We start from the raw sequence: 57,391 nt of genomic DNA on the forward strand, positions 1-57,391 counted from the left end.
TCACAGTTCCTCCTCATCGGTGGGCCATGTAGTGGCTCACGCACTCCATGAGACTGGCGGGCACGTGGTAGTCGGAGCGGTTCTTGATCCGGTCCAGGTTCGCGACGACGTCCTCCACGGTCACCGTGTGGGGATCCGGCGGCAGGTAGCCGTCGGTGACGCCGACGAAGAGATGCGCGAAGCGTCCTGCACCCGCCAGGAAGACCTCTCCGCCGACATCGCAGACCTGGTGGGCGAGGTAGGCCGCCATCGGTGCCACCAGCGCCGGGTCCATCACGTCCCCGCCGCCGTGCCCCTGTTCCCGGAGCCGGTCCATGCCCTCCGAGGGGCCGCCGCCCATCCTGGTCATGGCGTTCGGGGCGATCACGTTGACCTTGATGTCGTGGTCCCCGGCCGAGACGGTCATGCTGCGGGCCATCCCGATGAGCGCGGCCTTGGCGGTGGCGTAGCCGAGGTTGTCCGGAAGACCGAACATGCCGATCGAGCCGGTGTGCACGATCCGGCCGTAGCCCTGCGCCAGCATGTGCGGCCAGGCCGCTCGCGAGGTGTGGAACGCGCCGCGCACGTGCACCCCGAGGTGGCTGTCGAGGTTCTCCGCGTCCATGTCGGGGAGCCCGGCGAACCGCACGTTGCCCGCGTTGTTGATCACGACGTCGATCCGGCCGAACGCCTCCACGGCCCGCTCCACCGGCCGGCTGCCCCCGTCGGCGGTGGACACGTCACTGGTGTCGGCGATGGCGGTGCCGCCGGCGTCGTTGATCAGGGCGGCCACGGTCCGGGCCGGCTGGTCGTCGGCGCCGACGCCCTCCATCGAGCCGCCCAGATCGTTGACCACGACCTTGGCACCGAGTTCACCGAGCAGCAGGGCATACGCCCGCCCGATCCCGCGTCCGGCGCCGGTGACGACCGCGACCCGGTCGTCGAATCGGTACTTCTGCATCACTGTGTCCCCTCGACGGGTGCGGCCGGTGTCAGGAAACCGGCGTACTTCGCCTCCAGCACCTCGCTGATCACCTCGCGCAGTTTCGGGCGGCCGCCGGGGTTGAGCAGGAAGCTGCGGGGTTTTCCGGCGATGTTGGCCCCGTAGAAGTAGCTGTGCTCGCCGAACGAGGAGTGGACGGCCAGCTCCGCGACCATCCGGTTCCAGCTCTCCTCGGTGTCGGCCGGCACCTCCATCACCCGGCTGCCGTGCTCGCGCATGTGGATGAGCGCGTCGGTGACGAAGTCGACCTGGTCCTCGGCGTACCTCGGGTTGTTTCCCGCCGCACCGTGCGGGCCCGCGGGGAAGAAGAAGTTGGGGAAGCCGTGGCTCATCACCCCGAGGAAAGTGCGCGGTCCGTCGGCCCAGTAGTCCTCAAGGGCCAGCCCGCCGCGCCCGCGCACGCCCATCCGGGTCAGCGCGCCGGTGCCGAAGTCGAAGCCCGACGCCCACACGACGATGTCGAACTCCCGCAGCCCGTCGGTGGTTTCGATGCCCTTCTCCGTCACCCGGACCATCGGCGTCGCGTGCAGGTCGACCAGCGACACCTTGGGATCGTTGAACGTCTCGTAGTAGCCGGTCACGAAGGGCGGGCGCTTGGCGGCCCAGCCGTGGTCCCGCGGGACGAGCCGTTCGGCGGTCGCGGGATCCCGGACGATGGAGCGGATCTTGCCGGCGAGGAAGGCGCACCAGTCCGCGTTGGCCGCCTCGTCCGTCAGCGTGTCCGCGTAGTTGCTGATCACCTTGGCGAAACCGGGGCTGTTCCAGACCCGTTCGTAGAACGCTCTGCGCTCTTCCTCGGAGTCCTCGAAGGCATTGCGCTCATGGCGCTCGTGCAGAAAGCCGCTGGCCGATTCGTGGAGGAGTTCGCGCAGGCGCGGGAAGCCGGCCTTCAGCCGGGCCCGCTGCCCCTCGGTGAGAGGCGCGTTGCGCAGCGGTGTGCACCAGTTCGCGGTGCGCTGGTAGACCGTCAGGGAGGAGACCTCGTCGGCTATCGCCGGGACCACCTGCACACCGCTGGAGCCGGTACCGACGACCGCGACCCGCTTCCCCCGGAAGTCGACGGGCTCGCCGGGCCACAGCCCGGTGTGATGGGCCACCCCCGTGAAGTCCTCCCGGCCCGGCACGTCCGGGAACGTCGGTGCGGACAGCACGCCGGTGGCCGCGACCACGTAGCGGGCGCGTGTCCCGGTGCCGTCCGAGGCACGGACGAGCCAGGTGGCCGTGGCCTCGTCGAACACCGCCGAGGTCACGCGGGCCCCGAACCGGATGCGGTCGCGCAGTCCGAGCCGGTCGACCGCGTAGTTGAAGTAGCGTTCGTTCTCCGCCTGTCCGGCGAAGCGCTCCTGCCACTCCCACCCCTCGAACAACTCCTTCGAGAACAGGTAGCCGTACGTGTAGCTCTCCGAGTCGAGCCGGGCGCCCGGGTACCGGTTCCAGTACCACACGCCACCGACACCCTGACCCGCCTCCAGGAGCAGGGTGGTGAACCCGGCCTCCGTGGCCCGGTGCAGCTGGTGGATCCCGGTCACTCCCGCGCCCACGACGAGCACCTCGACATCGATGTCGTCCGAGGCGGGGTCCGCGGCCCGCTGCGTCACCGCGAGCCCCGCGTGTCCCCGGGCGTCAGCGCGGTGGTGAACCCCCAGGGGACGCCCAGAGCGGTCTCCGGGTCCGTCACCAGAACCTCGTCGGTCCGGGTGCGCACCTTCACGCCCTGCGCTTCCAGGTGCCGGGAGACCCGGTCGAGATCGGCGACCTTCCAGGTGATCGCGTGGTAGGTGTCGTCCGGCGCCCCCGCACTCCAGTCGGCGTGCGCCGGGGTCCCGGCGTCGGGGACCGCGTACTCGAACACCGCGTCGGCGAGCCGCACATAGGTGGCGCTCGCGCCGAGCACCTCGTCCCGTCCCTCGTGGATGACGGTGCCGCCCAGGGCCTCGACGACCACGCGCAGGCCGCGCTCCGGGCGGTCGGTCAGGACGGTGTGGTGCGAGCAGCGCTCGATGCCGAGCGGGTCGTCGTCCGACACCGGCGGGACCTCCCAGCCGGGGGCGAGCCGGTGGTCGAGCGGGAAGGGGATCTGCGGCAGGAACTCGTAGCGCAGCCCGGCGCTCTCCGGCACCGTGAAGAAGATGGGCATCGGTGAACCGGGAGCCGTGGGCGGGTCGTCGCCCTCGGCGGGCTCGTCGAGCTGCCCCACCATGGCGACACCGGCCCCGCGCAGCGCGCGGTAGGCGTCGGCGATCCCCTCGACGTACCAGCCGAATCCCTTCAGATGCGGCTTGTCGACCGTGGCGTAACGCTGCACGCCGTCGAGCACGTAGCGCTTGGGGTCGATCATGTCGAAGAGGACGTCACTGATGGGCGTGAACGTCGAGTAGTCGGTCGGGTATCCCTCGCTCGCCGGGGCGTTGCGGGTCATCTCCGCCATCGGCCGACTGGGACGGCCGAACACACGCTGGAACCATGCCTCGCTCTCGCTGAGATCGGTCACGTGGTGACTCGGGTGGTACAGCCGCGTCACCCGAAAGCCTCCGTCGGACATGTCTGTGCTCCCTCCGTAGCGTGTTCTTCGGTACGTGAACGCCCTTCGTCACCAGGCGACGGGCAGTTCGTGGATGCCGCCAGCCGCCGGCGGACAGCCCTTCTTGGCGATGCCGGCGCTCAGCCTCGGGTCGGCGAGGACGCTGCGCCGGGCGGGGGTGCGAAGGGGCAGGCGCTCGACCTGGGCGCCGGGAAGTCGGGCATTTCGCCGGCGGCCGCGCTGCCGGGTGCCGTCTCGGTCATGGGTTTCCCTTCTCCAGCATGGCGGTGCCGTCACACCAGGTAGCGGCCGCCGTTGACGCTCAACGTCTGTCCGGTCACGTACGCGGCCTCCTCGGAGGCGAGGTACGCGACCGCGTGGGCGATGTCCTCCGGCCGGCCGGCACGCTTCATCGGCATGCTCGGGGCGAGGTCGTCCGGGTCGAACTGCTCCCGCAGCAGCGGGGTGTCGACGAATCCCGGCGGGACGTTGTTGACCGTGATGCCCTTGTCGGCGTACTCGATCGCGAGTGCCTTGGTGAAGCCGATGACCCCGCCCTTGGACGCGGCGTAGTGGGCCAGGGCCGGGGCTCCGGTCTGCGCGGACGAGGAGGAGATGTTCACGACGCGGCCCCAGCCCGCCTCCAGCATGTCGGGCACGAAGGCCTTCGTCACCAGGAACGGTCCCTTGAGATTCACCGCGAGCATCCGCTCCCACGTGTCCTCGGAGAGCTCCGTCAACGGTACGTAGTTGGTGATTCCGGCGTTGTTCACCAGGATGGTGACCGGGCCGAGTCCGGCGTGGGTGACAGCCGCCGAGGCGGCCACCGCCTGCGCGTCGGCGGCGTCACCGGCGACGGCGATCGCCCTGCCGCCCGCCTTTCGGATCGTCCCGGCGGTCTCTTCGGCGCCCGCGGCGTTCAGGTCCCACACGGCCACCGCCGCACCCTGCGCGGCGAGTACGGTCGCGATCGCGCGGCCCAGCCCGCGACCGCCCCCCGTGACGACCGCGTTCCTTCCGGCCAGGGTCATCGCCCCTCCTTCGCATCGTGCTGTTCCGGCACGCCCAGAGCCTTCCGCGCGGCCTTCCGTGCGGCCATCGCACGTGGAAAGCCCGCGTAGCCCGAGGCGTGGTAGACGACCTCGGCGATCTCGCTGTCCGTCAGGCCGTTGCGCTGCGCGATCAGGACGTGGCTGGCGAACTCCTCCTCCGCGCCCAGCGCGATGAGGACACCCAGAGTGACCAGGCTGCGTTCCCGTCGCCCGAGTCCCTCACGTGCCCACAGACCGGCCCAGACGCTGACCAGCCCGATCTCGACGAGATCCTCGCCGAGGGCGCCGTCCCGCAGGTCGATCCCGTCGGGCGGGGGAGCGGAGGACACGACCGAGAACATCGTCTCCAGGCCCAGTCGACGCAGGTCGGCGGAGGATTCCCCCGTGACGGCGCGATCGTCCTGGCCGCTCATGTCACAGAGCCTTGAGTCTGCTGCATGTGGCTGCGTCCTCTCCTCGCCTCCGTGGGGCAGGCATCGGTTGATGGCATCGCGTGCGGCCCGGGCCTGAGGCTCGCCGGGACGCTTACAGCTCACGTATTTAGATAGGTGAAATTAGCTATCTGTTTGGACCGTACGTCAGACGACCGGGCACGGGCAATGCCCCGGACCCGAGTCCGCCGAAGATTGCGACAGCGACGCTGCGCAGTGGTCCGAGCGCTACCCCGCAGGCCCGGATCCCGTTCCGCTCAGCGGTCTTCGCCGGCCCGGGAGCGGACCGTGGAGGTCACAGTGGGCGGCGCCGAGCGCGGGACACCGGACCGGCACAGCCGAGTGAGAGGACTGTGATGTCGTCGTCCAATGGGATCGCCCGGACACTCCGCCCGCAACGACCCGTCCCTCTGATCATCGCGGTACTCATACTCGCCGATGTCGTCAGCGCCTTCGAGTCGACGATGATGTTCAACGCCCTTCCGAAGATCATGGCGGCCTTCGCCGTCACGGCGGTCGAGGCCAGTTGGACGCTCACGGCGTTCGCTCTGGTCGCCGCCACGTCGGCAGCGGTGTGCGGACGTCTCGGCGACATGTACGGCCGCCGTACCCTGCTGATCGCCCTGCTCCTGGTCGCGGCGGTCGGGTCGGTCGTGAGTGCCTGCGCGGGCTCACTGACTGTCGTGATCATCGGGCGCGCGGTCCAGGGCGTCTCGGGAGGCGTGCTTCCGCTGTGCTACGGGATCATCCGGGAGAACCTGCCCGAGGAGCGTATTGCGATCGGGGTGTCGATGGTCGCGAGTGCCGCGATGCTGGCCGGGGCGGCCGGCACCGTCGTCTCCGGGCTCATCATCGACACACTGAGCTGGCACTACATCTTCGTCTTCGCCGCAGGCGTGGCCCTGGTCGCCGCCTTCTGCGCCCTGGCGCTGCCCCGGTCGGCGTTCACCGACAGCACGGCGCACGTGGACTGGCCCGGAGCCTTCCTGTTCGCCCCGGCCATCGCCCTTGTTCTGCTCGGCATCACCAACGCCCCCCGGTGGTCCTGGCCGGATACCCGTACCCTGGGCTCGATCTTCACCGGCCTGGTCCTCTTCGCCGCGTGGTCCTGGTGGGAGCTGCGTGCCGACAGCCCTCTGATCGACGTCCGTTTTTTCCTGGACCGCAAGCAGGGCCTGGCGCTGCTCGCGAACGCCCTGCTCTCCGCGGGGGTGTTCGGGACGACGGGCCTGGCGCTTCAGCTCCTGATGCAGACACCCACCAGTGCTCCGGTCGGCCTGGGCATGAGCGCCACGGCGGCGGGCACCGCGACCTTCTGCGTCACGATGCTCGGTTTTGTCCTCGCGCCCTTCAGCGGACGTCTCTCGCACCGCTTCGGAGGGCGTCGCGCGCTGCTCGTCGGAACCGTCTGCGGCGTCCTGTCCGCAGTGGCCCTCGCACTGCTCCACGACACCGTGCCGAGGATGATCTGTGCGATCGCCGTCCTGAACATCGCGCTTGTGTTCATGCTGACGTCGATTCCGAACCTGGTCGTCGAGGGTGTGCCGGCGGAGCACACGAGCGAGGTGACGGGTGTCCATGCGGTGGCCCGGACCGCCTTCTCCGGTGTCGGCTCGTCGGTCGCCACCCTCCTGCTGAGTCTTTCGACGGCACCCGGTACGCAGTTCGCGACCGAGGACGCGTACCGGAACGTGTTCCTCCTGGTCGGCGGCTCCAGCGCGGTCGGTCTCCTCCTGGCACTACTGATCGGAAAGGGCGGTGCCGGGCAGGCTCGCTTCCAGGAGCCACCGAGTGTGTCGTCGGCGGTGGGAGAGGGGCGCCTGTGACGGTGGACCCTGTGCACGAGTGCGGCACCAGCGGGCGGCCTACCGGCATGTCGCCGTCGCCGGTCCGGTGCGAGGGGAGCGAGGCGGCGCCGCTGCCGATGACGACGTCATCGCTGCCGTACGCGAGCACCGCCGGCCGAAGCGCGGCTGCGGGCGGTGCCGGCCGGGTCGGCCACGTGGGCTTCCGTTCAGACGGCCGTGGCGGCGAGACGGCTGAAGAGTTCCCGGGTCGTGGAGCCAGGCTCGGCGCAGTAGACGATGAGGCGTTGACCGGTCTCGGGGATGTGGAGTACCTGGCACTCGTATTCCAGTGGTCCGAAGGTGGCGGAGTCGATCTTCTTGATGATCCGGCGCCGCACCTCGACGTCATGGGCCGCCCACATGTCGGCGAACCGTGGTGAGGTGCCCAGGAGTTCGGTGACGAGCCCCTCGATCCCGCGGTCGCCGGGGTGGAGGGCGTAGGAGGCGCGCAGGTCGGCGACGGTCGAGCGGGCGAAGGTGATCGCCGACTCGTCGTCCCAGCGGTGGTGGTCGAGGGCCTCGCGGAACATCCAGCGGACGAGGTTGCGGTCGTCCTTCGGTGCCCGCACGACGCTGCTGATGAAGTGCTCCGCGAGCGCGTTCCAGGCGAGAAGCTCGTACTTCGCGTCGACGACGTAGGCCGGCACCTCCGGCATGCTGTCGAGGAGGCACCGCACGGCGGGGGTGAGTTCGCGGACCGGGCCGACGGCCGGGGGCGGGCTTTCGCCGGCGACGCGGAAGAGGTAGTCCCGCTCGTCGCGGGTGAGCAGCAGCGCCCGGGCCAGCGCGGAGAGCACCTGCCGGGACGGGTTCGGGCCACGGCCCTGTTCCAGCCGGATGTAGTACTCGATGGACATCCCGGCGAGTTGGGCGACCTCCTGCCGGCGCAGACCGGGCGTGCGGCGGCGCACACCGTCCGGCAGGCCGACGTCGCGGGGTTGCAGACGAGCCCGGCGAGCCCGCAGGAACGCCGCCAGCTCCGCGCGCAGGATCATGCCTCCATGCTGCCCCAGCCACGGCGGCCGTGGGTGGTATCGCCGGTACCAGCCTCACCGGGTCTCTGGTGGGCCGGGAACGGGCGCCGCAGGGTCGGGGCATGACACTGATTGCGCTGATCACCGGCGCCAACAAGGGCATCGGCTACGAGACCGCCCGTCTGCTCGGCGAGCGCGGCATGACCGTCCTGGTCGGTGCGCGGAACGAGGAACTCGGGGAGAAGGCCGCGTCGGCGCTGCGCGAGGGCGGCGTCGACGCCCGTTTCCTCGGGATCGACGTCACCGACGACGCGTCCGTCCGGCGAGCGGCCGACCACGTGGACGCCGCGTACGGACGCCTCGACGTCCTGGTCAACAACGCGGGCATCGTCGGCGACGTCGAAGGCGCCCGCGGCGGACCGAGCGCCGCCACCCGGGCCGCCCTGCGCCAGGTCTTCGAGGCGAACGTGTTCGGCGTGGTGGCGGTCACCAACGCCTTCCTGCCGCTGCTGCGCAACGCCGAGGCCGCCCGGATCGTCAACGTCTCCAGCGAGGTCGGGTCGCTGGCCTTCATGAGCGATCCGGAGCATCGGCTGTACGACCTGGCCACGATTCCCTACCCGGCGTCGAAGACCGCGCTGAACATGGTCACCGTGATGTACGCCAAGGAGCTGGGGGACACCCCGATCAAGGTCAACGCCGCCAACCCCAGCCACTGCGCGACCGACCTCACCCACCACACCGGCTCCCGCACGCCGGAGCAGGGCGCTCTGGTGAGCGTCGCGCTGGCCACACTGCCGGCCGACGGCCCGACCGGGCGGTTCTGGGGCGACGGCGCCCCGGCCGCCGACGCGGAACTGCCCTGGTGACTCCCGACGGGACGTGCGCGGGCTGTTGAGGTGGGCCAGTACGGCGAGGACCCTGCGGTGCCCGCTGTCGCCGGGCGGCAGGTGCAGCCTCAGGAAGACATCGCCGACGTGTGATCGCGGACGCGGCGGAGGCAGGAGCCAAGCACGTGCGGCGGGCGATTGTGCCGATCATGAGGTCCTGTCGAAGTACCCGTCCGCACAGCGGGACGGCGGGCGTGTCCCGCGCGCGGGCGGCGGTAGTTTCCCGTGCGGCGCGCCGCTCCCGGCACCAGGGAACCCGTTCCGTCCTCGGTCCGCGGCCGGGAGACAGGCCCGCCGCCGGAAAGGAGCACTCACGTGTCACCAGTCATCGGCCTGATCGGCGCCGGCCGGATTGGGAGCGCCGTGGCGAGGCTGTCGCTCGCCGCCGGGTTCGAGGTCGTCGTGAGCAATTCCCGCGGTCCCGCGACGCTCAAGGACACGGTGTCCGCGTGGGGTGAGGGGGCGCGGGCCGCGGAGGTGTCCGTCACCGCCCGCGCCGCCGACCTCGTTGTCGCCACCATCCCGCTCGGCGGCCACCGCGGTCTGCCCGCCGCCGATCTCGCGGGGAAGACCGTCATCGACACCATGAACTACTACCCCGAGCGTGACGGTCACATCGAAGAGCTGGACGACCGGTCGGTCACCTCCAGCGAACTGGTCCAGCGCCATCTGTCCGGCGCGCGGGTGGTGAAGGGCTTCAACAACATCGACTTCCGTCGGCTGGAGCTGCTGGCCCGCCCCTCCGGCGCCCCGGACAGAAGCGCTCTGCCCATAGCGGGCGACGACGACGGCGCGAAGACGGCGGTCGTCGCGTTCCTCGACCGGCTGGGCTACGACGCCGTCGACATCGGAGCCCTCGCGGAGAGCTGGCGCAGCGAGCCGCAGACCGACGTCTACGTCCGGCCGTACCTGCCGGACGTGCCGGACGGCATCACCGCTGCGGCGGATGTCATGAGCTGGTTCCTGCGGTGCGAGGGCCGGCCGCAGGGCCCGGAGCACGTGCGCCGGTTCGTGCTCGGCACCGCCCGTCGATCGCCCGCTGAGGCTCGGGAGGGTCTCGGCTGAGCACCACGTCCGGGTCCGGCCCTCGCACAGGAGGCCGGACGGCAACGAACCGAGGAAGGCACCCATGCCCGCAGCCGACGTGGGCAGCGCGACCGTCGATCTCGTGGCGGAGCACACGCTGCCGGTACCGCTCACGCTCCTCACGAAGGACACGGCGCTGATCGAACGGCACGTCGCGGCACTGCCCGACGGCTTTCTCGACCCGGCGACCATGAACTTCCGTTTCTCCAACCACAGTTGGGTCGTGCGGGTGGACGGGATCACGGTCCTCGTCGACCCCGGCACGGGCAACGGCCGCACCGGCCGGGGACCCTACTTCGACGACCTGGAGACTCCCTATCTGGAGCGGCTGGCCGCGCTCGGAGTCCCGCCGGCGGAGGTGGACGTCGTGTTCAGCACCCACCTCCACCACGACCACTGCGGCTGGAACACCAGGCGCGACGCCGGCGCGTGGGTGCCGACGTTTCCCAACGCCGAGTACGTCATCGTCCGGGAGGAGTACGAGCGCTGGGACACCGACCGGCCCGAGCCCCACCCGAACACCTTCAACCCGGACGTGTTCGACGAGTGCGTCCGTCCGGTCGTGGCGGCGGGGCAGGCCCGGATCGTCCGGGCGCCGTACGAGGTGTCGTCGAGCCTGACGGTGGAGCCCGCGCCGGGGCACACCGACGGGCACGCGATACTGCGCCTGGACTCGGACGGCCGGCGGGCCTACTTCACCGGCGACGCCTTCCACCACCCGGTCCAGATGACACGACCGGAGCTGCGTCTGCCCGGGTGCGACGAACCGGAGGCGGCCGTCGCCACGCGCCGGGACCTGGTGGCACGGGCGCTGGCCGAGGGCGCGCTGCTGTTCCCGGCGCACTTCCCCGAACCCCACTACGGCAGCCTCGCCGCCGAGGGCGACGAGGTCGTCTTCGTGCCCGCGGCGCCGCCCCCGGCCGTCTGACCCGCCCCGGACGGTACTTCCGTACCAGTGCCCGCGGGCGAACGGAACCTACGGACCATGCTCGGCACCCGTCACCGCACGTAGCTTCGATCGCGGATACGGACACACCGAGCGACGAAATGGTGCGTGATCATGATCGAGGCGAGGGAACTCACCAAGCGGTACGGGGACAAGACGGTCGTCGACCGGCTCAGCTTCTCTCTTCAGCAGGGCACGGTCACCGGCTTCCTGGGTCCCAACGGCGCCGGCAAGTCCACCACGATGCGCATGATCATCGGTCTGGACCGGCCGACCACCGGTTCCGTCACCGTCGACGGCCGACGCTACGCCGACCATCCCGCGCCGCTCCACGAGATCGGCGCGCTGATCGACGCCAAGGCCGTGCACCCGGGCCGCAGCGCCCGGTCCCATCTGCGGATCCTGGCCGCCACGCACGGGATCTCCGCCCGCCGCGTCGACGAGGTGCTCACCCTGGTGGGGCTGCAGGCGGTCGCCGACAAGCGGGCCGGGAAGTTCTCCCTCGGGATGGGGCAGCGGCTCGGCATCGCCGCCGCGCTGCTCGGCGACCCGGCGGTCGTCATGCTCGACGAACCGGTCAACGGACTGGACCCGGAGGGCGTGCTGTGGGTGCGGCACCTCCTGCAGCGGCTGGCCCGCGAGGGCCGCACCGTGCTGGTCTCCTCCCACCTCATGAGCGAGATGGCCCTCACCGCCGAACGACTGGTGGTCATCGGCAAGGGCCGGCTGCTGGCCGACACCAGCATGGACGAGTTCGTCCGCCGGGCCGGCGGCCACGGGGTCAAGGTGGTCACGGACGAGGCCGCGCGCCTGGCCGAGCTGCTGGCCGCGCCCGGTGTCACCGTCACCCCGGGAGCCACGCCCGGACAACTCGTCGTCGAAGGCCTGGCCTCGGCCGAGATCGGCCGGGCCGCGGCCCGGAGCGGGATCGCCCTGGTGGAGCTCACCCCGCGGCAGAGCTCTCTGGAGGACGCCTTCATGGACCTCACCCGCGACAGCTCCGAGTACGTCACCGCCGACCTGGAAGGGGCCCTGCTGTGAGCGCCACGACCCACCCGGCCGTCACCGGCCCCCGCCGCGTGGTGACCTTCCCGCATGTCCTGCGCAGCGAGTGGATCAAGCTGTGGAGTGTCCGCTCGACCTGGTTCACCCTGGGGCTGGCCGTCTTCCTCATGATGCTGATCGGCGTCGTGGCCTCGCTCGTGTTCGACCCCACGGGCACCACGCCGGCCAAGGCCGGTACGGACGGGGTGTCCCTCTCCACCAACGGCGCCATGCTCGCTCAGCTCTGCACCGGCGTCCTCGGCGTCCTGATCAGCGCGGGAGAGTACGGCAACGGGATGATCCGTTCGACGATGTCGGCGGTGCCGCGCCGGACACCCGCGCTCTGGGCCAAGGCCCTGGTCTTCCTGGCCGTCTCGTTCGCCGTGTCGGGTGTCACGGTGCTCGTGACGTTCCTCGTCGGCAGCCCCCGCTTCGACGGGACCGCGTTCGCGGTGTCCCTCTCGGACGCCGGGGTCGTCCGGACCCTCGCCGGTACGGCCCTCTACCTCGCGCTCGTCGGGGTCATCGGTGTGGGACTGGGCTTCCTCCTCCGGTCGGTGGCCGGCGGTGTCGCCGTCATCGCAGGGGTACTCTTCGTGGTCGACAGCCTCACTTTCCTGCTCCCGGCGAGCGTCGCCGACGCGGTCATCCCGTACCTGCCCGGCCACGCCGGACGCGCGATGATGGGACTGCACGGAGCGAGTGACCTGCTCAGCCCGGCTGCCGGCGCGGGCGTCCTCGCGGCCTGGGCGGCCCTCGCCCTCGTCGGTGGAGCCGTCCGCTTGACCCGCACCGACGTGTGAGGACCGAAGCACCATGAACGACCGCCGTCTCCGGGCCCGCCTCGGCCGTTCCGAGGCCTCGCCGCGCGGGTCCGGCGGACGGTCCGCCGTGATCGGACTGCTGGCACGGACCGCGGCCCGGGTGCGGGCGGCCGACCGGCGCGTCCCCGCCCTGTGGGACTCGCTGGTCGTCGCGGCGTTCCTGCTCACCGGGCTGCCCGACTTCCTGGCGGGTCCCTTCCAGCCGTCGTTCCTGCACATCGAGAACCCCGCGCTGCCCGAGGCGACGGTGCTGGCCATGGAGGCCACCCTGACCGTGCCGCTGTGGTGGCGCCGACGCGCCCCCGTCGCGGTGACCGCCGTCATCGCCTCGGTCTCCCTCGGCCAGTGGATGCAGGGCACCTGGCTCAGCTCCGGCATCGTCATCGTCCCGGCGCTCTTCAACCTCGCGCTGCGCACCCGGCCGCGCGGCAGCGTCTGGGCCTGGGGCGCCGTGACCGCGGCTTTCGTGGCCGCGGGCGTGCGATTCGACATCGGCGTCCCCGGAGTTCTCGCGCTCATGGGGGCGACCACCGTCGCACTGGCGGCCGGACTCGCGCTGCGGGGCGGCCGGATGCACATCCTGGAACTGGAGGACCGTGCCGAACGGCTGCGGATCGAGCAGCGTCTCGGCGCGGAGAAGGCCGTCACCGAGGAACGCGCCCGTATGGCACGTGAAATGCACGACATCGTGGGCCACAACCTCTCGGTCATCGTCGGCCTCGCCGACGGCGCCGCCCATCTCGCATCCACCCATCCCGACCGGACCGCGCAGGCCGCGCACATGATCGCCGACAGCGGGCGCCAGGCCCTCACCGAACTCCGCCGGCTCGTCGGGGTCATGCGGGACCCGGCCCAGGACGGCCCGGAACTGGCGCCGCAGCCCGGCCTGAACGACCTGCCCGCACTCGCCGACCGGGTCCGGGCGGTCGGCAACCCCATCCGTCTGCGGCTGCCGGAGAACACGGAGGGCATCAGCCCGGGACTCCAGCTGGCCGTCTACCGCATCGTGCAGGAGGCGGTCACCAACTCGCTCAAGCACGCCGCACCCGGCGCCCTGGTCACCGTGGACGTCCGGTACGCGGAAGGCGCGCTGGGCATCACCGTCAGCGACCGCGGGCCGCGTCGCACGGACCGCGGTGCCGGGCGGCCCGGCGACGGCCACGGCCACGGCCTCATCGGCATGCGGGAACGTGCGGCGCTCTTCGGCGGGGACGTCAGCGCCGGTCCCGCGCCGGACGGCGGATGGACGCTGCGAGCCGATCTCTACGACAACCCCACCGCCTTCCCGCACGAGAGCGAGTCGCCGTGACCACGGTTCTGATCGCCGACGACCAGCCGCTGCAGCGCATGGGCTACCTCATGGTGCTGGCCAACCGCCCCGACATCACCGTCGTGGGTGAGGCCTCGAACGGCATCCAGGCCGTCAGAATGACCGCAGAGCTGCGCCCCGACGTGGTGCTGATGGATGTCCGCATGCCCGGTATCGACGGCATCGAGGCCACCCGCCGCGTCGTGGCCTCGGGGACCCGCAGCCGGGTGATCGTACTGACCACCTTCGACCTGGACGAGTACGCCTACGACGCCCTGCGCGCGGGAGCCAGCGGCTTCCTGCTCAAGGACGCCCGCCCCGAGGAACTCCTCTCGGCCATCCAGGCCGTCGCCGCGGGGGACGCGGTGATCTCCCCGCGCATGACCCGGCGGCTGCTCGACACCCACATCCTGCGGCGCCCCGACCCGGAGCCCCCCGGCAACCCGGTGATCCCGTACGACCTCAGCGCCCGGGAACGCGACGTGTTCGGTGCGATCGCCCTGGGCATGTCCAACGCCGAGATCGCCGCCCACCTGCACCTGACGGAGTCCACCGTCAAGAAGCACGTGAGCGGCCTCCTCGCCAAGATCGGTGCCCGGGACCGGGTGCAGGCCGTCATCACCGCCTACGACCTGGGCCTCGCGAGACCCCAGGACGGGTGACCTCCACGGCGGGGTGAGGTGGAGCCGGCTACACCCCGCGTTCGGGAGCGGTCTCCCTCGCACCGGCGCGCGCCTCGGGGAATCGTTGTACATGGCAAGCACATGCTCGCGTCCCAGTGGCCGGCCGGCTTGCCGAGTACCGGACCCGATCCCCCGAAGAGGAAGACCACCATGAAGGCAGCTGTCTACAACGGCCCCAAGGACGTGACGATCACCGAGCTGGCCACCCCGGTCTGCGGCGACAACGACGTCCTGCTCAGGAACCTGTACGCCAGCGTGTGCGGCTCCGACGTGTCCGCCTACCACCACGGGCCCCGGGCCCACCGGATCACCCCGGGCAGCGAGTTCGGCCACGAGATGGTCTCCGAAGTGGCGGCCAAGGGCAGGAACGTCACCGGACTCGAGGTCGGCGACCGTGTCTGCCCCTATCCGGTGCTCGCCGCCGGGGACTCCTCGCGCGCCGGCACCCTGGGCGGCTTCTCCGAGTACATCCTGGTTCCCGACTGCGAGGTCGGCAGGCAGGTCCACCCGGTTCCCCGCTCGATCTCCACGAAGACCGCCGGTCTCATCGAGCCGTTCACCGTCGCCACCCACGCCGCCCGCCGCGCGGCCCCGAAGGCCGGGGAGAGCGCGCTCGTCTTCGGGGCCGGCACGATCGGCATCGCCGCGGCCGTCGCGCTCAAGCACTTCGGCTGCGGCAAGGTGATGCTGGTCGACCTGTCCGACTTCCGTCTCCGGAAGGCGGCCGAGCTGGGCTTCGAGACCTGCAACTCCGCCACCGAGGATCTGGCGGCCAGGACCGCCGAGGTGTTCGGTCCGGCCCGCACCATCTCGGGTCCCACCGCGGACATCGACATCTTCATGGAGGCCACCGGGGTGAACGCGCTGGTCGACAGCTACCTGTCGATGGGCAAGATCTTCAGCCGGATGGTCGTCGTCGGCGTCCACCAGACCCCGCACCCCATCGACCTGGCGAAGCTGGCCTACTCCCAGCACAGCGTCATCGGCTCCGGCGGCTACCAGCCCGAGGACGTCGACACCGTCATGGAGATCATGGAGTCCGGCGCGTTCGACATCGAGTCCGTCGTCACCCACGAGTTCCGGCAGGCCGACATCGTCACCGCCATCGAGACCGCCGGTGACGTCGACAGCGCGCTGAACGTCATGATCAAGTACTGATCCGGTGCGGCGGCGGTCCGGCCCGGCCCTTGCGCGCCGGGCTCACTGGTACTCAAGTACCGCGCCGCGTGGGGCAATTGGCACTTGAGTACCGCCCGGTCCGGGGGTGCTGTCCCTATCGTCGAAGGGCTGCTGCGGCGAGCGTTCCGAGGGAGCCTCCGGAGGAGGAAAGGGAGGGGTCAACCGGACCGGAGGGTGCCGTAGAGCCCGCCGTCGGCGAGAACGTCGGTGCCGGAGATGAACGACGCGCGGTCCGAGGCCAGGAACTCCACCAGATCGGCGATCTCCAGCATGGTCCCCTCCCTGGCCAGCGGGGTCCGCGCGTACAACTCGCGTTTGACGGGACTGTTGGAGAACTCGGCCGCTCCCATGGGCGTGGCGATGAGTCCCGGTGACAGGGACACGATCCGGGCACCCCGTTGCCCCCAGGCATGGGCCTCCCTACGGCACAGGGACAGCAGTCCGTACTTCGAGATGTGGTACGCCGTCGCGCCGGTGCGATCCTCCGGCGCGATCGCGGCGGCGAGACGAGAGGCGGTGTGCGGATGGGCGGGATCCCCGAGGAGCGACTCGACGGCGGGGGCGGCCTGGTAGGTGTGCGCGGCCAGGGAGGCGATCAGGACGGCGGCGGATCCCTGCCCGGCCAGGGGCAGCAGGGCCCGGGTGACCAGGGCGGGGCCGGTCAGGTTGACCTGGAGGATGTGCTCGAAGTCCCCCGCGACCGGCGACAGCCCCGCGACGTGCGCGAGCACCCGGAAGCCGCCCCGGGCGGCCACCTCCCGGGCCAGCGCGTCGACGCTCTCGGGCCGGGTGATGTCGCACTCCGCGGCCTCCGCGTCGCCGCCTTCCTCGCACAGGCCGCGTGCGACGCCCACCGCCCGTTCACGGTCGATGTCGACGACCAGGACCCGATGGCGCTGACCCAGCCTTCGGGCCACCGCCGTCCCCAGTCCACCGGCGCCGATGACGATGGCGAGTTTCCAATCGGGCCTGCTGCTGGTTCCGAGTCGATGCATGCCGGACTCCCTCGCTCTCCCGGCGGGGCGAACCCGCCGTCCGCCGCCTGCCGTACCTCGCAAGCCTGGAACCGGCGACAGGACGGCGGGCCCCGCTCGGCCGGTGAGCGGAACGCCCTCCCTCATCGAGGCCCGCCACGGGCCTTCCCCACGCTCCCGGCCGATCCGCGGCCGGGTCGGCACGGCACAGCCCCTTCACAGCAGGAAGGAACCAAGATGCCGGACATCAGTCCGTCGGTCTTACGAGAGGGAAAACTCAGAGTCGCCGGTGCGATCGTGGCCCTGGCGCTGGCCCTGACGGTCTCGCTGGGCACCGCACAGGCACAGGCCTCGAACCACAGGTCCGGGAGCGCCGTTCTCCAGGTCGACGTCACGAACTCGACGGACCTGGCCAACGGTCAGCCCGTGGTCGCCGTCAACCCACGCAACCACGACGACATGGTGTACGTCTCGACGGACGACGTCGCGACGGGCACCACACTGGAGCACTACGGCTGCTATGTCGCCCACTCCGGCGACGGCGGTCGGACATGGACCAAAGAGGCGTGGCCCTACGGTGACAGTCCGCAGTGCGGCGACCCGTACCTGGCCGTCGACTCCCACGGCATCTTCTACCTGTCCTTCAACGAACTGGGCTGCCCCGACGATCCGACCGGCCCGCCGCACGGCACCTGCGGCGGGGTGGCCAACCCCGTGGGGGTGGCGAGGTCGCTGGACGGAGGCCGCACCTGGTCCGACCCGGTGGGGACGACGGCCGCGCGCGGAGCGACCCCGCGGCTGCGGGTGGACTCCGCCACCGGCTACGTGTACGTCGTCGGCGGAGCCGGGAACCCCGTCCCCTCGGCGCTCGCGGTCAGCGAGGACCACGGACTCACCTGGAGCCCCATCACTCCCCTGCCGGACCAGCCCTTCGGCAACCAGATCGCGGTCCACAACGGGGTCCTGGCGACCGCGACCGCGATGAAGATCGTCGGCGGGACCTCGGTCGTGGCGACCGAGGTGAACTTCGACGTGAGCTTCGACCAGGGCAGGACGTTCAGCTCCTTCCCGGTCACGGACAGCCGGGGTGCGGCGGTGGCGCCCCCCGAGGGCCCCTCGCTGCCGAACAACGTGACCTTCTCGGCGACCGACCCGGTTCCCTGGGTCACCGCGGACCCCACCCGCACCGGCCGGTTCGCGCTCATGATTCCCCGGGGCGACACCTTTGAGGTCTACGTCACCGGTGACGCCGGCCGGAGCTGGACCGGACCGGCCGTCATCGCCGCGCCGGGGGCCGTCAAGCCCTGGATCGAGTACGGACCCACCGGGCAGCTCGGTGTGATGTGGCGGACCATCTCGGCCGGGAGGACGGATGTCTACTCGACCGTCTCGTTCGACCGGGGCAAGTCGTTCGGGCGGGTCCTGAAGCTCAACAGGGCCAGCCTCGGGTACGGCTTCCTGCCCAGCGGAGGCGACGAGTGGTCGCGCATCCTGCTGACCGGTGACTACGCCTACGTCACCTGGTCGGGATCCGCGACCGACGGGGGCATCGATGGGATCGTGGACCGCGTGCCTCTGTCGCTCTACCGCTAGTCGCTCCGCCCGCACGAAGGACCGCCGGTTCGCCGGCACCCGGGCCGGAGGCCGACATCGTCGAGCTCTCCGGCCCGGGGGCGCGGCACGCCGACGGAGGGAACGGCGGCCGGCGCGGCGCTGCTCACGAGTGGGTGATCGCCCTGTGGGTGAAAGTGGGGGTGGTTCCCGGGTTGGCCCAGGACGCGGTCAGTTCGCTGGAGGGGAAGAACTGCAGGAAGCGGGGGTCGGCCTGGGAGCGGTCGACCAGGGTCTTCTCGATGATCAGCGAGTTGTACTGCTCGGCCGTGGTCTCGATCGTGTTGGCGTTCAGCACCACCTCCTGGCCCCAGGTGCGGGACCAGCGGGCGAGGCCCGGCATACGGGAGTGCTCGGGGGTGAGGCACTCGGCGGCGATGACGTTCTCGCTGGACGCCCAGACGCCGGTGGAGGTGTTCAGGACCAGGGTCTGGTTGCCGAGGACATGCCCCGGGGTCTCCACCACGGCCACGCCCGGCCCGAGGAGCAGCGAGCCGTCGACGGCGAGGAACGCGTCCGGCCGTACGTCCTGGTAGGTCCCCGGCTGGTACCAGGGCTGCTGGAGCGGGTGCAGCTGGGACATGGCGAGCAGCTCGTGGCGCTGCACGACGACCTTGGCGTTGGGGAAGGCGGGGGTGACGGTGGCGCCGCCGAGGTCGGACTGCGGCCTCGTCGTGCCCACCCAGCGGCGCAGGTCCTGGGTGTGCAGGTGGTCGAAGAGCAGGTAGTCGACGTCGGCCGGCTTGATGCCGAGGCGGGCCAGATGGCCCAGGACCGTGCCGTGTTCGGTGGTGAGCAGCGACTGCAACGGTTTGGGGGTACGGCGGATCAGGGCGGCGAAGTACGGCGTGTTCTGGCCGAGTTCGTGGTCGCTGGGCTCGAACAGCAGCACCCGCCCGCGTCCGTCGCTCTCCGTCCACCGCACGACCAGCATGCGGTTGGTGATCGACACGAACGGCGCGACGGCCCGACTGGCCCGGAACAGGCCGAACCTGGTGGGGTACGGCAGTGTGATCAGATCGCAGGTGGCGACGCTGTCGGGGGTGCCGGTGGCGGTGAACTCGGACCGGAACACCTTGGCCTGACTGCGGGCCCAGGCGAGCTTGGCGCCGTACCCGCCGGGGACTTCGGCCAGGCCATCGAAGGCGGGGACACGGGTGCCGAGGGTGGGCATGTCGAGGACGTCGGAGTCCTGCCAGGCGAGCTTCATTGGGTCTCCCGGAGGATGGTGGGCGAGGGCAGTGCGGAGGGGATTCAGTACGGGGCCTTCTCGCCCTCGGTCGTCACGCCGAAGGTGTTGAGGAAGTTGCAGACCAGCTGGTAGAAGCCGACCGTGAGCACCAGGTCGGAGACTTCGCCCGCCGTGAGGAACTCCAGCGCCTCGGCGCGGTCGGTCTCGGTGAGGGTGTGCTGGGCGAGCAGCCGGTCGGTCAGGGCGAGGATCGCCGTCTGCTCCGCCGACAGCCCCTCGGCCGAACCGGTCCTGGCGGCGGCGATGCCGGCCTCGTCGAGGCCGAGGAGGCGGCCGATGTTCTCGTGGTGGTGGATCTCGTACGGCGCCCGGTAGGTGTGTCCGACGCGGAGGATGGCGAGTTCGCGCAGCGGGTGCGGGAGAGCGCTCTGGAAGATCGCGTCGGCCATCTGCAGGAAGGCGGGCGCCAGGGCGGGCGAGTGGAACACCATGCGGTAGATGTTGACGGCGGACCGCTCGGCGGCGACCTTCTGGAGATCGGCGGGGAGCGCGGTCAGATCGGGGTAGTCCACGGGTTTGTTCCTCGGTCTTCCTTCGTACGGTGGTGTCAGCCGACCTTGTTGACGGGGTTGGTGCCGTCCCAGGTGGCCGCCATCTCCCGCAGTGCGGCGAAGAGTTCGCCCTTGGCGCCGCCGATGTCGGAGATCTCGATGACCGTGCCGGGGTGCGTCTCGGTGTCGAGGTAGGCGAACCGGCCGCCCTGGATCGCGCCCTCCTGGGCGACGGTGTAGCCGAGGGACAGGGCGCGGTCGTAGAGCTCCTGGTAGTCCTTGCTCCAGTAGGCGACGTGCTGCGCGCCCTCGTGCCCGGAGTCCAGGAAGTCCTTGTAGAGGGACGGTTCGTCGTTGAGCGGCTGGATCAACTCGATCTGTATGTCACCGGAGTTGGCGATCGCGGCGGCCATCTGCATACCGGACTCCACGCCCCGGTAGGTGAACCAGTCCGTCTGCACCGGCTCCTGGTAGAACCACGGACCGACGCCCTGGGCGACCCAGAACTCCATCGCGGCGTGCAGGTCGCGGACGACGTATCCGATCTGCGCGATCTGCCCGAAAACACGGCTCATGCTGCGGCTCTCTTCTCTCTCAGAATTCCGGCAGTTCCAGAACGATCTTTCCGACGGCCTCGTTGGACCGCATGCGGTCGGCCGCCGCCTTGGCGTCGTCGAAGGCGAAAACGCTGTCGACGACGGCGCGGACCCGGCCCTCCGCCACGGCGGGTACGACATCGGTCATGAGGGCGGCGCAGACGTCGGCCAGCTCGTCGGGGGTGCGCACGCTGAACGTCGTACCGATGACGGTCAGGCGCCGGAACGACAGCTGGTTGAGGTCGATGGTCGACTCGGCTCCGGCGAGCCGGCCGACGTTGACGACGGTGCCGCCGATCCGGGTGGCCGGGAAGGTGTCCGCGAAGAGCTGCCCGCCCACGTGGTCGAGGGTGAGGTCGGCTCCCTCGCCGCCGTTGGCGGCTGCCACGGCCTCGGCGAGGTTCTCGGACGCCGTGTTGACGACCGCGTCCGCGCCGACCGCCTTCAGGGCGTCGGCCTTGCCGTCCGAGGTGGTGGTCGCGATGACCCGGGACGCGCCGAGCGCCTTGGCCAGTTGTACGGCGACGAGGCCGACCGACGACGTGGCGCCCACGACGAGCACGCTCTGCTTCAGGCCGAACCCGCCCTGGGTGAGGGCGTCGTGCTCGGTCGCCAGGGCCACGGGCAGGGCCGCCGCGTCCGTCCATGACAGGGACTCCGGCACCGTGATCACATGCCGGTGGTCGACCAGCGCGTACGGGGCGAAGGCGCCGAGCGTGACGCCCATGACCCGGTCACCGACGGCCGCGTACGGCACGTCGGCGCCGATCGCGTCGACCTCACCGGCGAATTCGAGGCCCGCGGTGAACAGGTCGCTGGTCTTCGCCCGGGGGTTGTAGGTGCCCTGGAGCATGTACAGGTCCGCCCGGTTCACGGCGGCTGCCCGCACCCGGACCCGGATCTGCCCCGGCCCCGGCTCGGGGACGGCGACGTCACGGGCTTCCCATTCGGGGCCGGCGCCGCCCATGAGCGCGCGCATGGTGCTGGTCATGAGTGTTCTCCGATGCGAAACTTATAGTGTATGTCCACTGTTTCCTCAAGCTAGACTTACGTAATAAATGATGTCAAGACTTCGATGCGGAGGGAGGGGTGCCGCGATGGAGGTCCGGGGCACCGGCCGGGGCAGGCGGCTCGGCCTGACACGGGAGAAGGTCGTCGACGCGGCGCTGGCGCTGATCGACAGGGACGGCCCCGACTCCTTCTCCCTGCGGAAACTCGCCGGTGAGCTGGGCGTCGAGGCGATGTCGCTCTACAACCACGTGCCGAACAAGGACGCCCTGCTGGACGGCGTCGCCGAGGTGCTGCTGGGCGGGGTCGACTTCTCCGGGGCCGGCGCGGGCACCTGGCAGGAGCGTGCGCGCGCCCATGCCGCCGCCTTCCGCGCCGCCGCGCTGCGCCACCCCAAGGCGTTCACGCTGGTCCTGACCCGGCCCACCCAGTCACCGGCGGCCCTGGAGAGCATCCGCTGCGCCCTGGCGGGCTTCCCCGAGCTCGCTCTCTCCCCTCAGGAACTCGTCCACGTGGTGCGGAGCTTCGCCGGGTACACCGTCGGCATGATCATGAGGGAGCTCGGCTCGGCCATCACCGCGGGCGCGGTCGAACCCGGCCAGGTCAAGCGCCGCATCGACGAGATCGTGGCCGTGGCCGACCCCGTGCTGACCGCCGCCGCGCCCTATCTGGCGGTGAGCGACCACGAGGCCGAGTTCCGGCACGGCGTCGAACTGCTCATCGCCGGACTGGCGGCACGGGTGGGCGTGCCGTACGACGGGGGTCCACGGGAGACGCGCCCGTGACCGGTACCGGCTCCGGCGCCCGCACTGGTTCCGGCGCCCGGGGTGCTCCGAAGCCGGAGGGTGGAAGCCGGCGGCGGCAGCCGCGTGGCCTGCGGCGCGCCGAGCAGATCCTGGAAGCGGCGGAGGGACTCGTCGCGTCCGTCGGGGTGGCCGACGCCGGGATGAACGCGCTGGCACGGCGCGCGGGCGTGTCGCCCGGCACCCTCTATCAGTACTTCCCGCACCGGCGGGCCGTGGTGGACGCGCTGCTGCGGCGGTTGGCGGCCGAACTGCCGGGGCGGGCCAAGGCGGGGGTGGAGGAGGTGTGCGAAGCGCTGGCCGCACTCGCGGAGCGCCGGCCGGCCCTTCTGCCCCTCCTGTGCGGTGCGGAGCCGCAGGACGAACCGAACGTGCTGCTCCAGGCACTCTCGGCCTGTCTGGCCCGTGCCCTGGGGTCCGAAGCCCGCGAAAGCCCCGAGGGGGCGGTCGGTGAGCTCGCCGCCCGCATCCTCGTCCAAGGCGTCGCCGTCGCCCTGCGGTGCGGCACTCCGGATGCCCGCGCGGCGATCCTCGGCCGGACCCGAGCGGCGATACTCGCCACCGCTGGGACCCCCGGGCCGGCGCCGTCTTCGTCCCACTTGAAACTTATGAGATAAGTTGATGGCCGCTGCCAGGCACTACGGCTGACCGGAGGAGGGGCGATGGCAGAGCGGATGACCCGCCGTGGGCCACTGACCAGGACGGAGATCGTGCGCCAGGCCCTGGTCGTGGCCGAGACGGAGGGCATGGAGAAACTGTCGCTGCACAAGATCGCGGCGGCGGTCGGGGTGCGGACCATGTCGCTGTACAACCACGTCGACGACAAGACCGACGTGCTCGACGCCATGGCGGACGTGATCCTGAGCGGGATCAGGATTCCCGAGGTCGACGAGATGCCGTGGGAGGACGGACTGCGTGCGCTGGCCCGGTCCTTCCGCGTCGCCGCCCTGGAATACCCCCGCTCCGCGTCCCTGGTGCTGACCAGGCGCCTGAACGCCCCCGCGGCCATGCCGGTCGTGGAGGCCGCGCTGCGGGTGCTGAACCGTGCGGGACTGGAGGGCGCCGCCGCCGTCCATGTGCTGCGCGCCTTCATCGCCTTCCTGATCGGGACGCTCTCCCGGGAGGTGGGTTTCGCACCGACCTACGCCGGTGCCATCCCGGGCGTGACGGCCATGCGGGAGAAGGAACTCGTCGACAGCGGACTGCCCGCGGTCGCCGCGGCGGCCTCGGAACTGTCGGTCTGCGACCACGAGGCGGAGATGGAGTTCGGGCTGGAGATGCTCCTCGACGCGATCCGCCGCCGCGTCGAGACACACTCCTGACACCGCCCGTCAGGCGTGGTGCCGTGGCTTCCAGCCGGTCTCGGTCGTGATGAGCAGCCGCTGTTCGGAGGGGTCGTTGCTCTTCACGATGTCGAGCAGCGCGGTCGCGACGTTTGCGAACGGCAGCGTGGGCAGACCGGGGACCTTGGCCACATGGTCGAGGCGCTTGACGGCGGCCGAGGCGGCCGCCGGGGCGTCCTTGAGGTTGACCGGGTAGACGGTCGTCCAGTTCAGGCCGGTCGAGGGGAGGATCTCCTCGGCGAGTTCCTTGTCCTTGAAGATGGGGGCGACGACGGTGCGGTAGACGAGCCGGGCCAGGAACGAACCCTTCCGCGCCGTGTCGCCGACACCGAACGCGGAGACCAGCACGAACCGCTGGATGCCCGCGTTACGCGTCGCGCGGGTGATGACGGGCAGGGTGCGCTGCATCAGGTCGACCGGCTTCTTCGCGCGCAGCGGGACGCCGATGCACGAGACCACGGCGTCCGCGCCGGCGAAGGCCTTGGACAGGGCCGCCTCGTCGTCCAGCGATCCCTGGACGACCGTCAGCCCGGCCCGTGGGACCACGGCATCGGCACGGCGGACGTAGGCGATGACCTCGTGCCCGCCGGAGAGGGCCTGTTCGAGGAGGCGGGTGCCGATGTTTCCGGTGGCACCCAGGACGGCGATCTTCATTTCTGTCTCCTGACGGGGGTGGGGTGGAGGGTCTTGTCAGCCGGTGCCGGGGTCATCCCACGGCGGCTTTCTCCGGCTCGTCGTCGCGTTCCCGTGCGGCGCGCTCAGGAAGGTCGGCGCCCTCGATGTCGACGTCGGGCAGCGCGCGGTCGAGCCATCGGGGGAGGCTCCAGGCACGGCGGCCGAGGAGGGCCATGGCGGCCGGGACGAGGGTCATGCGGACGAGGAAGGCGTCGATGAGGACGCCGACGGCGAGCGCGAAGCCGATGGACTTGATGACCGGGTCCTCGTTGAAGATGAACCCCGCGAAGACCGCGGCCATGATGAGCGCCGCGGCGCTGACCACGCGTCCGCTGCGGGCGACGCCTTGCACGACGGCCTGCTGCGGGTCGCGCGTGTTCTCGTGGTGCTCGCGCATCCGGCTGACGAGGAACACCTCGTAGTCCATGGCGAGTCCGAACAGGACGCCGATGAGGAGGACCGGCAGGAAGCTGGTGACCGGTCCGGCCGAGGGGATGGCGAGCGGGCCGTCGAGGTGGCCGTACTGGAAGACCCAGACCGTGGTGCCGATGGCGGCCGCGATCGAGAGCAGGAAGCCGAGGGTCGCCTTGAGCGGCACCAGCAGCGACCGGAAGGCGAGCGTGAGCAGGATCAGCGCCAGGACCACGATGATCGCGACGAAGAGCGGGAGGGCGCCGGAGAGTTTGTGGGCGACATCGATGGCCGCGGCCGTCTGGCCGGCGATGTAGAGGGTGCCGCCGGCCCTGGCGACGGCCGGGGCGTTGTCGCGCAGGCGGTGGACCATGTCGGTGGTGGCCTGGGCGTCGGGTCCGGTCTTCGGTACGACGGCCATCACGACGAGGCTCTTGTCGGAGTTGGGGACCGGCTTCGACACCGCCGCCACGTCGGAGTCCCCGGCCAGTGACGTGCGCAGGCGGGTGACGGTGGCCGTGACCTTCCCGGCGGGTATGTCCCCGGTCTCGACGACGGCGACGAGGGTCGCGTTGAAGCCCGCGCCGAAGCCCTTCGACAGCAGGTCGTAGCTCTTGTGCTGGGTGCTGGAGGTGGGGGAGGAGGCGTAACTGGGCAGTCCCAGGCGGAGGTTGCGGGCGGGCAGGGCGAGCGCGAGGAGCGCGGTCACGCCGGTGAGGAGGACGATCAGCGGGCGGCGGGTGACGGCGCGGGCCCAGGCCAGGCCCCAGGAGCCGGGGACGCGCTCGCGGCGGCCGGGGCGGGGCTTCCTGGCGCGGGGGCGCAGTCGTTCGCCGAACAGGCCGAGTAGGGCGGGGACGAGGCTGACGGCGATGAGGACGGCGATCAGCACGGTGGCCGCGGCCGACAGGCCCATCACGGCCAGGAAGGGGATGCCGGTCGCGGACAGCGCGGCCAGGGCGATGATCACGGTGGCGCCGGCGAAGACGACCGCGCTGCCCGCGGTGGCCACGGCCCGGGCGATCGAGTCCTCGACGTCCATGTCGGGGTCGGTGAGCTGCTCGCGGTGGCGGGAGATGATGAACAGGGCGTAGTCGATGCCCACCGCCAGGCCGATCATGAGGGCGAGCACGGTGGACGTGCCGGTGATCGACACCCATGTCGAGACGAACTTCACGCCCAGCACGCCGATGGCCACGCCCACGACCGCGGTCAGCAGCGGCAGTCCGGCCGCCACGAGCGAGCCGAGGGTGAGGGCCAGGACGACGAGGGCCAGGACGACACCGACGAGTTCGGCCGGGCCGCCGACACTGGTCTGGGCCTTCATCGCCGTTCCGCCGTACTCGACGTCCAGGCCCGCCTTCCGGGCCGGGGCCATGGCGCGGCTCAGGGTGTCCTTGGCGTCCTGGGTGACGTCGGCGGCGTCCTGCCGGAAGCGGACGTCGGCGTAGCCGATGCGCTTGTCGGCGGAGAGCGACCCGGTCCTGAACGGGTCGGTGACCTGTACGACCCCCGGGATCCCCGCCGCCTTCGCCAGCCCCCGCTCGACGGCCGTCCTGCTCGCCGTCTTCGTCAGGGCGCTGTCCTCGGGCGCCGCGTAGACCACGCGGATCACACCGCCCGCGGCGTCCGGGAACTTCTTCTCCAGGAGGTCCTGGGCCTGCTGCGACTCGATGCCCGGGACCGTGAAGTCCGAGGCCACCTTGCCGTGGACGGTGATCCCGAGTGCGCCGACCGCGGCCAGCAGGAGGATCCAGGCCGCGATGACCCGGCCGCGGCGGCGTACCGCCAGCAGCGTCCATGCGTAGAGGCGAGACGCCATGTCCGCGCCGTCCCTTCGTCGTGTGGTTCCGGGAGTGCCGTGACGGCGCCCCTCACACGATGCAGCCTAAGGCATAATTGCAGTCGGCTGTAAATTAGCGCCCGATGGTAATATCTGGGTATGGTGACCAACGAGCCGAGGGACGGGCTCCGGGAGCGCAGTAAGGCCCGGCGCAGGGAAGCGATCCTCCGGTCGGCGTACGAGCTCTTCGCCGAGCGGGGTTTCGAGGCGACGACGATCGCCGACATCGCCGAGGCGGCGGAGGTCTCGCCGCGCACGGTCACGCTCTACTTCCCCTCCAAACTGGAGCTGGCGCTGGCCCGCTCGGACGCGCTGGCGCAGCGGCTGCGGACGGCGCTGAACGACCGCGAGCCGGGCTGGCTGACCCTCGACGCCCTTGAGCACTGGCTGCGCGCCGAGATCGCTCAACGCAGCGACCTGGACGACCTCTCGGAGCGCATGTTCGACCTCAACCCCGAGCTCAGGGCGGTCAGCAACGGCCGGCTCTCGGATGTCGTCCAGGAGGGGGCCCGGCTCTTCGCCGAGGAGAGCGGCAGCGCGCCGGACGCGTTCGGGCCCCGCATGGTGGCCGTCACGGCGGCCGCGGTCATCAGTGAGCTGTGCCATCACCCCGAGAAGGCGGACATCGACGCGGCGATGGAGTTCCTGCGGGCCGGGGCGGCCACGCTGTGAGCAGCACGGGAAGGTCCCTCACCTGATGGTGCGGTAGGCCGTCGGCAGGGTCTCGGTCACCGTGTTGCCGCCGGTGTCCACGAGGGTCGCCCTGAGGCTGACCGTGCCGGGCTCGGCCGGATGGGTGAGGACGAGGGAGCGCCTGCCGTCGGCGGCGGTGTGCACGGGAGCCGTCTTCCAGGTGCGTCCCCCGTCGTAGGAGACCTGCACGGTCAGGGACTTGACGGCGCCCTTCTTCGCGGCCGGACCCTGGAGGACGATCGGGAGGGTCAGCCGGCTGCCCGCCTTCGCGGTGCTGGTCAGGCTCAGCCTGGGCATGAAGCGGACGACGGACAGCGGGAGTTGATCGAGCTTGTCGGCCGGCGTGTAGTCCATGGTGAACGTCCACACCGCCGAGACCCTGTTCCCCGCGGAGATGTCCCGGGCGGGGTGGGAGGCGTCGAGGCTCAGCCGGTAGGTCGCCCGCTTCGTGGGCAGGCCGCTCATCGCGTCCAGGCCACAGGGGTCCTTGCGCCGGTCGGCGATGACCTTGCCGCCGGCGGTGAGGCGGAAGTGCCAGTCGGCGTCGGCGCCGTTGACGTGACCCGCGCCGTCGGAGAGGAGCGGCACGCACAGGGCGTAGTAGGTGCCGCTGTGGGAGGCGCCCGGACTGCCCACGCCGGTGTAGGGGGTGATGACCGGGGCGAAGACTCCGGTGTTGTACGTCTCCCGGTAGGCGCGGCCGGGTTCGAAGCGCCGGGGCGCCGCCGGGGCCAGCAGGGCGAGGTAGGGGTAGGTGTCGTTGCCGACGTTCGCGCCCAGGCTCCAGCGCAGGCCGTCGTCGGTGGACACGTAGTGCACGACGGAGGCGGCGGGCACCGTGCGGTTGGCGCCGAGGGCGCTGCCGGCGAGGCCGGAGACGTCGGACCAGCCCGGCATCGTCCAGCCCGCGTTCGGGGTGGCCGTGCTGCCCTTGGCGTTGGAGCCGATCGACGTGACCACCTCGGCCAGACCTCGGCGGGTGAAGGTGCGGGTCAGGCCGGTGAAGAAGGAGCCCTTGCGGGTGGTGACCAGGTCGTACAGGGGGCCGGTGGTGCCGCGCTGCCAGACACCGCCGATCTGGGCGAGGAAGGTCGAGGCGGGGGCGGCGGGGCCCGCCTGGGCGAGGTAGACGCGGTCGTACGCGCTGGACGCGCCCAGCAGGACGAGGCCGGCGTAGTCGTAGGCTTTCTTGGTGCCGTGGGCGCCGTAGACGACCCGGCCGTCGTAGAGGTGGGCACGGGCGTCGGGCGCGGTGACCTTGATGGGCTTGCCGGTGCGGGCGTCCAGCGCGAGGGTGGTGTCCTTGTCGACGGCAAGGCCCGGTGAGACGAGTTCCGTCATCGCGTCCTGGTTGTTCTCGCGGCCCTTGAGCTGGACGTCGACGAGGTAGCGGCCCCTGGGGACGCGGAGGGTGACCTTGCCGGCCGGGGTGCCGGTTCCGTCGTCGCCGAAGCTCCACTGCTTGCCGTTGTCCAGGCCCGTGACGTTCGCGAGGGCCGGGCCCGTCGCCTTGCCGTCGCGGCCGGTGAAGGTGAGGGTCAGGTCGTACGACTCCGCCTCGCGGACGACGCCGAGGACGGTGTGGATGTCCGTGCCCGAGGCCGACTTCGCCGTGATGCTGCCCGAGTACGTGCCGTCCGTCGTTCCGGCGCGTGTGTCGGCGGTCACGGTGGCCTGGGCGGTGCCGCCCGCCGGGACGGTCAGCCGGTCGGCCGCCAGGGTGAACAGGCCGGTCGGGGCGGCCTTGCCGTCGGGGCCGGTGCCGGTCGCGGCGAGGTCGAGGGTGACGGGCTGGTCGCCGGTGTTGCTGTAGGTGAGGGTCTTGGTGACCGGCTGGTCGTCGGTGTGCGGCCACTTCTGGAGGCCGAAGTTGAGGGCGGGCCGGTCGGCGACGACGGTCTGCGCGATGGCGTCGGCCACGTCGACCCGGCCCGCGCCCGCGTCGTACGGCGTGGAGGCGTCCTTCAGGGCCACTGCGGAGTCCATCAGCGCGGCCTTGATCCGCTGCCCGGTCCAGGTGGGGTGCTCCTGGGCGAGGATGGCGGCGGCGCCCGCGACATGGGGGGTGGCCATCGAGGTGCCGCTCATCCTCACATAGCCCGCGGTGGAGACCGCGTCGCCCTCCGTGCCGTGGGCGGCCTTGGCGGCGATGATGTTCCAGCCCGGAGCGGCGATGTCCGGCTTGAGGTCGCCGTCGGCGGTCGGGCCGCGGCTGGAGAAGGACGTCAGTCTGTCGTCGCCGTCCACGGCGGCGACGGTGAGCGCGGCGGCCGCCGCGCCGGGGGAGTTGACGGTGCTCGCGTCGGGGCCGCTGTTGCCCGCGGCGATGACGAAGAGTGCCCCGGTGGAGGCGGAGAGGTCGTTCACGGCCTTCTCCAGCGGGTCGGTGCCGGGGGTGTCGGCTCCGCCGAGGCTCATGTTGACGACCTTGGCGCCCTGTCCGGTGGCCCACTGCATCGCGGAGATGAGGAAGGACTCCTGGGTGCCGCCCCGGTCGAACACCTTGCCGATCAGCAGCCTGGCCCCGGGCGCGACCCCCTTGTACCTGCCGTCGCTCTTCGCGCCCGAGCCGACGATGGTGGAGGCGACATGCGTGCCGTGCCCCATGGTGTCGTCCGTGGTGCCCGAGCCGCTGAAGTCCTTCGCGGCGGCTATGGAGTTCTTCACGTCCGGGTGGGTCGCGTCGATGCCGCTGTCCAGGACCGCGACCTTGACGCCCTTGCCGTCGTAGCCGGCCTTCCACGCGGCCGGGGCGTGGATCTGCGCGGTGCCCTGCGTGGGATCGGGCGAGACGGAACTCTGCGTCGGGGCAGGCACCTTGGCGTCCAGCCAGACCCGGTCCACGCCGGGTGCGGTGGTCGCGGCCGCGCTGTCGCCGCCACCGGTCGGGTCGGTCAGCGCCTCCCACACCTTGGTGGCGTCGGGCTTGTCGGCGGCCACGGCCTGGCCGTGCACGGCGGGCAGTTGCCGTTCGACCGCTGCCTCGACCGACTTGACCGACTGCTGGGCCCGGTCCGCCGCGGAGCCCTTGTAGGAGACGATCAGCGGCAGTGTCCTGCGGTGGGCGTCGTCGTAGCCGTCGGCCACCAGCCGGGTCACGTCGAACAGCCGCCGGTCCAGGCGCCCGTTCGCCAGCAGCGCCGCCGCGTCGGCCGGAACGACGTAGGTGTGTCCGCCGTAGCGCCGTACGGACACCGGGATGTCCGCACGGCCCTCGCCCCGGGTCACCCCGACGATCCGGCCGGCGGCGTCCATACCCACGGTGTCCCCGGTCACCAGGGTGACCTTGGAGGCCGCCCCGGCCAGGCTGTCCGGCACCGGTTCCGCGGGTGTCGCGAGGGAGATGTCGGCGGCCGCGGTGAGGCCGGCCACCGCCAGCAGCGCGGCGGCACCCGCGCCGAAGGCCGTCGCCTTTCCACGCCTCTTCAGCCTGTGCTTGGTGGGCAGCCCGCTGCCCGGTTCGTCGTGCAAGGAAGGTCTCCGCTTCTTGGAGGTCCGGGAGATCCGGGAGATCCGGGAGGTCCGGGAGGTCCGGGGGGTTCTGCAGGCGTTCTCAGAGAGCGGCCCGAAGGTGACTGACCGTCACGAAGTGGAAGCCGCGGGCCGTCAGGGTGCGCAGGATCTCCGGGACCGCCGCCACCGAGGTCGGGTGGATGTCGTGCATCAGGACGACGCTGTTGCGGGCCGCCTTGGTGATCACGGTGTTCGCGACCTTCGCCGAGTCGCGGTACTTCCAGTCCTCGGTGTCCACGTCCCACAGCACCGGAGAGAGCGTGGTCGCCGACTTCACCTTGGCGTCGACCGCGCCGTAGGGCGGGCGGAAGAGGGTCGGTGCCGTGCCGGTGGCGGCCTTGATCGCGGCGCTGGTGCGGTCGAGCTGGTAGGCGATCTGGTCCGGTGTGAGCTTGGTGAGGTCGGGGTGGTTCCAGGAGTGGTTGCCGACCTCGTGCCCCGCCCGCGCCTCGGCGCGCACCAGCTCCGGGTGGGCGGCGACGTTCTGCCCGACGGTGAAGAAGGTGACGCGGGCCTTGTACTGGGCGAGGTATTCCAGCAGGGTGGCCGTCTCCGGGGCGGCCGGACCGTCGTCGAAGGTCAGGGCGATGCACTTGACCTGCTTGCAGTCCGTGGTGTCCGTCCCCGAGGCCGTCTGCGTCGGGGTGGCCGCCGAGGGGGCGCTGCTCGCGCCGAGGTCGAGAGTGCCGCCCGGGCTGACGGTCTGCCGCTGGACGCGCCTGCCGAAGGCGGACAGCAACGGCGTGACCGTCGCCCTGGGCAGCGACACGACATAGCGTCCGGCCGCGGGGACGCCCACGGTGTCCCGGTCGAACTCGATGCGCAGCCCGCCGTTCGCGGTCGGCTCCATGTCGTCCAGCAGGTCGGCCAGGCCCGTCTTGTCGGCGAACGTCGAGTTGAGCTGGCTCGCGTCGATGCCCTCCCGCCCCTTGAGCTGCTTCTCGACCGCGGCGACCAGCGCCGTGCGCTCGTCGTCGGCGATCAGCTCCAGCGCCGTACGCGCCCTGCCCGCCGCGCCGTCGTACCAGTACGTCGTCGTCGACAGTCCGTCCCCGACGGACGCGCGGTCCAGTGTCGACAGCCGTACGCCGAGGACGTCGCCGGAGGCGACCAGGAACTGGTAGCTGATGTTCAGCTCGCTCCCGGCCCCGGACCCGTCGGTGCACTCTCCCGTGGACTGCCCGCCCGAGCCCGTGCCGAGGAAGGTCGCGAGGCGCCCGCTGACGTACTTCTTCATCGAGGCCGTCATCGCGTCCGCGCCGGGCACCGCCGGATAGCTGGTCGCATACCGGCAGGCGCTGTGCTCGCTGCTGTCGCTGACGACGTCCAGGCCCTTGATCCGCGACGGATCGACGCCTGTGACGGCGGCGGAGGAGCCGGATGCGGTGCCCTGGGCGCGCGCGTCCTGCGTTGCCGACCCTGAGGAACCGGACGACCCGGTCGACGCGGACGAGCAGGCCGTCGTCAGGGCCAGTGAGCCGAGCAGGAGCAGCGAAGGGAGGAGGGCAGGGTGTTTGCGCATGCGAGTAGTACCTCGGTGAGTGGGGCGCGGGGAGCGGGCCGGAGCCCGGCCACGTCCCGATCTCACCGGGCGAGGCGTTGTTCAGCGAGGGGCGTCGACCACCTGAACAAAAAATCCGGCCCGCAGGGGTCGGTCCGGGTGCGATCGCGTCAGTGCCCGCAGATCTCCCGGTACGACGCGTCCGGGATGTACGCCCGCCACTGCGCCCTGCTCAGCCCGCCGCCGCTGCGTTCGCAAACGGTTCGTACGGCCTCGGCCGGATCGACGGCGTACCTCTGGAGCGGGACGTGCGGTCCGCTCGCGTACAGCGTCCTGCCGTCCCTGCCGAAGGAGACCGAGAGGATCGTGTCCCCCGGGACGGGCAGCTCGGTGACGAGGGACTGCTGGGAGTCGGTGTCCCAGAGCTGGAGGCTGCCCGCGTCGCCGCCGACGGCGAGGGTGTGCCCGTCGGCGGCGAAGGCGAGCGCGCCGACCGATTCGGGCGAGCCCGCCGACGAGATACCGGACAGCACACCGAGCCGGTGCTCGACGTCCCCGTCCCAGAGCGTGACGCGCCCGCTGGCGTCGCCGACCGCGAGCCGGCCGCCGTCGGGGCTGAAGACCAGCGCGGTGATCCTCCTGCCGTCGGCGAGCGCACGGCCGGTGACCCGCCCGGCGGGCAGCCGGGCGTACTCGTCGTACGAACTCGCCGCCAGCCGCCCGTCCGGCCGCACGGCCGTGATCTCGCCGACCGGACCGGCCAGCGTCGACGTCCGGCGGGCCCGGGAACCCCCGGTGTCCCACACGTCCACGACGCTGCCCCCGGCCTTCAGCCGGGGCACCAGGAGCGTGCGTCCGCCGGGGCCGAGCGCGATCCCGGACGCCGTGTCCATGCTCTCGCCGGGCACCTCGAACGACGTCCGCACCGTGCCCGCCCGTACGTCCCACACGCTGAACCGGACGCGCGAGGAACCGTCGCCGTCGGCGACCGCGACCGCCGTGCCGTCCGGGCTGTAGGAGAGGACGGGGGCCGGGTCCGGGGCGGCCGGGAGGGCGCCGAGGACGGCGTGGGCGAGTACGGCGCCGGTCCGGGTGGAGCGGAGGTCGAGGCGGTAGCCGGTGGCCGACCGGGTCGCCGTGGCGAGGGTCGTGCCGTCGGGGCCGAGGGCGGCGGTGTCGGTCGTGGTCCGCTGCCAGCGCGGGGCCAGGGCGGTGGTGAGGTCGTACGTGCGGACCGTTCCGTTGTCGAGGAAGCGCAGGATCCTCGACGTCCCCGGGGCCCAGGCCAGGTCGGCCGCCTCGGTGCCGGACAGGGAGCGGGCGAGGACCTGGACGGGATCGGCGCCGAGCCGCCACACCTGGATGTCCTGGCCGTCGGCGAGGGCGAGGAACGCGCCGTCCGGGGAGAGCGCGGCGCCGGTGAGCCCGGAGTGGTCGGAGGCGGACAGACTCGTGACGCTGCGGCCGGTCGACACGTCCCACACGGTGACACCGCTGCCGGCGGACACCGCCAGCCGTGACCCGTCCGGGGTGAGCCGGACCATCGGCGCGCCCGAGTCGGCGCCGGAGCCGGTACCGCACGAGTCGGTGCCGTCCCAGGCGCCGGACAGCCGGGCGCCGTCCCGCCAGACCTGGGGCGAGCCACCGGCGGGGCAGAGCACGACCAGCCGGCCGCCGGGGCCGACCGCCGCCGCCGACACGGGGGCCGAAATCGCCGTACGGAAGAGGACTTTTCCATCGCTCAGGCGGTGCACCTCGGCCGTGCCGGCGCCGTCGAGCGGGCTCAGCAGATAGCCGGTGCCGTCGTCGGAGAAGTCCATGGACACGTCGGCGCCGCGCAGATCCGCGACGGTCCGGTCGCCCTTCGGCTGCCACAGCTGGTCGCCGTCCGCGCCGGTGAGGTCGAAGGCCGTGCCGTCGGGGCTCACCGCGCCCGCCTCCAGGTCGGCGGGCAACCGGTATGAACCCGTCCGTTTCCCGTGGGCGACGTCCCAGACGGTTGCCTCCCGTCCGGCGACGCTGATCAGGGTCCGCCCGTGATCGACGAGGAAGCGCCGGGTGTCCTTGCCGGTCTGCGGATCGGTGAACGCGTCCCGCTCCGGCTGGGCGAGGGCGCCGAGCAGGGCGGCGCGGGACTCGGTCAGCGGGGCGAGCTGCCAGGCGGCGACGCCGAGCAGGGCGGCGGTGCGGGGATCGGTCGAGCGCAGGCTGCCGGCGACGGAGGCGATCCGGCGGGCGGCGGCCTTGTCCGCCTCGGCCTCGCTGCTGCGGTCGCGCTGCCAGGCCAGCAGACCGGCGGCCAGTGCGATCACGACCAGTGCGGAGAGCGCGGCGGCGAAGGAACGGGTCCGCTTCACGGCCCGGGCCGCAGCCGCCCGCTCGGCGGCACGGGCGGCCAGCGAGGCGGTGAGGAAGGCGCGTTCGGGTCGGGTGAGATCGTCGTCGCCCGGCGCCCCGGAGACCGGCACGTCAGCTTCGGCGGCCGGCTGGCACGCCCGGGAGACCGGCGTGTCAGTCCCGGCGGCTGGCTCGCGCACCCCGGAGACCGGCGCGTCAGCCCCGGCGGTCGGCTCGTACGCCCCGGAGACTGGTGTGTCAGTCCCGGCGGTCGGCTGGTGCGCCCCGGAGACCGGCGCGTCAGCCCCGGCGGTCGGCTGGCATGCCCCGGCGGTCGGCTCGTACGCCCCGGAGACTGGTGTGTCAGTCCCGGCGGTCGGCTGGTGCGCCCCGGAGACTGGTGTGTCAGTCCCGGCGGTCGGCTGGTGCGCCCCGGAGACTGGTGTGTCAGCCCCGGCGGTCGGCTGGCATGCCCCGGCGGTCGGCTCGTACGCCCCGGAGACCGGTGTGTCAGTCCCGGCGGTCGGCTCGTGTGCCCCGAAGAACTCCTCCGCGCGTGCCAGCTGGGTTCCCCGGTACAGCGCCCCCGCGTCCCGGCCCAGGGACTCCCAGACGCGTGCCGCCTCTCTCAGCCTCCGCTGCTCGTGCAGCCGTTCGCGGTCCTCCTCGATCCACGCGCCCAGCCGGGGCCAGCCGGTGATGAGGGCCTCGTGGGCGAGTTCCACGGTGCCGTCGTCGACGGTGATCAGGCGGGCCGCGGCGAGCCGCTCCACGACGACGCCGGCGTTCCGGCCGGTCCCCAGTTCGGCGCGCTCGGCGGGGCGGCGGGTGTCCGCCGTGCCCGCACCGGGGGCGATCAGGCGGAGCAGGACGCGGCGGGCGGTGCGGGCCTGGTCCGGGGAGAGCGCGGCGTACGCCTGCTCGGCGGTGGCGGCGATCGCGCCGCTCACCCCGCCCGCCTCCTCGTACGCGGCCAGGGTGAGGGTCCGCCCCCGGCGCCGGCGCCAGGTCTCCAGCAGGGCGTGCGACAGCATCGGCAGGGCACCGGGACGGTCGGTGACCTCGTCGACGACGCGGGCGGTCAGGGCGCGCTCGACGTTGAGGCCGACGGCCGCCGCCGGGCCGGTGACGACCTCGCGCAGCTCGTCGCGGTTCATGGGACCGACGAGCAGGCCGGCACGGCTGACGGCGGCGGCGAGGTCGTGGTGGGCGGCGCAGTGGCCGTAGAAGTCACCGCGCACGGCGACGACGACCCGCAGCCGGCTGCCGGGTGCGCGGGCCGCGAGCAGGAGGTCGAGGAAGCGGTCCCGCTCCGCCCGGTCCCGGCACAGCGTGAACACCTCCTCGAACTGGTCGACGACCACCCAGGTGTCCTGCTCGCCGTCCTGCGGCAGCAGCGCCTTGCCGTGGGTCCGGGCGGGGTGCTCGCCGGGTGTCAGGACGCGGATCACCGCGGGCCGGCCGACGCCGGTCGCCTCCCGCAGCACGGGGACCAGGCCGGCGCGCAGCAGCGAGGACTTGCCGCTGCCGGAGGGGCCGAACACGGCCGCGAACCGGTGCTCCCGCACCAGCTCCAGCACGTCACCGACCAGCCGCTTCCGCCCGAAGAACAGATCGCGGTCGTACGGCTCGAAGCGCGCGAGCCCCCGGTACGGCGGTGCGGTGTCGTCGTCCTGCGCCGCGTTCTCCCGCGCGGCCCCGGCGGCCTCCCGCCGGCGCTCCTCCCACTCCTGCGGATCGGCGTCCAGCGCCTCGGCGTACGCCCGGACGACCGCCTGCGAGGGCAACTGCTCCCCGGCCGCCGCCTGCGACAGTGCCGCCGCCGAATAGCCCGCCCGCCTGGCCATCTCCCGGTAGGTGGGCCTCCCGGCCTTCTCGCGCAGAGCGCGCAGGTCATGGGCGAGCCGCTGTACGGGACCGGCATCGGGGTCGAGCGGCTTCTCACGTCGTCCCACCGGGCGGCACCTTTCGACGGTCGTGGGGAGAATCGGCTGCCGACGACTCCCGGGCAGAGGCAGGGGCAGGAGCAGGAGCAGGAGCAGGGGGCCAGGCGTCGGGATCGAGGACGCCCTCCACGAAGGCCCGGGCGACGAGCGCCGGTCTGCCCGACACACCCCAGCGCTGGGACAACTGCCTGAGGTGGTAGTTGACCCCGTCCGGCGTGAGACCGACGGCCGAGGCGATCCGGGCGGTCGTCCAGCCGCCGGCGGTCAGGGCGAGGATACGGGTCTCCACGCCGTCCGCCGTGGCGAGGACGTGTGATGTCGCTTTCAGTGCCTCCGGCACCCGGGCCTCCGCCGCCTCCCGGACCATGATCAGCAGGTTCGGTTCGTCGCGGAAGACGTCGCCCACCAGATCGACGCTCGCCTCCCCGTGCCGCTCGGACCCCTTCGCCGTCGTCCAGCGGACGTCGATGAGGTAGCGCGAGCGGCGGTGCAGACGGATGGCCTCGGTGATCGAACGGAGCTGGCCCCGGGTCTCCGGGTGGAAGAGCCCGAGGGCACTGCGGCCGCGCAGGGACCCGGCGAGCACGCCCCGTTCGGCGGCCAGCGCGGGGTTCGCCCGCAGGATCGTGCCGTCGGCCCGGCAGAAGGCCGCGGGCAGCGGGAGGCGGTCGAACAGGCCGGTGGCACGGTTGCGCCAGAAGACCGCCGCGGGGCTGTCCGGCACGGGTGCATGGGTGGCCGGAAGATCCTGTACCTGGTGCTCCGGGTCGTCCATTTCCTCTCCTCCTCCTGCCGGCCCACGGGCGTTCCGGGGCGGCGGGAAAACACAAGTCCTGCGAGGCGGTGTCACCTACCAGTTCCGGTAGAAGCGGGTCTTCGCCGTGCCTTCGGCGGACGGGACGCTCGGTACGAGCCGTCTGCCGGACCGGAAGAAAGCCGACGCACATGACCGACTCCCCTCCTTCCTTCAGCCCCGTCGCGGCCCTGGACGCGCTGCTCTCCGAAGTGGGGCTGTCCGCCGCCGACGCCGGCGGCCGGGTGACCTTCGCCGGACAGGACCCGATCGTGGCCGCCCGCCACCGGCTCGGCGCGGCCATCGGCATCCCGGTCATGGGCTGCGCGGTCGGCGCGGCCGCCCTGTGGCGGCACCGCACCGGACAGGGCCAGGATCTCCACCTGGACCTGCGGCAGGCGGTCCACGGGATCACCCCGCACGCCTTCTGGCACCCCACCCTCAACGGCTTCCCGCCCCCGCACCCCCTGGTGGCCGACAACCCGTTCCTGCTCGACTCGTACCGGACCCGCGACGGCCGCACGGTCATGGCCTCGGGCGTCTACCCGCACCTGGCCGCGAAGTGGCTGCGCTTCCTGGACGTGCCGCCGGACCGGGAGAGGGTCGCCGCGGCCTTCGCGCGCCGGGACGCCTTCGAACTGGAGGAGGCCGCGAACGCCGCCGGCCTGCCGGTGTCCGTGGCCCGCACCCCCGACGAGTGGCTGGCCCACCCGCAGGGCAGGCTCCTCGCCTCCCAGCCGGTGATCGGGCTGGCCCGCGTCGGCGACGCCCCTCCTCGCGAACTCCCTTCCTCCGGGCGGCCGTTGGAAGGCGTACGCGTGCTGTCGTTCACACACGCCATCGCCGGCCCCACGGTCGGCCGTACCCTCGCCGAGCAGGGCGCGGACGTCCTGTGCGCGACCCGGCCCAACGACTACGAGCACGACTTCATCTACGACGAGGCCAACATCGGTTCCCGCAGCGCCTACATCGACCTCACCGAGGAGGACGGCCGGGGACTCGCCGAGGTGCTGCTGGCCGGCGCGGACGTCGTCGTCAACAACCACCGGGGCAGCAAGCTGGAGAAACTCGGCCTGGATCCACGGGAGTTGGCGGAACGCCACCCGGGGCTGATCAGCGTCTCGGTCACCTGTTACGGCTCGACGGGCCCGTGGGCCGACCGCGGCGGCTTCGACATGAACGGCTCCGCCGCGTCCGGCCTGATGGCTCTGGAGGGCAGCCCGGAAGAGCCGAGGCTCCCGGTCACCGGCATGATCAACGACTTCGTCACCGGCTACCTGGGCGCGCTCGGCGCCACGGCCGCGCTCCACAGGAGAGCGACCGAGGGCGGCAGTTGGCACGTGACGGTCAATCTCACCCGTACGGCCATGTGGTGCCGGACCCTCGGCCTGGTCGACCCGGCCGGTGCGGGGCGGGACGACGAGCACACCCTGCGCGAGCCCGACGCGTACGACGCCGTCACCCCGTTGGGCGACCTGCACACCCTCGCCCCGCCGGTCCGCTTCTCCGCCACCCCGCCGAGATGGACCGACCCGGTCCTCGTGCCCAGGGGAGCCGGCCGGCCGGGATGGCTGGGGGGTTCCTGACCCGCCGCGGGCATCGAAGCGGCGTGGGGTGCCGGTCCGCGCGGGGGTGTCGGGGGCCGGCACCGCTACGCGGTGGCGCGTGCCTTCTCCAGCAGGGACGGGTCATGGGCGTTGACGATGAGAAGGCCGGGGTCGGCCCGTCGGTACAGCTCGGCGAGGCGGTCGTGGTTGTCGCGCACCTTCCTGCCGTCGTACGCGATGAGCGCCTCCATGCCCCGCAGGGAACCGGGGACGCGGGAGTGCCCGTCGAGCGTGCCGTAGTGGTAGAAGGCGTCACCGGCGTGCAGCAGCCAGCGGTGCCCGGCGTCGACCGCGACGGCGGCGTGGCCGCGGGTGTGCCCGGGCAGGGCGATCAGGACGATGCCGGGGGCGATCGCGTCGAGTTCGCGTGCGGCGGCGAAGCCGCGCCACTTCTCGCCCTCGGGCCGGTGCTCGACGAGCCGGGGGCCGTGCTCCCACTGGGGGCTCTGGTAGCGGACGCGCTCCCGCCGGGAGGGGGAGTGGACGGCGCCGAGCGCCTCGTCCGCGGTGAGGTGGACCTCGGCCCAGGGGAAGTCGGACAGGCCGCCGATGTGGTCCGCGTCGAAGTGCGTGAGGACGATGTGCCGGACGTCCTCGCGGCGGAAGCCCAGTTTCTCGACCTGGCGGGCTGCCGTCTCCTCGGCGTCGAACACCGGCCGGACGAAGTGGCGGGCGGGGCCGACGCGCCGCCTGGGGTCGGCGATGTCGTCGAGGCCGTAACCGGAGTCGACGAGCACCAGGCCGCCCGCGGCCTCGATCAGGAGGACGTGGCAGACGAGCGGGGCCCCTGGGGGCTGCATGGTGCCGCAGTTGAGGTGGTGGACTTTCACGGGGGAGTGTCCTTGGTGTCGAGGGGGGTGGCCGGCACCGCAAGGAAATACTTACGGCATATGTCAACACCAGCTCAGACTGACTTATGACGTAAGTGCTGTCAAGGTGAGACAGGCGGGCACGAACCCGCCGCCGGCCCGCCGGTGCTATCGGCTCACCTCGATCGCCTCGCGCAGCCGGTCGACCGCCTCGTGCAGCGCGTGGTCGGCGAGGTTGCCGTAGCCGAGGACCAGGCCGTGATCGGCGTGGTCCCCGGTCGCGTGGTAGGCGGCGAGGTCGGCGACGCGCAGGGAGCGGGCGGCCGCGGCCCTGACCACGGCGGCGGTGTCCACGCTCGCGGGCAGCCGCAGGATCAGATGGAGACCGGCCGCGACACCGGAGACCGGGGCACCGGGCAGCTGTTCGGCGAGGGCCCGGACGAGGGTGTCACGGCGCAGCCGGTACCGCTGCCGGCAGGCGCGGAGGTGACGGTCGTAGGCGCCCGACTCCAGCAGTGCGGCGAAGGCGAGCTGGTCGAGCGCCGAGGGCTGGGCGGCCAGCTGGTCGGCCCGGTGCAGCTGCCGGGTCCAGCGGGGCGGGGCCACGAACCAGCCGATGCCGAGCGCCGGGGACAGGGTCTTGCTCAGCGACTTGAACAGCACGACCCGGGACGGGTCCATGCCCTGGACGGCCGCGACCGGGCGGCGGTCGTAGCGGAACTCCGCGTCGTAGTCGTCCTCCAGGACCACGCCGTCCACCCGGCGGGCCCAGTCGAGCAGCGCGGCGCGCCGCTCGGGGACGAGTACGGTGCCCAGCGGGAACTGGTGCGCCGGCGCCGTCAGCACGGCCCGCAGACCCGGGCGCCCCGCCAGGTCGTCGATGCGCAGCCCGCGGCCGTCCATACGGACGGGCACCGGCTCCAGGCCCGCCGCGCGGATCACCTCGCGCAGCCGGGTCCAGCCCGGTTCCTCACAGCCGACCGCGGTGATGCCCTCGGCGCGCAACGCGTGGCACATGCGCCGTACCCCGTCGGTCACACTCGCGCACACGGTCACGTCCTGCGGGATCGTGGAGACACCACGGGAGCGGCCCAGGTACTCGGCGAGCAGACGCCGCAGCCGGAGATGACCGCCGGCCGGCGGATAGCCCAGCTCCGTGAAGGCCGCGTTCGCCACCTGCGCGCGGACCGCGTCGGCCCATCGCCGGCGCGGAAACGCACGCAGGTCCGGCAGCCCCGGCGCGAGATCGAAACGGGCCGCCGGAGCCGGGCCTGCGGCAGGGCGCTCGACGTCGGTGTCGGGGGCGTTCGACCACCGCACCCGGGTGGCCGAACCGCTGCGCGCCTCCAGATACCCCTCGGCGACGAGCTGGCCGTACGCCTCGGTCACCGCCCAGCGCGAACAGCCCAGGTCGGCGGCGAGCCGCCGGCTGGGCGGCAGCGCGGTACCGACCTCGATACGCCCCTCCCGGATCGCCGACCGCAGCGCCCGCTTCACCCGCTCGTGCAGCGGCCCGTCACTCGACCGCTCCAGGTCGATCAGCAGATCTCCGGCCGGATTGGTCTGTGATACCCGCATGCCATTGGACGGTAGCAGCGGACCGTTTCTCCCTACCGTGGAATGGCCGGCGCAGGGGACCACCGGTCGGCATCCCAAGCACCCGAGGAGGACGTGGTGGCTGTTGTGAGGCGTTCGACCCCGGCCCACCCCCTGTTTCGCCCCGTGTTCGAGGACTGGTACGAGAAGGCCGGCGCCTTCTCGGCACTGCCGGACGCACCGGTCGTACCCGATGAAACGGATGAAACGGTGGTACGGAACCGGCCCCGGCGGGAGCGGCCCGCCCGGCGGTGGTCGCCGGCCGCGGTCTACAGATCCGCTCGCAGGGCCTTCGCGTAGCAGAGGCTCGACTCGTAGGTGCGGTAGTAGCCGAACTTGGTGCACGGTTCGTAGCCGCTGGAGGTGTACAGGGCGATGGCCTCCGGCTGCTCGGTGCCGGTCTCCAGGACCATGCGGAGGCGGCCGGCCGCGCGGGCGTCGTCCTCCAGGGCCGCGAGCATACGGCGGGCCAGACCCCGGCCGCGCATCCCCTCGATGACGAACATGCGCTTGAGTTCGGCGTCGCCGTCCTCGTTGCCCTCGCCGTTCGTGTCCTGGCTGCGCCAGCCGCCGGTGGCGACGGGACGGTCGGACTCGTCGTACGCGATCAGGTAGATGCCGTTCGGCGGTGCGAAGTCGGCCGGGTCGAGGGCGGTGGCGTCGCCGTCGCCGCCGTAGCGCAGCCGGTACTCGGCCTGGACCTCGTCGTTCAGCTTGACGGCGTCGGGGTGGTCGAAGGCAACGGGGCGTATATTCATGTGAGGTATCGTATATTCGTGCAGACGATGAGGTGAGGGACCTCCGGGCTCCGTCCAGTGTGCCGGTATCGTGCCGGGGTGCTGACTGTGACCTCGGTGAATGTGAACGGACTGCGGGCCGCCGCGAAGAAGGGCTTCGTGGAGTGGCTCGCGGGGACCTCCGCGGATGTGCTCTGCCTGCAGGAGGTGCGTGCGGAGCCGCAGCAGCTCCCGGAAGAGGTGCGCGCGCCCGGCGGATGGCATGTCGTGCACGCCCCGGCGGCGGCCAAGGGGCGCGCGGGCGTCTCCCTGTACACCCGGCGTGAGCCGGACCGTGTGCAGGTCGGCTTCGGGTCGCAGGAGTTCGACACGAGCGGGCGTTACGTCGAGGCGGACCTCCCCGGCGTCACCGTCGCCTCCCTCTATCTCCCCTCCGGAGAGGTCGGTACCGAGCGGCAGGACGAGAAGGTCCGGTTCATGGACGAGTTCCTCGCCTACCTGAAGGAACTGCGCGAGCGGGCCGCCGCCGACGGGCGCGAGGTCGTCGTCTGCGGCGACTGGAACATCGCCCACCAGCAGGCCGACCTGAAGAACTGGCGCGGCAACACCAAGAACTCCGGCTTCCTCCCCGAGGAACGCGAGTGGCTCGGCAACGTCCTCGCCCCGGCCGACGGCGGCTACGTCGACGTCGTACGCACCCTGCACCCGGACGCCGAGGGCCCGTACACCTGGTGGTCGTACCGGGGGCGGGCTTTCGACAATGATTCAGGCTGGAGGATCGACCTCGCCGTCGCGACCCCGGGCCTGGCCGCCCGTGCCGTCAAGGCGGTCGTGGAGCGGGCGGCCAGCCATGAGGAGCGCTGGTCGGACCACGCTCCCGTGACAGTGGTCTTCGGGAGCTGACGACTTCGGCGGGCATGAGGGACGGTCGCCGTCACTCGTAGACTCATGGCGTGGCATTCATGAGCACCCCGCACTGCTGCTTCCTGTGAGCGGAAGACACTGAGGGCGATGCCGGACGGCGTCGCCCTCCTCGGTGTGCCTGCCGCGTGAACCAGGTTCCCGGCGCTTCCCGTTCCCTTCCGGGGCGGTGAGTGCCGAGCGCGCGTGCAGGCAGGTCTCTTCCCTTCGCCCCTGCCAGGAGTGCCTCGTGCCCGTGTCGCTTTCCCCTGCCCTCGCGCTCTCCCTCGACCTGCTCCGCTGCCCGACGTGCCGCTCGTCCCGGCTGCGCCCCGACCGCGGCGCGCTGCGCTGTCCGGCGGGGCATTCCTTCGACATCGCCCGCCACGGCTATGCCGGTCTGCTGACGGGCGCCCGTGCCACCAGCGGCGACGACGCGGCCATGGCCCGGGCCCGGGACCGGTTCCTGGCCACCGGCTCGTACGCGCCCATCCGTGACGTTGTGGCCCGCCTCGCGTCCGGCTCCGTGCCCGAGCCCGAGCCCGAGCGGGCCACGGTGGTGGACGTCGGCTGCGGCACGGGCTACTACCTGGCCGGCGTCCTCGACCGGCTGCCCGGCGCCCGTGGTCTGGGACTGGACACCTGCGTGCGTGCGCTGCGCTCGGCGGCCCGTGCCCACGCCCGAGCCGCCGCGGCGGCCTGGGACGTCTTCCGTCCCTTTCCGCTGGCCGACGCGGTGGCCGATGTCGTGCTGGACGTGTTCGCTCCGCGCAACCCGGCCGAGTTCCACCGCGTACTGCGCCCGACCGGCAGGCTCGTCGTGGTCCGTCCCACCGGACGGCACCTGGCCGAGCTGCGTGACCGGGTGCCCGCGATGGTCGCGATGGATCCGGCCAAGGAACAGCGCCTGCACCAGGCGCTGGATCCCTTCTTCGAGGCCGCCGTCACCGAGCCGGTGGAGTACGCCGTGCCCCTGGCCGGGCGGGAGGCTCTCGATCTGGTGGGGATGACGCCGAGCGCGCGCCACCTGTGCCGTACGGATCCGGCCGAGGGAGGCCTTCTGCCCGGCCGGGTCACCGTCTCCGTGCTGGCCACCGCCTACCGGCCGAAACGCCCTCCAGTCCAGCTCTAGTCCCGCTTCCGCAGTCTCCGGTCCAGGGCCAGTGACACCTCCGCCTCCACCACGCTCCGGGCCAGGGGGCGCAGGCGGGCCATGTCCTCCTGGGGGCCGTGGCGCAGGACCAGGTCGGCGAAGAGTTCGGCGAGGGCGTCGGCGTGTTCGCGTACGCTGCGGCCGGCCGCCAGGACCTCGGCGAGCGGGAAGCCCTCGCGGACCAGGGCCTCGGAGGCGTCCAGCAGGCGGCGGCTGATGTGGACGATGTTCTCGCCGTCGGTGCCGAGATAGCCGAGGTCCAGCGCGGCGACCAGGTTCTCCGGGGTGGCCTCGCCCTCGAAGCGGGCGGCGAGTTCCTCGGGGGTGAGGCGGACCGGCTCCTCCTCGGTGGGGGCGTCCATGCCGATGAGTTCGGCGACGTCCCTGCCGTGGTCGAAGGCCTCCGCCAGTTCGGCGATGCCGTTCAGGGTGTGACCGCGCTCCAGGAGCGCCGAGATCGTGCGCAGCCGGGCCAGGTGGTGGTCGTCGTACCAGGCGATACGACCCTGTCGGCGAGGCGGTGCGAGCAGCTTGCGTTCGCGGTAGAAGCGCAGGGTGCGCACGGTGATGCCGGCCAGTCCCGCCAGCTCCTCCATGCGGTACTCGCGGGGGGCCTCCGGATGTGCCGCACCGCGTTCTGCACCGTGTTCTGCGCCGTCTTCTGCCACGTGCGCAGCCTATGTTGTACCGCCGGTAACTTTCGCCGGCGCAACCCCTACCCATCGGTACGGAGCTGCTCTACAGTCCCATCGTGCCAGTGTTCACTGGCGTAATCGCGGTCGAGGGTGTGGAGGCTCCGGGATGGCCGAGCACGAGCATGTACGGGTGGCGGTGATCGGGTCCGGGTTCGGCGGACTGGGCGCGGCCGTGCGGTTGCGCCGGGAGGGGATCACGGACTTCGTCGTCCTGGAACGGGCCGGCAGCGTCGGCGGCACCTGGCGGGACAACAGCTACCCGGGGTGCGCCTGCGACGTGCCGTCCCATCTGTACTCCTTCTCCTTCGCGCCCAACCCCGACTGGCCGCGCACCTTCTCCGGGCAGGAGCACATCCGCGCCTATCTGGAGCACGTCGCCGACGTGTTCGGGCTCCGGCCGCACCTCCGCTTCGACGCCGAGGTGAAGCGGATGACCTGGGACCCGGAGAAGCTGCGCTGGGACATCGAGACGGCGGCCGGCCCGCTCTCCGCGGACGTCGTCGTCTCCGCCACCGGGCCGCTGTCCGACCCGAAGATCCCCGAGATCCCGGGGCTGGACTCGTTCCCCGGCAGGGTCTTCCACTCGGCCCGCTGGGACCACGACTACGACCTGCGCGGCAAGCGGGTCGCCATGGTCGGCACGGGCGCCTCCGCGATCCAGATCGTGCCCGCCATCCAGCCCGAGGTCGCGCGGCTGACGCTGTTCCAGCGCACACCGCCGTGGGTGATGCCCCGGGTGGACCGCGCGATCAGTGCCGCGGAGCGCCGGTTGCACCGGGCGCTGCCCTTCACCACCCAGGCCCGGCGCGGGCTGCTGTGGGGCATCCGGGAGCTCCAGGTGCAGGCGTTCACCAAGCGGCCCGACGAACTCGGCCTGGTCGAACAGCTCGCCAAGCGCAACATGGGCCGTGCCATCAAGGACCCCGCGCTGCGTGCCAGGCTGACCCCGGACTACCGCATCGGCTGCAAGCGGATCCTGCTGTCCAGCGCCTACTATCCGGCCCTCGCACAGCGGAACGTGGACGTGGTGGCGAGCGGCCTGAGCGAGGTGCGCGGGTCGACCGTGGTGGCCGCGGACGGCAGTTCCGCCGAGGTCGACGCGATCGTCTTCGGTACCGGCTTCCACGTCACCGACATGCCCATCGCCGAGCGGGTCGTCGGCGCCGACGGGCGGACCCTCGCCGAGGCCTGGAAGGACGGCATGGAGGCCCTGCGCGGCGCCTCCGCCGCCGGGTTCCCCAACTGGATGACGATCATCGGGCCCAACACCGGCCTCGGGAACTCCTCCATGATCCTCATGATCGAGTCCCAGCTGAACTACATGGCCGACTACCTGCGCCAGCTCCGTGTCCTCGGCGGGCGTGCGGCCCTCGACGCACGCCCCGGTGCCGTGGCCGCCTGGAACCACCAGGTCCAGGAACGCATGAAGCGCACCGTCTGGAACACCGGCGGCTGCACCAGCTGGTACCTGGACGCGAACGGCCGCAACACCACCATCTGGCCCGGTACGACCACGGAGTTCCGGCGCGCGACCCAGCGGGTGGACCTCGCGGAGTACGACCTGATCCGCGCGCCGGGGAGCGAGGGCGCGCACGGCGCCAAGTCCGGCGCGGAGGTGGGCGCATGAGCCGGCTCACCCATGTGACCACCGGGCCGTACGCCCCGCCCGTGCCCGCCCGTGAACTCACCGCCGTCTCCGCCGACGGCGCGCGCCTGCACGTCGAGGTGCACGGCCCCGAGAACGCGCCGCCCGTCGTCCTCTCCCACGGCTGGACCTGCTCGACCGCCTTCTGGGCGGCGCAGATCCGGGAGCTGGCCGTCGACCACCGGGTCATCGCCTACGACCAGAGGGGGCACGGGCGCAGCCCCGCGAGCTCCGCGTGCACCACCCGCGCGCTGGCGGACGACCTCGAAGCGGTGCTGGCGGAGACACTCGCGCGCGGGGAGCGGGCCGTGATCGTCGGACATTCCATGGGCGGGATGACCGTCATGGCGGCCTCCGGACGCCCGCGCTTCCGGGAGCACGCCGCCGCCGTCCTGCTGTGCAGCACCGGCAGTTCGCGGCTGGTCGCCGAGGCACGCGTCGTACCGATGGGCGCCGGGGCCGCGCGCACCTGGCTCACCACGCGGGTCCTCGCCTCGCGCGCCCCCCTCGGGCCGGTCACGCCCCTCGCGAAGCGGATCCTCAAGTACGCCACCATGGGCGCCGGTTCCGCCCCGCACATGGTGGAGGCGTGCGCGCGGATCGTGCACGCCTGCCCGCGCGCCGTGCGCCACGCGTGGGCGCGGGTCCTCGCGCAGCTCGATCTCGACGACGGCGTACGGGAGTTGCGCGCGCCCACCGCGGTCGTCACCGGCGCGGCCGACCGGCTCACGCCCCCGGTGCACGCCCGCGCGCTGATCGCCGCCCTGCCGCACCCCCTCGGTCTCACCGAGCTGCCGGGCATGGGCCATATGACGCCGGTCGAGGCGCCGGAACTGGTCAACGGAAAGATCCGGGAACTGGTCACCGCGTACGTCACGGTGGCGGACACCCCCGGCGGAACCGGCGCCGAGGCGCCCCAGCGGATCACGGAGGGCTCATGAGCAGGGTCGGTCTCGAAGGTCAGGTCGCCGTCGTCACCGGAGCGGCGCGCGGGGTCGGCGAGCTGCTCGCCCGCAAACTCTCCGCGCGCGGGGCGAAGGTCGCGCTGGTCGGCCTGGAGGAGGAGGCGCTCAAGGAGGTCTCCGGGCGGCTGCACACGGACAGCGCGCACTGGTACGCCGACGTCACCGACCACGAGGCGATGAGCCGGGTGGCCCGGGAGGCCAAGGAGCGGTTCGGGAAGGTCGACATCGTGGTGGCCAACGCGGGGGTGGCGAACGGCGGTCCGTTCGCCGACTCGGACCCCGAGGCCTGGCGGCGGGTGATCGAGGTCAACCTGATCGGCTCGGCGGTGACGGCCCGCGCGTTCCTGCCGGTGCTCACGGAGAGCCGCGGCTATCTGCTGCAGATCGCGTCGCTGGCCGCGATCACGCCGGCGCCGATGATGACGGCGTACTGCGCGTCCAAGGCGGGCGTGGAGGCGTACGCGCACAGTCTGCGCGCCGAGGTCGGCCACCAGGGCGTGCGCGTCGGGGTCGGGTACCTGTCCTGGACGGACACCGACATGGTGCGCGGCGCCGACCAGGACGACGTGATGCGGGAGTTGCGGCAGCGGCTGCCGTGGCCGGCGAACAAGACGTATCCGCTGGGTCCGGCCGTGGACCGGATCGTGGCGGGGATCGAGCGGCGCTCGGCGCATGTGTACGGGCAGTGGTGGCTGCGCGGGATGCAGGGCGTGCGCGGGTATCTGCCGTCGGTCGTCGGCACGGTCGGACAGCGCGAGATGAAGCGGTTCGCGCCCCGCTTGCAGGGCATCCGCACCGGGCTCGTCGGCGCAGGTGGGGCGGCCGACGAGGAGGCGCGCGCTACGCACCGTCATTGATCGAAATGCGAGCGTAGTCGCCCCGTGTGAGTCTGGTCGAGGCCCCACAGAGGGCCGTTTCCCCTCACCCTCCACGGGAGTGAACCCACATGGGTATGAAGGACAAGGCCGGCAAGATGCAGGAACAGGGCAAGCAGAAGACCCGCGAGGCCCAGGAGCAGGCCAAGCAGCGCGGCCAGCAGACGTCCCAGACGTCGCCGACCTCGCAGACGCCGCAGGCGCAACAGCGTGGCCAGCAGGCGCAGCAGCGCGGTCAGCAGGCCCAGCAGCGTGGCCGGCAGACCCAGGAGCGCGGTCGCCAGAACCTGGACGACACCGAGCAGGAGATGCAGGACCGGTTCGACCAGGACTACGACGCGTAGCCGTTGCACCTGGCTCGGCCGAACAGCGTGGGGCGCCCTTCGTCACGGAGGGCGCCCTGCGCCTTTCGGCGCCCACGGGACCTGGCCCCTGCCCGCCCCTGCCCGTGTCCGCGCGGACCGCGACGGGCATACTGTCGGCTGATCGCTTGACGGCGTGAGCGCTTGACCGCCGCGGGGAGTGGGGGATTGTCATGGGGCTGATGGACCGCATCCGCGGTGAGTTCATCGACATCATCGAGTGGACCGACGACGGCCGGGACACCATCGTGTGGCGCTTTCCGCGCTACGGCAACGAGATCAAGATGGGCGCCCGGCTCGTGGTGCGCGAGTCGCAGGTGGCCGTCTTCGTCAACGAGGGCCGGCTGGCCGACGTCTACCAGCCCGGGACGTACACGCTCTCGACCCAGAACATGCCGGTCCTGTCCACGCTGAAGGGCTGGAAGCACGGCTTCGAGTCGCCGTTCAAGGCCGAGGTCTACTTCGTCACCACCCGGCAGTTCACCGACTTCAAGTGGGGCACCCAGAACCCGGTGATCCTGCGGGACGCCGACTTCGGCATGGTCCGGGTCCGCGCCTTCGGCACCTTCGCGGCCAAGGTGGTGGACGCCGCCGCGCTGCTGCGCGAACTGGTCGGCACCGACCCGCAGTTCCGCACCGAGGAGGTCGGCGAGCACCTGCGGCAGCTGATCGTCTCCAAGCTGGGCTCCGCCCTGGGCTCGTCCGGCGTCCCGCTGCTGGACCTCGCCGCCCGGCAGGACGGCATCGGGCAGCAGCTGGCCGAGACCCTGACCCAGGAGCTGGCCGCCACCGGCATCGCCGTGCCCCGGTTCTACATCGAGAACATCAGCGTCCCGCCGGAGGTCGAGGCGGCGATCGACACCCGCTCCCGGATGACGATCGCTGGCAACCTGGACGACTACGCCAAGCTCCAGGCGGCCGACGCGATCCAGACCGCCGCCGCCAACCCCGGCACCGGCGGCGACGCCCTCGGGCTGGGCGTGGGCATGGCGCTGGGCCAGCGCATCGTGCAGAGCACGTCCGGCGCGGCGGCTCCCCAGGTCCCGGCGGCACAGGCCCCGGCGCAGCCCGCCCCCGCCCCCGCTCCCGGCTCCTCCGACGTGCCGCCGCCGCTGCCCACCGCGCCCCGCTGGTTCATCGCGGTCGGCGGACAGCAGCAGGGCCCGTACGACGAGAGCGCGCTGGCCGGGCAGGTGGCGGCCGGCAACCTGACCCGTACCACGCTGGTCTGGCGCAGCGGGCAGGCCGCCTGGCAGCCCGCGGACCGGATCCCGGAACTGACACCGCTGCTCGCCGACGTCCCGCCGCCGCTGCCCCCGCAGGGCTAGGGCCCTTCTGAAGGCCTTCCGAAGGAGAAGTGAGTTGACGGACCACGATGTCGCGCCGGCGCCGGACCGGGCGTTCCAGTGCGAGGCGTGCGGCGGGGTCAGCGAGTACGCGCCCGGGACGTACGCGCTGCGCTGCCCGTACTGCAGGCACGAGCAGGACATCACGCCGATACCCCGGCAGGTGACCGAGCACCCGATCGAGGAGCTGGCCGCGCTGCCCCGCCGGGCATCCGCACCGGACCGGGTGAAGGTGTACACCTGCCCCGGCTGCCACGCGGTGACCGAGAGCGACACGCTCAGCGACAAGTGCCAGTTCTGCGGGACCCCGCTGGTCGCGGACGCCTCCGGCACCGAGCGCGTGGTACCCGAGGCGGTACTGCCCTTCGGGGTGGGCCGCGAGCAGGCCCGGGACGCGCTGGCGAAGTGGACCAGGTCCCGCTGGTTCGCGCCGAACGAGCTGAAGAAGGTCACCGAGGCGGAGACCTTCCGGGGCAGCTACCTGCCGCACTGGACCTACGACGCGCAGACCACCACCGAGTACACCGGCGAACGCGGTGAGCACTACTGGGTGGAGGAGGAGGACTCCGAGGGCAACAAGCGGCAGGTCCGGCACACCCGCTGGCACCACACGTCCGGGACGGTCGGCCGGTTCTTCGACGACGTGCTGGTGCCCGGCAGCGGCCAGGTCCCGGTGGAGGAACTGGACAAGCTGGCCCCCTGGCCGCTGGCGGAGACGGTTCCCTACCAGGAGGAGTACCTGGCGGGCTTCCGCACCGTCCGCTACGACGTCGAGCCGGAGACCGGCCTGGAGTCGGCGAAGGCGCGGATGGCGCCGGTGATCCGCGCCGACTGCAAGCGGGACATCGGCGGCGACGAGCAGCGGGTGCACTCGGTCGCCACCCTCTACAGCGGCCTCACCTACAAGCTGGTGCTGCTGCCCGTCTGGTTCCTGACCTACCTCCACGCAGGCAGGGCGTGGCCGGTGATGGTCAACGCCCGTACCGGCGAGGTCATCGGCGAGCGGCCGTACAGCGCGGTGAAGATCACCCTGGCGTCGGTGGGCGGCGCGCTGCTGATCGCCCTGGTGGTGCTGCTCGTGATGATGCTGCGCAACTGAGGGTGCTCAACCGGCCGTCGGCCGTGGCGGCAGCTTCGGGCGGGATCGGTCCGGGGCCTCGCTGTAGTCCGGGGGGATCGCCGCGGGGTGGGTGGTCAGGAGGTCCAGGGCCAGCTGGATCGCGTCGTCCATCTCGACATGGCGGCCCTCCGCCCAGTCCAGCGGGGTGCGCAGGACCTCCACGTCGGGGGCGACACCGTGGTTCTCGACGGACCAGCCGTAGTCCTCGAACCAGGCCGCGTTCATCGGCACCGTGATCACCGTGCCGTCGCCCAGCCGGTGCCGCCCGGTCATGCCGACGACTCCGCCCCAGGTGCGCTGCCCGACCACCGGACCCAGCCTGAGCAGCTTGATCGCGGCCGTGATCATGTCGCCGTCGGAGGAGGTGGCCTCGTCGGTGAGGGCCACGATCGGGCCGCGCGGCGCGTTCGAGGCGTACGACACCGGCTGGGCGTTCCTCGTCAGGTCCCAGCCGAGGATGGTCCGGGTCAGCTTCTCGACGACGAGTTCGCTGATGTGGCCGCCCGCGTTGCCGCGCACGTCGACGATGAGCGCGGGCCGGGAGACCTCCCCGCGCAGGTCGCGGTTGAACTGGGCCCAGCCCGAGCCGCCCATGTCGGGGATGTGCAGATAGCCGCACTTGCCGCCGCTCATCTCCCGTACCACCTCACGGCGTTTGGCCACCCAGTCCTGGTAGCGCAGCGGCCGTTCGTCGGTCAGCGGGAGGACGGCGACCCGGCGCGGCGGCCCCGGCTCGCCCTCGCCCGGGGTGAACGTCAGCTCCACCGTCGTACCGCCCGCCCCCGCGAGCAGCGGATACGGACCGGTCACCGGGTCCACCGGCCGGCCGTCCACGTGCGTGAGCACCGCCCCCTCCCGGATCCCCGTGCCCGCGAGCGGTGAGCGTGCCTTGGAGTCGGAGGAGTCGCCGGGCAGGATCCGCTTGACCGTCCAGCCGCCGTCCCGGTGCACGAGGTTGGCGCCGAGCAGGCCCTGGAGGCGCTGGTAGTGCGGCGGGCCCTCGTTGCGGCGGGCGGGGGTGACATAGGCGTGCGAGGTGCCGAGTTCGCCGAGGACTTCACGGAGGAGGTCGGCGAACTCGTCGGGGGAGGCGATCCGTTCGACCAGCGGGCGGTACTGGTCGAGCACGCCGTCCCAGTCGATACCGCACATCCCGGGGTCCCAGAAGTAGTCGCGGATGAGGCGGCCGGCCTCGGCGTAGGCCTGTCGCCACTCGGCGGGCGGGTCGACCTCGTGCAGGATGCGGCGCAGGTCGATCCAGACGGTCGTGTCACCGTCGCCGGACTCGGTCGACGGAACGGCCCGCAGCTCGCCCTCGTCGACCACGACCAGGCGGCTGGCGTCGCCGCTGACCGTGAACCAGTCGAGGTGGTCGACGAGTTCGGACTTTTTCGCCTTGCTGATGTTGAAGTACTCCAGGGTCGGCCGGCCGCTGGTGTCGGCCGGGTTGGCGAAGGTCTCGCCCAGCGCGCCGGAGATCGGCCAGCGCAGCCAGACCAGACCGCCACCCGCGACCGGGCACAGCGCCGAGTACTTGGAGGCGGTGACCGGGAACGGGGTCACCCGGCTCTCCAGGCCCTCCACCTCGACCGTCACCGCGCCGCCCTCGCCGGGCTCCTCGTCCTCGACGGGGTCCAGGCCGCCCGCCGCCGGGCGCCCGTCCGGGCTGAGGGCGAAGGGGGAGGGGGTCGCCGAGGAGAGCGGGACCAGGTAGGGGCGGCAGCCGAGCGGGAAGGACAGGTCGCCGGTGTGCACGTCGTAGACCGGGTCGAAGCCGCGCCAGGACAGGAACGCGAGGTAGCGGCCGTCGCGGGTGAAGACGGGGTTCTCGTCCTCGAAACGGCCGTTGGTGACGTCGATGACGTGCCGGTCGCTGATGCGGGCCATCTTGATCTGCCGCAGCGTACGGCCGATCCCCGGATGCGACCAGGTCAGCCATGCCCCGTCCGGCGAGAAGGCGAGATCCCGCACCGGACCATTGATCGACTGGATCAGCTCGGTGACCACTGCGTCGGCACGGTCGACGTTGACGGCCTCAACTCCGTCGGCATCGTCAACGTTGACTGCCTCGACGCCCTCGACGCCCTCAACACTCGCCGACTCCTCCGTCACGTCGATCAACAGCAGGCGCCCGTCGTGGGCCGCCACCGCCAGCCGTTCGCCCAGCGGATCCGCCACCAGTTCGAGCACCCGGCCCAGTTGTCCGGAGGCCAGCCGGCGCGGCGGCCGGTCGCCGCTCGCCCGCGGCAGGGAGGCGATCTCGACGGCGTCCTCGCCCCCGGCGTCCGTGACGTACGCGATCTGCCCGGTCGAGCCGAGCATCTCCGGGAGCCGGACCCGTACCCCGGGCGTGTCCGCGATCGTACGGGCCGGGCCGTCGCGGTGGGTGAGCCAGTACAGGCTGCCGCGTACGACGACCGCGCTGGCCCGGCCCGTCTCGTCGACCGAGATGCCGTCGACGTGCTGGGCGGCCGGCACCTGGTAGGGGCGGCGCCCGGCCCGCGGCCCGGACAGCCGCACGTCCAGCCTGCGCGGCGCCGCGTCCGGGCCGAGGTCGTCGACGAGCCAGAGGTCGCCCGCGCACTGGTACACCACGCGCGTGCCGTCGCTGGAGGCGTGCCGGGCGTAGAAGGCGTCGTGGTCGGTGTGCCGGCGCAGGTCGGAGCCGTCGTGGGCGCAGGAGTAGAGGTTGCCGACGCCCTCGTGGTCGGAGAGGAAGGCGATCCGGCCGCCGACGAACATCGGGGAGTGCAGATGGCCGCCGATGCCGTCGAGCAGCCGCTGCCCGTGCAGCCACAGCCGGCCCATGGCGCCGCCCCGGTAGCGCTTCCAGCCGGCCGGCTCGTGCGGCGGGGTGCCGGTGAGCAGCAGGGTCCTGCGCTCGCCGTCGATGTCGGCGACCTGGATGTCGGAGACCGGGCCCCAGGGCAGTTTGCGGCCCGGGTCGCCGTCGGGGGAGACCTTGTAGGCCCAGGTGAAGTAGGAGAACGGCTGCCCGTGCGAGGCGACCGCGAGGATGTCCGCGTTGCCTTCCCCGTCGGGGGGAGTCCACCCGCACACCTGGGTGTCGGCGCTGCCCCAGTACGTCAGCTGCCGGCCGGGCCCGCCGTCCACGTCGACCAGGTGGATCTCGGGCACCAGGCTGCGCCAGCTCGTGTACGCGAGCCGGCGGCCGTCGGGCGAGAAGCGCGGATGCCCCACCTTGGTGCGGTCGACGGTGAGCCGCCAGGCGCGGCCCGGGGCGTCGAGCGAGGTCAGCCAGAGGTCGTCCTCGGCCACGAAGCACAACAGGTCGCCGTTGAGATGCGGCAGGCGCAGATAGCTCACCTCCCCATGCTTTTCCGGGCACAGTGGCCCAGCAACTCGTGGGAGCGTGCGGATCGAGCGGACACGTGAGACAACCCACGTACGAAACGGTTTCGTTTCTATAGATCTCAGGGTATGTTCATGGTGTACGCGGGAAGAAGCCGTACGGAGCAGAGGAGGGTGAGAGGCATGGCTGAGGTCGCGACCGCGCGTCGCAGTCGGATCACGCCCGAGCGTGAGGCCGAGCTGTACGAGGCCGTGCTCGAACTGCTCCGTGAGGTCGGCTACGACGCCCTCACCATGGACGCCGTCGCCGCCCGCACCAAGTCCAGCAAGGCCACCCTCTACCGCCAGTGGGGCGGCAAGGCCGAACTGGTCGCCAAGGCGGTGCGGCAGAACAAGCCCGGCGGCTTCGGGAACATCGACACCGGTTCGCTCCGGGGTGACCTGCACGCCCTCACCATGCACTCGGACGACTGCCAGATGGAGCAGAACTCCGCGCTCATGCGAGGGCTCGCCATGGCGATCCACGGAAACCCGGATCTCCTGACGGCGTTCAAGGAGCATCTGATCGAGCCCGAGATGGCCGAGTTCCGCCGTGTGCTGGAGCGTGCGATCGCCCGGGGCGAGGTCCATGCGGACAACCCGGCGCTCAACTACGTGATGCACATGATGATCGGTGGGTTCGCCGCGCGGTCGCTGATCGACGAGCAGCCGCCCACCCAGGCCTTCCTCCTGTCGTACATCGACGCCGTGGTGCTCCCCGCACTCGGCGTGTCCGCCGGCTGACCCTTCCCCGCAGCCTGCCCACCTGACGCCTCCGCTCACGTCGTCGGGCCGATCACCCCTGCCACCCACCGGGTTGATCACCCCTGCCCTGAACACCCCACGACCTGACCGGGAGTACGCCCTCGTGGCCACGTTCCTCTACAAACTGGGCCGGCTCGCCTTTCGGCGACGGCACTTCGTCGCCCTCATATGGGTGGCGCTGCTGACCCTGGCGGGTGTCGGCGCGGCCAGTGCCCCCGCCGCGGGCTCCACGTCCTTCTCGATCCCCGGTACGGAGGCGCAGAAGGCCTTCGACCTGCTGGACCAGCGCTTCCCCGGCTCCAGCTCCGACGGCGCCACCGCGCGGGTCGTCTTCAAGGCCCCGGCGGGCGAGAAGATCTCCGACACGCTCAACAAGGCGACCGTCGAGAAGACCGTGAAGGAGCTGGCCGACGGCTCCGAGGTCACCTCCGTCGCCGACCCGTTCAAGACGAAGGCCGTCAGCAAGGACGGCACCATCGCCTACGCGTCGGTGCGCTACGACGTCTCCGGCATGGAGCTCAAGGACTCCTCCCGCAATGCGCTGGAGGCGGCCGGGCACGACGCCCAGAAGGCCGGGCTGACCGTCGAGATCGGCGGTGACGCCCTGCAGGCCGGGGCCGACCCGGGGGCGGCCGGCGAGGTCGTCGGCCTCGCCATCGCCGCCGTCGTGCTCGTCATCACCCTGGGCTCGCTGGTCGCGGCCGGACTGCCGCTGCTGACGGCGATCATCGGCGTCGGCATCGGCGTCTCCACCATCACCGCGCTCGCCAAGGCGCTCGACCTCGGCGACACCACGTCCACGCTGGCGCTGATGATCGGTCTGGCGGTCGGCATCGACTACGCGCTGTTCATCGTCTCCCGCTACCGCGGCGAGCTGGCCGAGGGCCGCGACCGCGAGGAGGCGGTCGGCCGCGCGGCCGGTACCGCCGGCTCCGCGGTGGTCTTCGCGGGCCTCACGGTCGTCATCGCGCTGGCGGGCCTGTCCGTCGTCGGCGTCCCGATGCTCACCAAGATGGGCCTCGCCGCGGCCGGCACGGTCGTCGTCTCCGTCCTGATCGCGCTGACCTTGATCCCGGCCCTGCTCGGCTACGCGGGCAGGCGGGTCAAGGCGGTCGGCGAGAAGCGCCGCAAGAGCGACACGGGCGCTGCGGCCAAGCCCGGTCTGGGCGAGCGCTGGGCGAGCTTCGTCGTCCGCCGCCCGGCCGCCGTACTGCTGCTCGGCGTGGTCGGCCTCGGCGCCGTCGCCCTCCCGGCCTCCCAGCTGGAGCTCGGCCTGCCCGACGACGGCTCGCAGCCCACGTCCACCACCCAGCGCCGCGCCTACGACCTCCTCTCGGACGGCTTCGGCCCCGGCTTCAACGGCCCGCTGGTGATCGTGGTCGACGCCAAGAGCAGCGCCGACCCGAAGGCCGCGGCCACCACGGTCACCGACGGCATCAAGGACCTCAAGGACGTCGCCTCCGTCAGCCCTGCGTTCTTCAACAAGGCCGGCGACACCGCGACGATCACCGTGGTCCCGTCGTCCAAGCCGTCCTCCGTCCGCACCGAGGACCTGGTGCACGCCATCCGCGACGAGGGCACCCAGGTCACGGCGGACACCGACGCGCGGGTCCTGGTCACCGGCACCACCGCGATGAACATCGACTTCTCGCAGAAGCTCAACGACGCGCTGGTCCCGTACCTGGCGCTGGTCGTCGGCCTCGCCTTCCTCCTCCTGATCGCGGTCTTCCGCTCCGTCCTGGTCCCGCTGAAGGCGGCCCTCGGCTTCCTGCTCAGCGTGCTCGCCGCGCTCGGCGCCGTCGTCGCGGTCTTCCAGTGGGGCTGGCTCGGCGGTCTGCTCGGCGTCGAGCAGACCGGCCCGATCATGTCGATGATGCCGATCTTCATGGTGGGCGTGGTCTTCGGTC

Annotated in this window: 48 protein-coding genes and 1 pseudogene (2 of these 49 running past the window's edge); 25 read left to right on the top strand and 24 right to left on the bottom strand. The window is 71.9% G+C overall.

Features of this window, described 5'->3' with window-relative positions; translation table 11 throughout:
• From AB0D85_RS17435 to AB0D85_RS17460, 6 genes are all read right to left on the bottom strand, one after another.
• On the bottom strand, positions 1-4 hold the 5' end (the start) of the coding sequence (locus AB0D85_RS17435; RefSeq protein ID WP_362320544.1) for a cyclase family protein. The gene continues 932 nt to the left of window position 1, outside the view; 4 of the gene's 936 nt are visible here — the first part of the coding sequence; the start codon lies at positions 2-4; its stop codon lies off the left edge, out of view.
• 9 nt (positions 5-13) lie between these two features.
• Positions 14-940, bottom strand: a complete 927-nt coding sequence (locus AB0D85_RS17440) for an SDR family NAD(P)-dependent oxidoreductase (protein ID WP_362320547.1) — start codon at positions 938-940, stop codon at positions 14-16.
• Entirely contained in the window at positions 940-2,580 is a 1,641-nt protein-coding gene (locus AB0D85_RS17445; protein WP_362320550.1) for an NAD(P)/FAD-dependent oxidoreductase, read from the bottom strand. Before AB0D85_RS17445 ends, AB0D85_RS17440 begins: the two co-directional genes overlap by 1 nt.
• A complete protein-coding gene (locus AB0D85_RS17450; protein ID WP_362320553.1) occupies positions 2,577-3,524 on the bottom strand; it encodes a hypothetical protein in 948 nt (315 codons plus the stop codon). Before AB0D85_RS17450 ends, AB0D85_RS17445 begins: the two co-directional genes overlap by 4 nt.
• Positions 3,525-3,796: 272 nt before the next feature.
• Complete coding sequence (locus AB0D85_RS17455; RefSeq protein WP_362320556.1) at positions 3,797-4,534, bottom strand: SDR family NAD(P)-dependent oxidoreductase; 738 nt, start codon at positions 4,532-4,534, stop codon at positions 3,797-3,799.
• Complete coding sequence (locus AB0D85_RS17460; protein WP_362320559.1) at positions 4,531-4,968, bottom strand: carboxymuconolactone decarboxylase family protein; 438 nt, start codon at positions 4,966-4,968, stop codon at positions 4,531-4,533. Before AB0D85_RS17460 ends, AB0D85_RS17455 begins: the two co-directional genes overlap by 4 nt.
• A gap of 374 nt (positions 4,969-5,342) precedes the next feature.
• Between AB0D85_RS17460 and AB0D85_RS17465 the strand changes: the two genes are divergently transcribed.
• A complete protein-coding gene (locus tag AB0D85_RS17465) occupies positions 5,343-6,812 on the top strand; it encodes an MFS transporter (RefSeq protein ID WP_362320563.1) in 1,470 nt (489 codons plus the stop codon).
• A gap of 188 nt (positions 6,813-7,000) precedes the next feature.
• Here AB0D85_RS17465 and AB0D85_RS17470 read toward each other — a convergent pair whose 3' ends face one another.
• Positions 7,001-7,828, bottom strand: coding sequence for a helix-turn-helix transcriptional regulator (locus tag AB0D85_RS17470; RefSeq protein WP_362320566.1), 828 nt, complete (start codon positions 7,826-7,828; stop codon positions 7,001-7,003).
• Positions 7,829-7,929: 101 nt separating this feature from the next.
• Between AB0D85_RS17470 and AB0D85_RS17475 the strand changes: the two genes are divergently transcribed.
• Positions 7,930-8,676 (top strand): SDR family oxidoreductase, encoded by a 747-nt coding sequence (locus AB0D85_RS17475; protein ID WP_362320569.1) that lies wholly within the window; start codon positions 7,930-7,932, stop codon positions 8,674-8,676.
• A 21-nt stretch (positions 8,677-8,697) separates the two neighbouring features.
• Here AB0D85_RS17475 and AB0D85_RS17480 read toward each other — a convergent pair.
• Positions 8,698-8,787 (bottom strand): annotated as a pseudogene (locus AB0D85_RS17480) (DNA-binding response regulator); the annotation flags it as partial.
• 225 nt (positions 8,788-9,012) lie between these two features.
• Here AB0D85_RS17480 and AB0D85_RS17485 point away from each other — a divergent pair.
• The 7 genes from AB0D85_RS17485 to AB0D85_RS17515 all read left to right on the top strand — a co-directional run bounded on the left by AB0D85_RS17485 (position 9,013) and on the right by AB0D85_RS17515 (position 15,747).
• Entirely contained in the window at positions 9,013-9,762 is a 750-nt protein-coding gene (locus AB0D85_RS17485; protein ID WP_362320572.1) for an NAD(P)-binding domain-containing protein, read from the top strand.
• 64 nt (positions 9,763-9,826) lie between these two features.
• Positions 9,827-10,711, top strand: a complete 885-nt coding sequence (locus AB0D85_RS17490; RefSeq protein ID WP_362320575.1) for an MBL fold metallo-hydrolase — start codon at positions 9,827-9,829, stop codon at positions 10,709-10,711.
• Positions 10,712-10,843: 132 nt separating this feature from the next.
• Positions 10,844-11,770 carry an ABC transporter ATP-binding protein gene (locus tag AB0D85_RS17495; protein ID WP_362320578.1) on the top strand — a complete coding sequence of 309 codons (927 nt, stop codon included), beginning with the start codon at positions 10,844-10,846 and terminating at the stop codon, positions 11,768-11,770.
• A complete protein-coding gene (locus tag AB0D85_RS17500; RefSeq protein ID WP_362320582.1) occupies positions 11,767-12,576 on the top strand; it encodes an ABC transporter permease in 810 nt (269 codons plus the stop codon). The genes AB0D85_RS17495 and AB0D85_RS17500 overlap by 4 nt, the downstream gene beginning before the upstream one ends.
• A 13-nt stretch (positions 12,577-12,589) precedes the next feature.
• Positions 12,590-13,906 carry a histidine kinase gene (locus AB0D85_RS17505; protein ID WP_362320585.1) on the top strand — a complete coding sequence of 439 codons (1,317 nt, stop codon included), beginning with the start codon at positions 12,590-12,592 and terminating at the stop codon, positions 13,904-13,906.
• A complete protein-coding gene (locus tag AB0D85_RS17510) occupies positions 13,903-14,568 on the top strand; it encodes a response regulator transcription factor (protein ID WP_362320588.1) in 666 nt (221 codons plus the stop codon). The genes AB0D85_RS17505 and AB0D85_RS17510 overlap by 4 nt, the downstream gene beginning before the upstream one ends.
• 171 nt (positions 14,569-14,739) lie before the next feature.
• The gene (locus AB0D85_RS17515) at positions 14,740-15,747 is read left to right on the top strand and encodes a zinc-binding dehydrogenase (RefSeq protein WP_362320591.1); all 1,008 of its coding nucleotides are present in this window, start codon (positions 14,740-14,742) and stop codon (positions 15,745-15,747) included.
• 179 nt (positions 15,748-15,926) lie between these two features.
• Here the strand turns inward: AB0D85_RS17515 and AB0D85_RS17520 are convergent, their stop codons facing one another.
• Entirely contained in the window at positions 15,927-16,763 is an 837-nt protein-coding gene (locus AB0D85_RS17520; RefSeq protein WP_362320594.1) for an SDR family oxidoreductase, read from the bottom strand.
• Positions 16,764-16,979: 216 nt separating this feature from the next.
• Between AB0D85_RS17520 and AB0D85_RS17525 the strand changes: the two genes are divergently transcribed.
• On the top strand, positions 16,980-18,335 hold the full coding sequence (locus AB0D85_RS17525) for a sialidase family protein (RefSeq protein ID WP_362320597.1): 1,356 nt from the start codon (positions 16,980-16,982) through the stop codon (positions 18,333-18,335).
• Positions 18,336-18,459: 124 nt separating this feature from the next.
• Here AB0D85_RS17525 and AB0D85_RS17530 read toward each other — a convergent pair whose 3' ends face one another.
• Genes AB0D85_RS17530 through AB0D85_RS17545 form a run of 4 tightly spaced genes read right to left on the bottom strand, consistent with a single transcriptional unit; the run spans position 18,460 to position 21,683 of the window.
• Positions 18,460-19,563 carry a hypothetical protein gene (locus AB0D85_RS17530; protein ID WP_362320600.1) on the bottom strand — a complete coding sequence of 368 codons (1,104 nt, stop codon included), beginning with the start codon at positions 19,561-19,563 and terminating at the stop codon, positions 18,460-18,462.
• 44 nt (positions 19,564-19,607) lie between these two features.
• Positions 19,608-20,117, bottom strand: coding sequence for a carboxymuconolactone decarboxylase family protein (locus AB0D85_RS17535; RefSeq protein WP_362320603.1), 510 nt, complete (start codon positions 20,115-20,117; stop codon positions 19,608-19,610).
• A gap of 35 nt (positions 20,118-20,152) precedes the next feature.
• Entirely contained in the window at positions 20,153-20,671 is a 519-nt protein-coding gene (locus AB0D85_RS17540; RefSeq protein WP_362320606.1) for a VOC family protein, read from the bottom strand.
• Between the two features lie 19 nt (positions 20,672-20,690).
• Positions 20,691-21,683 carry a zinc-binding dehydrogenase gene (locus AB0D85_RS17545; RefSeq protein ID WP_362320609.1) on the bottom strand — a complete coding sequence of 331 codons (993 nt, stop codon included), beginning with the start codon at positions 21,681-21,683 and terminating at the stop codon, positions 20,691-20,693.
• Between the two features lie 106 nt (positions 21,684-21,789).
• Here AB0D85_RS17545 and AB0D85_RS17550 point away from each other — a divergent pair, with 106 nt between their 5' ends.
• From AB0D85_RS17550 to AB0D85_RS17560, 3 genes are read left to right on the top strand one after another with little or no spacing between them, the layout of a single operon-like run.
• On the top strand, positions 21,790-22,485 hold the full coding sequence (locus tag AB0D85_RS17550; protein ID WP_362320612.1) for a TetR/AcrR family transcriptional regulator C-terminal domain-containing protein: 696 nt from the start codon (positions 21,790-21,792) through the stop codon (positions 22,483-22,485).
• Complete coding sequence (locus tag AB0D85_RS17555) at positions 22,482-23,120, top strand: TetR/AcrR family transcriptional regulator (RefSeq protein ID WP_362320615.1); 639 nt, start codon at positions 22,482-22,484, stop codon at positions 23,118-23,120. The genes AB0D85_RS17550 and AB0D85_RS17555 overlap by 4 nt, the downstream gene beginning before the upstream one ends.
• A 45-nt stretch (positions 23,121-23,165) precedes the next feature.
• Complete coding sequence (locus AB0D85_RS17560; RefSeq protein WP_362320618.1) at positions 23,166-23,825, top strand: TetR/AcrR family transcriptional regulator C-terminal domain-containing protein; 660 nt, start codon at positions 23,166-23,168, stop codon at positions 23,823-23,825.
• A gap of 9 nt (positions 23,826-23,834) precedes the next feature.
• Here AB0D85_RS17560 and AB0D85_RS17565 read toward each other — a convergent pair whose 3' ends face one another.
• Together AB0D85_RS17565 and AB0D85_RS17570 are read right to left on the bottom strand one after the other, a co-directional pair.
• Positions 23,835-24,500, bottom strand: coding sequence for an NAD(P)H-binding protein (locus AB0D85_RS17565; protein WP_362320621.1), 666 nt, complete (start codon positions 24,498-24,500; stop codon positions 23,835-23,837).
• Positions 24,501-24,552: 52 nt separating this feature from the next.
• Entirely contained in the window at positions 24,553-26,754 is a 2,202-nt protein-coding gene (locus tag AB0D85_RS17570; RefSeq protein WP_362320625.1) for an MMPL family transporter, read from the bottom strand.
• A 120-nt stretch (positions 26,755-26,874) separates the two neighbouring features.
• On the opposite strand from AB0D85_RS17570, the gene AB0D85_RS17575 reads away from it, so the two are divergent.
• On the top strand, positions 26,875-27,447 hold the full coding sequence (locus tag AB0D85_RS17575; protein ID WP_362320628.1) for a TetR family transcriptional regulator: 573 nt from the start codon (positions 26,875-26,877) through the stop codon (positions 27,445-27,447).
• A gap of 18 nt (positions 27,448-27,465) precedes the next feature.
• Here the strand turns inward: AB0D85_RS17575 and AB0D85_RS17580 are convergent, their stop codons facing one another.
• The 4 genes from AB0D85_RS17580 to AB0D85_RS17595 form a co-directional block, all read right to left on the bottom strand.
• Positions 27,466-30,939, bottom strand: a complete 3,474-nt coding sequence (locus AB0D85_RS17580) for a S8 family serine peptidase (RefSeq protein ID WP_362320631.1) — start codon at positions 30,937-30,939, stop codon at positions 27,466-27,468.
• Between the two features lie 82 nt (positions 30,940-31,021).
• Positions 31,022-32,503: a polysaccharide deacetylase family protein gene (locus AB0D85_RS17585; RefSeq protein WP_362320634.1), complete on the bottom strand. Its 1,482-nt coding sequence runs from the start codon at positions 32,501-32,503 to the stop codon at positions 31,022-31,024.
• 149 nt (positions 32,504-32,652) lie between these two features.
• The gene (locus AB0D85_RS17590) at positions 32,653-36,774 is read right to left on the bottom strand and encodes a helix-turn-helix domain-containing protein (RefSeq protein WP_362320637.1); all 4,122 of its coding nucleotides are present in this window, start codon (positions 36,772-36,774) and stop codon (positions 32,653-32,655) included.
• Positions 36,761-37,540 (bottom strand): PAS domain S-box protein, encoded by a 780-nt coding sequence (locus tag AB0D85_RS17595; RefSeq protein ID WP_362320639.1) that lies wholly within the window; start codon positions 37,538-37,540, stop codon positions 36,761-36,763. Before AB0D85_RS17595 ends, AB0D85_RS17590 begins: the two co-directional genes overlap by 14 nt.
• A 170-nt stretch (positions 37,541-37,710) precedes the next feature.
• On the opposite strand from AB0D85_RS17595, the gene AB0D85_RS17600 reads away from it, so the two are divergent.
• Positions 37,711-39,144 carry a CoA transferase gene (locus AB0D85_RS17600; RefSeq protein WP_362320642.1) on the top strand — a complete coding sequence of 478 codons (1,434 nt, stop codon included), beginning with the start codon at positions 37,711-37,713 and terminating at the stop codon, positions 39,142-39,144.
• Between the two features lie 65 nt (positions 39,145-39,209).
• On the opposite strand, the gene AB0D85_RS17605 is transcribed toward AB0D85_RS17600, so the two are convergent.
• From AB0D85_RS17605 to AB0D85_RS17615, 3 genes are all read right to left on the bottom strand, one after another.
• Positions 39,210-39,995: an MBL fold metallo-hydrolase gene (locus AB0D85_RS17605; protein WP_362320645.1), complete on the bottom strand. Its 786-nt coding sequence runs from the start codon at positions 39,993-39,995 to the stop codon at positions 39,210-39,212.
• Positions 39,996-40,142: 147 nt separating this feature from the next.
• Entirely contained in the window at positions 40,143-41,552 is a 1,410-nt protein-coding gene (locus tag AB0D85_RS17610; protein WP_362320648.1) for a PLP-dependent aminotransferase family protein, read from the bottom strand.
• 287 nt (positions 41,553-41,839) lie between these two features.
• A complete protein-coding gene (locus AB0D85_RS17615) occupies positions 41,840-42,328 on the bottom strand; it encodes a GNAT family N-acetyltransferase (RefSeq protein ID WP_362320651.1) in 489 nt (162 codons plus the stop codon).
• A 57-nt stretch (positions 42,329-42,385) separates the two neighbouring features.
• On the opposite strand from AB0D85_RS17615, the gene AB0D85_RS17620 reads away from it, so the two are divergent.
• Both AB0D85_RS17620 and AB0D85_RS17625 read left to right on the top strand, forming a co-directional pair.
• The gene (locus AB0D85_RS17620; protein WP_362320654.1) at positions 42,386-43,210 is read left to right on the top strand and encodes an exodeoxyribonuclease III; all 825 of its coding nucleotides are present in this window, start codon (positions 42,386-42,388) and stop codon (positions 43,208-43,210) included.
• Between the two features lie 247 nt (positions 43,211-43,457).
• Positions 43,458-44,339, top strand: a complete 882-nt coding sequence (locus AB0D85_RS17625) for a putative RNA methyltransferase (RefSeq protein ID WP_362320657.1) — start codon at positions 43,458-43,460, stop codon at positions 44,337-44,339.
• On the opposite strand, the gene AB0D85_RS17630 is transcribed toward AB0D85_RS17625, so the two are convergent.
• Positions 44,336-44,956: a MerR family transcriptional regulator gene (locus AB0D85_RS17630; protein WP_362321343.1), complete on the bottom strand. Its 621-nt coding sequence runs from the start codon at positions 44,954-44,956 to the stop codon at positions 44,336-44,338. The two genes, AB0D85_RS17625 and AB0D85_RS17630, sit on opposite strands and share 4 nt — an antisense overlap.
• A 205-nt stretch (positions 44,957-45,161) precedes the next feature.
• Between AB0D85_RS17630 and AB0D85_RS17635 the strand changes: the two genes are divergently transcribed.
• From AB0D85_RS17635 to AB0D85_RS17660, 6 genes are all read left to right on the top strand, one after another.
• Complete coding sequence (locus AB0D85_RS17635; protein WP_362320660.1) at positions 45,162-46,682, top strand: NAD(P)/FAD-dependent oxidoreductase; 1,521 nt, start codon at positions 45,162-45,164, stop codon at positions 46,680-46,682.
• The gene (locus tag AB0D85_RS17640; RefSeq protein WP_362320663.1) at positions 46,679-47,641 is read left to right on the top strand and encodes an alpha/beta hydrolase; all 963 of its coding nucleotides are present in this window, start codon (positions 46,679-46,681) and stop codon (positions 47,639-47,641) included. The genes AB0D85_RS17635 and AB0D85_RS17640 overlap by 4 nt, the downstream gene beginning before the upstream one ends.
• Positions 47,638-48,522 carry an SDR family oxidoreductase gene (locus AB0D85_RS17645; RefSeq protein WP_362320665.1) on the top strand — a complete coding sequence of 295 codons (885 nt, stop codon included), beginning with the start codon at positions 47,638-47,640 and terminating at the stop codon, positions 48,520-48,522. Before AB0D85_RS17640 ends, AB0D85_RS17645 begins: the two co-directional genes overlap by 4 nt.
• An 89-nt stretch (positions 48,523-48,611) precedes the next feature.
• Positions 48,612-48,884, top strand: a complete 273-nt coding sequence (locus AB0D85_RS17650; protein ID WP_362320668.1) for a hypothetical protein — start codon at positions 48,612-48,614, stop codon at positions 48,882-48,884.
• Between the two features lie 200 nt (positions 48,885-49,084).
• A complete protein-coding gene (locus AB0D85_RS17655; RefSeq protein WP_362320671.1) occupies positions 49,085-50,230 on the top strand; it encodes an SPFH domain-containing protein in 1,146 nt (381 codons plus the stop codon).
• Positions 50,231-50,264: 34 nt separating this feature from the next.
• Entirely contained in the window at positions 50,265-51,347 is a 1,083-nt protein-coding gene (locus tag AB0D85_RS17660) for a hypothetical protein (protein ID WP_362320674.1), read from the top strand.
• A gap of 6 nt (positions 51,348-51,353) precedes the next feature.
• Here AB0D85_RS17660 and AB0D85_RS17665 read toward each other — a convergent pair whose 3' ends face one another.
• On the bottom strand, positions 51,354-54,695 hold the full coding sequence (locus tag AB0D85_RS17665) for a S41 family peptidase (protein WP_362320677.1): 3,342 nt from the start codon (positions 54,693-54,695) through the stop codon (positions 51,354-51,356).
• Positions 54,696-54,863: 168 nt separating this feature from the next.
• On the opposite strand from AB0D85_RS17665, the gene AB0D85_RS17670 reads away from it, so the two are divergent.
• Positions 54,864-55,463, top strand: a complete 600-nt coding sequence (locus AB0D85_RS17670) for a TetR/AcrR family transcriptional regulator (protein ID WP_362320680.1) — start codon at positions 54,864-54,866, stop codon at positions 55,461-55,463.
• A gap of 124 nt (positions 55,464-55,587) precedes the next feature.
• On the top strand, positions 55,588-57,391 hold the 5' portion of the coding sequence (locus AB0D85_RS17675; protein WP_362320682.1) for an MMPL family transporter. It continues 407 nt past the right edge of the window; only the first 1,804 of its 2,211 coding nucleotides appear in the window; the start codon lies at positions 55,588-55,590; the stop codon falls past the right edge of the window.

The sequence above is a fragment of the Streptomyces sp. NPDC048277 genome, assembly GCF_040652235.1.
GTDB lineage: Bacteria > Actinomycetota > Actinomycetes > Streptomycetales > Streptomycetaceae > Streptomyces.

Coding starts and splice junctions, on each gene's coding strand:
- AB0D85_RS17440 (WP_362320547.1), bottom strand. CDS start 940: ATGCAGAAGTACCGATTCGACGACCGGGTCGCGGTCGTCACCGGCGCC.
- AB0D85_RS17450 (WP_362320553.1), bottom strand. CDS start 3,524: ATGTCCGACGGAGGCTTTCGGGTGACGCGGCTGTACCACCCGAGTCAC.
- AB0D85_RS17455 (WP_362320556.1), bottom strand. CDS start 4,534: ATGACCCTGGCCGGAAGGAACGCGGTCGTCACGGGGGGCGGTCGCGGG.
- AB0D85_RS17460 (WP_362320559.1), bottom strand. CDS start 4,968: ATGAGCGGCCAGGACGATCGCGCCGTCACGGGGGAATCCTCCGCCGAC.
- AB0D85_RS17465 (WP_362320563.1), top strand. CDS start 5,343: ATGTCGTCGTCCAATGGGATCGCCCGGACACTCCGCCCGCAACGACCC.
- AB0D85_RS17470 (WP_362320566.1), bottom strand. CDS start 7,828: ATGATCCTGCGCGCGGAGCTGGCGGCGTTCCTGCGGGCTCGCCGGGCT.
- AB0D85_RS17475 (WP_362320569.1), top strand. CDS start 7,930: ATGACACTGATTGCGCTGATCACCGGCGCCAACAAGGGCATCGGCTAC.
- AB0D85_RS17490 (WP_362320575.1), top strand. CDS start 9,827: ATGCCCGCAGCCGACGTGGGCAGCGCGACCGTCGATCTCGTGGCGGAG.
- AB0D85_RS17495 (WP_362320578.1), top strand. CDS start 10,844: ATGATCGAGGCGAGGGAACTCACCAAGCGGTACGGGGACAAGACGGTC.
- AB0D85_RS17505 (WP_362320585.1), top strand. CDS start 12,590: ATGAACGACCGCCGTCTCCGGGCCCGCCTCGGCCGTTCCGAGGCCTCG.
- AB0D85_RS17515 (WP_362320591.1), top strand. CDS start 14,740: ATGAAGGCAGCTGTCTACAACGGCCCCAAGGACGTGACGATCACCGAG.
- AB0D85_RS17520 (WP_362320594.1), bottom strand. CDS start 16,763: ATGCATCGACTCGGAACCAGCAGCAGGCCCGATTGGAAACTCGCCATC.
- AB0D85_RS17525 (WP_362320597.1), top strand. CDS start 16,980: ATGCCGGACATCAGTCCGTCGGTCTTACGAGAGGGAAAACTCAGAGTC.
- AB0D85_RS17530 (WP_362320600.1), bottom strand. CDS start 19,563: ATGAAGCTCGCCTGGCAGGACTCCGACGTCCTCGACATGCCCACCCTC.
- AB0D85_RS17540 (WP_362320606.1), bottom strand. CDS start 20,671: ATGAGCCGTGTTTTCGGGCAGATCGCGCAGATCGGATACGTCGTCCGC.
- AB0D85_RS17545 (WP_362320609.1), bottom strand. CDS start 21,683: ATGACCAGCACCATGCGCGCGCTCATGGGCGGCGCCGGCCCCGAATGG.
- AB0D85_RS17550 (WP_362320612.1), top strand. CDS start 21,790: ATGGAGGTCCGGGGCACCGGCCGGGGCAGGCGGCTCGGCCTGACACGG.
- AB0D85_RS17560 (WP_362320618.1), top strand. CDS start 23,166: ATGGCAGAGCGGATGACCCGCCGTGGGCCACTGACCAGGACGGAGATC.
- AB0D85_RS17565 (WP_362320621.1), bottom strand. CDS start 24,500: ATGAAGATCGCCGTCCTGGGTGCCACCGGAAACATCGGCACCCGCCTC.
- AB0D85_RS17570 (WP_362320625.1), bottom strand. CDS start 26,754: ATGGCGTCTCGCCTCTACGCATGGACGCTGCTGGCGGTACGCCGCCGC.
- AB0D85_RS17575 (WP_362320628.1), top strand. CDS start 26,875: ATGGTGACCAACGAGCCGAGGGACGGGCTCCGGGAGCGCAGTAAGGCC.
- AB0D85_RS17585 (WP_362320634.1), bottom strand. CDS start 32,503: ATGCGCAAACACCCTGCCCTCCTCCCTTCGCTGCTCCTGCTCGGCTCA.
- AB0D85_RS17595 (WP_362320639.1), bottom strand. CDS start 37,540: ATGGACGACCCGGAGCACCAGGTACAGGATCTTCCGGCCACCCATGCA.
- AB0D85_RS17600 (WP_362320642.1), top strand. CDS start 37,711: ATGACCGACTCCCCTCCTTCCTTCAGCCCCGTCGCGGCCCTGGACGCG.
- AB0D85_RS17610 (WP_362320648.1), bottom strand. CDS start 41,552: ATGCGGGTATCACAGACCAATCCGGCCGGAGATCTGCTGATCGACCTG.
- AB0D85_RS17615 (WP_362320651.1), bottom strand. CDS start 42,328: ATGAATATACGCCCCGTTGCCTTCGACCACCCCGACGCCGTCAAGCTG.
- AB0D85_RS17630 (WP_362321343.1), bottom strand. CDS start 44,956: ATGGAGGAGCTGGCGGGACTGGCCGGCATCACCGTGCGCACCCTGCGC.
- AB0D85_RS17635 (WP_362320660.1), top strand. CDS start 45,162: ATGGCCGAGCACGAGCATGTACGGGTGGCGGTGATCGGGTCCGGGTTC.
- AB0D85_RS17640 (WP_362320663.1), top strand. CDS start 46,679: ATGAGCCGGCTCACCCATGTGACCACCGGGCCGTACGCCCCGCCCGTG.
- AB0D85_RS17645 (WP_362320665.1), top strand. CDS start 47,638: ATGAGCAGGGTCGGTCTCGAAGGTCAGGTCGCCGTCGTCACCGGAGCG.
- AB0D85_RS17650 (WP_362320668.1), top strand. CDS start 48,612: ATGGGTATGAAGGACAAGGCCGGCAAGATGCAGGAACAGGGCAAGCAG.
- AB0D85_RS17655 (WP_362320671.1), top strand. CDS start 49,085: ATGGACCGCATCCGCGGTGAGTTCATCGACATCATCGAGTGGACCGAC.
- AB0D85_RS17670 (WP_362320680.1), top strand. CDS start 54,864: ATGGCTGAGGTCGCGACCGCGCGTCGCAGTCGGATCACGCCCGAGCGT.